We start from the raw sequence: 57,671 nt of genomic DNA, 5'->3' as shown, positions 1-57,671 counted from the left end.
ATAATCGATGCGTCTCGGCGCCTCGATAGCTTTAAGTATAGCCGGTTTAGTGATCTCGTGAAAAACGATCCGTTTCGTCTTATCTTCTTTCAGGCCAAGCGTCTCGAACAGGTGCCATGAAATCGCTTCTCCCTCGCGGTCCTCATCGGATGCGAGCCAGACCATCTCTGCTTGCTTAGCCAGTTTTTTCAGCTCAGCCACCACCTGCTTCTTGTCTGCAGGTACCTCGTAAGTCTGCGCAAAATTATTGTCAATGTCGATAGCCATATCACCCTTAACCAGATCCCGGATATGTCCGTAACTAGACTTAACAAGGAAATCCTTACCCAGATATCCTTCGATGGTTTTGGCTTTTGCAGGAGACTCGACGATTAACAGATTTTTGACCATTCAGACCGATTTTCTGCAAATAAAGCTATAATTAAGCCGAATATCAAAATCAGATCGGAATTTTATAATAAAATAATCCGCTATTCCTTGCCGCCATCACGCACCACATGGTAGTTGGGCGACATCAGTTCGAGGCCTGCGTCTTTGAACTGGTCCTGGATGTTTTCGAGCAGATTACTATAGATTACCGCCTGTCTGTTAGGCTCTTTAGTATAAGCATTGATCTGGTATGCAATATAAAAATCATCAAGACTCGTCTGCAGCACAAACGGCTTCGGATCCTCCAAAACATGGACCGTTTTAAGGGCCGCCTGAATCAGCAATTCGTACACCCGCTGCCAGGGCACATCATACCCCACCGTTACCGTGTAGTGAATGATAAGTCCCTGCCGCTCGTTTTTCGTCTGACTCGAATAGTTGACCGTAGAACTTGAAAGCACGGTAGAGTTCGGGACCGTAATATCCTCATTCTTGATGGTACGGATGCGCGTCACCAGCATGGTCTTTTCCACCACATCGCCGGTTACATCACCAATCTTCACCCGGTCGCCCACCCTGAACGGCCGCATATAGGTAATAACCAAACCAGCCACTATATTCGTAATCGCATTGGAAGAGCCCAGCGAGATCAGTACCCCAAGAAAGACCGATACCCCTTGAAACGCCGGAGAGCTATAACCCGGCAGGAAAGGAAAGATAAGCACCAGCATAAAAGCATACATAATGAACTTCAGTATGTTGAATGTTGGCATAGCCCAGTCGGAATGAAAACCTCTGAACACGATATTACCCCGTTTTACCTCCCTGAACACATATTGAATACCCTTGATCAGGTACCGGAAAATGAGGTAGATGACCACGATCTTAAACAGATTGGGCAGGTAATCCATAACCGAACTTACCGCCGAGCGCAGTGGAGTAAGTACCCAATTGAGCAGGGTAGCGGTCCAACTCTCCGTCTCCGGAAAAATACTGAACAGCAGCGGGAGCGAGAGATATACCGCCAGAACCACCACGACGATTCTAAGTACCGTATTTGCCTTCAGAAATATACTTTCCAGATGATCAGGCGTCACGATCTTGGTATTTTTAAGCCTGAGCGCAGTTACATATCGTTCCTTATTAGCCGATATAAAGAGCGCCGTGCGGTTAAACAGCTTGTTGATGACCCACACCACCGCGACAAGCAAAGCAATCACCAGCGCCACCAGACTAATGCGTTTCAGCAGGTTGGCAATACTATGCATTTCCCTTTCGCGGGCTACCGATTTCTTGATGATCGTCAGGTATTCCCGGGCAAGCTCCGCGTTAGTCTTATCAAACCACAGTCCGTCGAGGTTGCCGATGCTAATCACGACCTTATCCGGCTTAAAAATCAAGTCATAGCTTCCTTCATTTTCGGCGGCGACTAAGGAATCAGGGCTGTAGAACGGATCTTCATACAGCTCCCTCACTTTGGCCGACACAGCCCGGGCCCTTTCTTCCGGGTTGAAAGATCCGGTACGCGTAAACACGAAAAACAACGTATCCTGGTTCAGGCGTACTGGAAATCCCCTTGTTGTTTTCTTCAGCGACCTAAGCTTTTCCCGCTGCGCGATGGCCCTAAGCGAGTCATCCACAGCTATCTGCCGCAGCTTAGCTTCAAGTTCCCGCGTGCGGCCGGCATTGCCAGACGCCTCCGTAAGCTCTTTTCTAAGCTGCACCTTCACCAGCGAATCTATCCGTCGCTGCTGCTCCTCTTTAAGCAACATCGCCTCGTTAATACTTGAGTTCTCACTACCCGAGGTATCGGGGGCCGACTGTGCAAAGGCGGCCACACAAAACATCAATTGCAATACTGCAAACAGGTAGAAACGGCTCAGGTATATCATAGGCTAGCTAAAAAATTCATCGATAAGCTGACGCGCAAGTTCCTCGTTTTCCGGACCAACCCACACCTCGGCAGCATTGAAACCACCGGCGCTAACGGCCGGTGATTCAATGGAACTCATATGTTCATTCTTGACCATACACGGTAAATCATGTTCCAGAAACATGCTTTCGATCATTTTCGCCTTCCATACGTCACCAGAAAACACCTGTACAAGTCTGTCGTTGTCGTTTTTCATGCTCAATCAGTTAAAGGGAAATTTGTCCGCAATACACACTGTCGGACACCCGCTGCCTGTCGTTGGATATGAAAGCCACATAAGTTTCCACCACCGTGTCAGCCGTATGCCATGGTTTCGGCATTCTCGGATCAATTTGCAGCTGCTCTGTACCCGCCGTGCGCCGGGCACCGCCTACAATGAAAAAAGCCCTCATGGTATCTGGCAAATAAGCGAGTACCATGACCTGATCGCTCTTGCGGGCATAAGACAAGCTAGCTTCCACATCCCAGGTGAAAGTAAGCACGTTGTCCTCGAAAGATACCGCAGCATTTTGTGGTTCAGGAAGATTACCCTCACTGACAATCACCCTGCTGTAATCGATCCACAGGTTAGGATGTTCGCCCATAATGGCGTGTTCCCTGAACAGGCTCGTCGCCGCATTCTGCGGAATCTTTGTAGTACCTTTTGTAGCAGGGTGGAAGCTGTAGCACACAAAGTCCTTCAGCGGACTCACATACTTCTGAGCCATACGAAACCTTGCCTGAGAGTCGGCAAGTTTGCCCGTTGCTTTCTTCCTGCGCTTTGCCGTTTTTCGGGGACGCATTCTTGCGACATTTTCCCCGCGTCTTACATAGTTCACGATGTTGCCCAGTAGCCCCATCAGGAAGCCATAAGGACCATTTTTTAGTCTAGCCATAATTTTATTTTTTAATATTTAATAAACGTTTAAACAATAATAAAGAAAAATAACCGAAAATGCCAAGCCATTGCGTAAGTATTTTACACTCGTTATCAACTGATATTATACATGTATAAAACAGCTTTTATACTGGTTTAAGCAGACTGATACCAGTCTAATAGCAGTCTAATACCAGACTAAAAGCAGTTTAATTTACTTACGCAATAGCCAGTGGGTTGCCAGACTTTTCTATTATTCAGGCAATATTTTTGTGTGTATATTCGTCTAATAAAAAAACCATATTTATGACTACATTATTGATTATGCTGAGCCTGCTTTTTACGCCGCCGGCAAAAAGCGTACACGATTTTTCATTTACCAGTATCGATGGCAAAAAGATCAGCCTGTCTAAATTTAAAGGCAAGAAAATCATGATCGTGAACACTGCCTCGAAATGCGGTTTTACGCCGCAGTATGAAGAGCTTGAGAAACTACATAAGCAGTATGGTAAAAAGCTGGTTGTTATTGGTTTTCCTGCGGGAAATTTTGGGGGACAGGAACTGGCTACCAACAGCGAGATCAAGGAGTTTTGCTCGAGCAAGTTTGATGTGTCATTTCTGATGGCCGAAAAAAGCAGCGTGAAAGGCGATGACATCACTCCGCTGTTCAAGTATCTTACCACAGCTGAAAACCCTGATTTCAAAGGCGATATCAACTGGAATTTCGAGAAATTCCTCATCGACGAGAACGGTAAATTAATACACCGATACCGCTCTAAAGTAAAGCCGCTCGACCAGAGTGTTGTGAAAAATATTTAACACAAGTGATGCACTGAATTTTTGGTGCACCGTAAATAAAAAGGGAACGCTTTAGCGTTCCCTTTTTGCTTTTTTGGCCGTATAATGTTATTTTAGGTAACCAAATCTTGAAATCATGGAGAAGAAACATCAGTACCAGGCGACAGTGGAATGGACGGGCAATCTAGGCAGCGGAACCTTCAATTATACCTCATACAAGCGAGATCACCTGATTCAGGCACCGGGCCGGCCTGCTATTGAATGTTCTTCCGATTCGGCTTTCAGGGGTGATGCAAAAAGGTACAATCCGGAGGAGCTGTTGCTTTCGTCGGTTTCGTCATGTCACATGCTCTGGTATTTACATCTCTGTGCTGAAGCAGGTATTATTGTGCTGGAATACCGTGACGAAGCCAGTGGGTTAATGCTCGAAAATTCTGACGGTTCAGGTGCTTTCAAAGAGATCGTTTTGAAACCGAAAGTTAAGGTGGCGAACGCAGATATGCTTGGGAAAGCCGGGGAACTTCACAAGAAAGCAAATGAGTTTTGTTTTATTGCCCGCTCGCTGAACTTCCCGGTGCGCCATGAGCCGGAGATTTTGGTTTAAACGCCGGAACCTTTGTCCCTTTTCATTTCGTCACAGATATCTTTCAGGATGGCGTTGCGCTTCCTGCTGGATTTACGGATATCGTTTATAATCCAGAAGAAATAAATGGCGGCGCCGATCATGGCAGCGAAATACAGGTAGGGGAAGATACTAAAGAAGCTGAACATATGATTTTTCGGTTAGCGTTTGTTGATTGCGTTAGGTTGATTGATCAAATATATTTATTTTGAGGGACATTAACTAGAGCTCAGCAAGATGCAAATAATTAGCGCCCTTTGGTATTTTCAACGTCGGCTGGTGTTGCCGGCATTTCTTTTATCTTTCCTGCTTTCTTTTTTTATGATGGGCTGGTCGCGCGTGATGGCCGGTACAGGACTGGGAATGTTGTTGCTGATGCCTACTGCGCATCTTCTGGTATACGACTGGACATACAAAAATGAGTATTTGTTTTACCATAACATGGGCCTCTCGAGGCGGTTGTTATGGTTAAGCACGCTTTTGGTAGGCATGGTGATGGCGGCAATATTTTTCGCTTTATGAGTTCTGGTTTGCATGTTGACAGTGTGAGGAAACAATTCCGCGGGCGCTTTGTGCTGAATGATGTGTTCCTGTCTTGCCAGATTGGTGAGACTGTTGGACTTCTAGGTCGAAACGGCTCGGGAAAGTCGACTTTACTTAAGATTATATCTGGGACGCTATCGGCGGATTATAAATACATTTCTATAGACAACCTCCGGGTTGCTGATTCGTTCGGCTCACGCCGGTTAATGCGTTACCTGCCGCAGGACAGCTTTTTGCCCAGCCACATAAGTATAGAAAGTATATTACGTTGCTTTTGCAGCAGTCGGAACGCCGATGTACTTCGACAAAGCATTCATGTTCAACCTTTTTTGAGACGTTTGCCCGGAGATTTGTCGGGCGGCGAGAAACGCATTATAGAGATTTTGCTGCTCCTGCACTCGGATGCGAAGTACGTGCTTTTAGATGAACCTTTTAATGGTTTGGCTCCCCTGCATGTGGAAATTGTGAAAGATATTATCCGGAGTGCAAGTGGTAAGGGGATTGTGGTTACCGACCATGATTACCGCAACGTACTCGAAATATCATCTAGGGTGATCCTGATGCAGGAAGGAAACACGAAAAAGGTTAACCGGGCTACTGACCTGATCGATTTTGGTTATCTGCCACGACACACTGTTGTAGAGTGGGAGGCAGCTACCTAGCTACAAACGTTTTGCGAGAAGAAGCCGCGTTAACGCTGCACAGTTATAGTCAAGGCACCTGGGATTAACACAAGAAGCCGCCGCCGAGCAGATCGTTGCCTTCGTAGAATACGGCCGATTGTCCGGGTGCGATGGCAGAAACGTTGTGATCGAAGACCACGCGCATCTTATCTTTTTCCTGTACGATGGTGCTTAGTGTACCGGCATCTTTATAGCGGATCTTGGTAACCACGTTGTCCATAGGTTCCTCAATGCTTTCGTATTTTACCAGGTTCAGGTTGCGCACCATGGCTTCTCCACGCTCAAGCTCATCCGCCCGGCCCAGCATAACGGTATTGCTTTCGGGGAGGATTCGGGTAACGAACATCGGTTCGCCAAGGGCTATACCCAGGCCTTTTCGCTGACCAATGGTATAGAATGGGTAGCCTTTATGCTGACCTACCACTTTGCCGTTGCTCAGGACAAAGTTGCCCGGGCCAACGCGCTCGTCGAGGTCCTCCACTTTATGACGAAGGAAGGCCCGGTAGTCGTTATCTGGTACAAAGCATATTTCGTAGCTTTCGCTTTTTTTGGCGAGTTCTTCCTGTCCCATATCCAATGCCATTTGCCTGATCTCGGCTTTGGTAAAGGATCCTAAGGGGAACTGGGTACGCGCCAGGTTTTCCTGGGAAACACCCCAGAGTACGTAGGATTGATCTTTGTTTTCGTCTTTTCCTTTGGAAATGACGTAGCGACCGTTGTCTTGCAAGCGGATATTTGCATAGTGGCCAGTTGCGATGAACTCACAATCGAGCTTATTGGCACGCTTCAGCAATGCCTCCCACTTGATGTGGGTATTGCACAAAACACAGGGGTTAGGGGTGCGTCCGGCGAGGTATTCGTCTACGAAGTTGTCGATCACGAAATCGCCAAATTCGTCGCGTATATCCAGTATATAATGAGGGAAGCCATAGTTAACCGCCAGTGCGCGGGCATCATTGATGCTATCGAGACTGCAGCAGCCGGTTTCTTTACTGTTGCTGCCTGAGGTGGCGTAATCCCATGTTTTCATGGTAAGGCCGATAACCTCGTATCCTTGTTCGTGCAGCATTACAGATGCTACTGAACTGTCGACGCCGCCACTCATGGCGACTAATATTCTTCCTCTTTTACTCATGTTGCGATCTACCCGGGTTCAAAGGCCGGTGATTAAATTGAAAACAACTCCAATTTCACCTGCAAAAATAGTGTTTATTTGGGGTTTATTTAAATATTGGGGTCAGGCTAGCGTAAATATCAGATTGAGCTTTGCTGAGCTTTCTTCTGAAGGGTAACTACTCCGATATGATATGCGTATAATGCCGCGGGTATGAAAGTAAGGGCAATATTTCCGATTTCCCGGACGCCTTCTTTATCGATTGTGGTGACCAATGCTGCATTGAACTGATTAGTTTCGCAAAATTGAACCAAACTACTCAACTCTTGTGGTTTATCGAAATAACGATTGCTCCATTTAATTTCTACGCCCCAAAGTGGCTTAAATCTTTTGTCGTCCAATAACACGAGGTCAACCTCTCCTTCGGATCTTCCTGCCTTCCAACGCCCATAGGCTAAATCCAGTTTCTCCCGGTGCATCCATTGTGATAGCAGCGCGGTCTCGACAAGGTTCCCCATTTCGGGGTCACTGTCGGATATTGGAGAGAACAGCGCTGTGCGAAGGGAGGGATTTGTGAGGTAAACCTTAAAACTTGTTATCCGCTTTAATCGCTTGGCGTTTATGTCGACCTTATTCAGGACTTTAATCAAAAATGCTGCTTCAAGATATTCTAAGTATCGCTTGATCGTTTCTTTCACAATACCGCTTTCTTTTGACAGCTTTTCGAAGGAGAACTCGTTTCCGGTATTGTAAGCAATGTAACTGAAAAACCTGTTCAGTTCCTGAACGTCCTTGATTCCGTATAGACTAGGCAAGTCGCGTAACAGTACTTTATCTACAATGTCATTCTTAACATAGCGGCCCATATCGTCTTGTATCTTTTCGGACAAGACAACTTCCGGGTACCCGCCAAAATTAAGATAGTTGACAAATTCCTTATTCAATACTTTGATATCGTGCGTTACTGTGAAAGGAGCGGTTTTCCCGGAGTATGTAAGGGTTCCTTTGTTTAACAGGTGCGCCATGCCTTTCAGGTGGATGTATTCCTGAAATGTGAGCGGTGGCAACATGAAGTCGGTAAACCTGCCAGCTCCGCTTTCTGAACTGTGCCATTTCAAGGCAGCGGCGGCCGAGCCCGATACAATAAATTTACAATCGGGGTAAGTATCGACCAATACTTTTAAATGACGTTCCCAGTCTTTTAAGTACTGAATCTCATCGAAAAAAACATAGCATCCGTGCAAGTCCGCCAATTTCAACGCGTCGCGGCAGAGTAAAAGAATATCTTCAAGCCCCAGGTTCATGTATATCGGGTTGTCAATTCCTATAAAAAATATTCGCTGGGGATTGATCCCGTCATCGATAAGCTGTGATATGGCGTGAAACATCATCACGGTTTTTCCGACCCTACGAGGTCCCATCAGAACAACGGCACGCCTTACATCCGTTTCTTTTACGTAAGGGTAAAAAAGCTCGAAGTACAGCCGCCTTGACATCGAACTGTAAGCGGGATGGATCACCTTGGATATCCACCAGGGATTTTCAAATTGGAGCCTTTCTATAATCTTAGGTGTCGGAATAACAGATGATACTTTCATTATTTGAGTATTTTCTACACAAATGTAATAATAAGACTATTAATATTATCTTATTTTAACACAAAAGTCTATGATAAGCTGAAACTCGTTGTCTTGTGTAATGTTTATATTAAGGCATAGTACCCCGGGGGAAGCGGCAACGAAGCGGGCGTGTGGAATTATTTTTCTATATTAGACAGCATAAAACACGGTATCTTTTATGAAGAAAATTCTATTTTTTGGTTTGCTGCTGGTTCCTGGTCTGGCTGACGCCCAACAGGCTCTGGTTAAATACGTTAAACCTATTATTGGAACGGAAAAGATGGGGCATACATACCCGGGCGCTACGGTCCCGTTCGGCGCGGTACAACTGAGTCCGGATACGGACACTATTCCGTATGCGGTAAACGGTAAGTATAACGGTGAGGTGTATAAGTATTGTGCAGGCTATAAATATGAAGATAAGACGATTGTAGGTTTTAGTCACACGCATTTTAGCGGAACGGGGCACTCTGATCTTGGTGATTTCCTGATTATGCCGACGCAGGGCAAGCTGCAAATGAATCCGGGTGTGGCGTCTGATCCTAGATCGGGCTTCCGTTCGGCTTTTTCTCATGCCAATGAGGTGGCAGAAGCGGGCTATTATAAGGTTAAGCTTGACGATCATAATATTCTGGCGGAGCTGACGGCGACTAATCGCGTGGGTATGCATCAGTATACTTTCCCTAAATCGGATGACTCGCATATTATCCTCGACCTGATGTCGGGTATTTATAATTATGAGGACAAGACGGTTTGGACGTATGTGCGGGTGGTGAATGATACGCTGATTACAGGTTACCGGCAAACGAACGGTTGGGCGCGGACGCGGACGGTTTACTTTGCGATGTCGTTCTCGAAGCCTTTTAGAGAATACGGACAAAAGAATTTTGAGCCGGCACCGGTTTACCGTGGCTTCTGGCGCAAGTTTGATCAGACAAAGAACCACCCTGAGATCGCCGGAAAGCGAATCAGGATGTACTTTGACTTTGCAACGGATGAGGGGGAGAAGGTGAAAATCAAGTTCGCGCTATCGCCCGTGAGCCAGGCCAATGCACTGGAAAACATGCGTGCTGAGATTCCGGGCTGGGATTTTGAGCAGGTAAAGGCTCAGGCGCAGCAGGATTGGAATAAGGAGCTGAACAAGATAAAAATCGGTGCGTCTGAGAATGACAAGATCAACTTTTATACAGCGATGTATCACGCTTTTGTGAACCCTACAAATTATAGTGATGTGAACGGTGAGTATAAGGGTTTGGATCAGAACGTACATAAGGCGAACGGATTTGTAAACTATACAACGTTTTCACTCTGGGATACCTACCGGGCTCTGCATCCCTTTTTCAATATCATGCAGCCTTCACGCAATAATGATATTGTGAAGTCGATGATGGCCCATTATGAGCAAAATTCTTTGAAGATGCTCCCGATCTGGTCGCACTACGCGAACGACAACTGGTGTATGAGCGGTTATCATAGTGTGTCGGTTTTGGCGGATGCGATTATCAAAGGCGTGTACGATGGTGATGCGGAAAAAGCGCTTGAGGCTTGTATTGTAACGGCTAATCACAGGAATTATGAGGGCATAGGTGACTATATTGATCTGGGCTATATCCCTGCAGAGCGTAATGTTACTTCTGTTTCGAATACGCTGGAGTATGCTTATGATGACTGGTGCATTGCGCAGATTGCAAAGAAACTCGGTAAGCAGTCGGTTTATAATGAATTTATGAAGCGCTCTGGCAACTGGGTGAATAATTTTGATCCGTCGATAGGTTTTATGCGGCCTAAACTTGCCGATGGTAGTTTTAAAAAGGATTTTGACGCACTGAGCACGCACGGTCAGGGTTTTATTGAGGGCAATACCTGGAATTACAGCTTCTTTGTACCTCATGATCCGGCTGGATTGATCGCGAAGATGGGTGGTGCGAAGCGAGTAGCTTCCCGGCTGGATTCGTTGTTTACCATGCATCTTCCTGATGAGTTTTTTGCGGACACGGAGGATATTACCCGTGAGGGGATTATAGGGGGCTATGTGCATGGTAATGAGCCGGCGCACCATGTGGCGTACTTGTATAACTGGGTGGGACAGCCATGGAAGACTCAGGAACGGGTACGTATGATCCTGAAGATGCAGTACAAGCCGACGCCTGATGGCTTAGGTGGTAATGACGACTGCGGTCAGATGAGTGCCTGGTATATGTTTTCTTCTCTGGGTTTTTATCCTGTAGCGCCAGGTTCTGATGAATATGCGATTGGCAGTCCGGCCGTAAAAAACGCGGTGCTGACTTTAGAGAACGGTAAGACGCTTGAGATTGAGGCTGTTGGCCAGAGCGACAAGAATGTTTATGTGTCTAAGGTATTGCTGAATGATAAGCCTGTTACGGACTGGAAGCTTAAGCATGCTGACATTATGAATGGGGGCAAGTTGAAGTTTTTTATGACGGGGAAAGTCAAAAAGTAAGCATGTTGTACTTAATTAAATCTCTTTTCGGGAGCTGCATCTTTTGAAGCTGCGCAACAAAAGCGCTGAGGCTCTCTCAAAGACATTTAATTTTAGACGGATTGCAAAAAAATAGCGAGGGTTTACCCTCGCTTTGTGTTTATACGGCTTTTTGTTCTTTATAGGTGTAGACGTTGTAGCTACAGAGGTATTTAGCGAGATAGCTGGATAGGAAGCAGGCTAGCAGGATGGGGATAATCAGCATGTAGCCGCCAAGGACCATACTGCAGGCCAAAGCTATGGCGGTGAAGGGTGCATGGATTGCGGCACTAAGTACAGCAGCGGCACCTACAAGGGCGAAGTTGACTACCACCAGCTCGGTGCCGAAAAAGTGGTTGCACACTGTGGCCGTGAGCATACCCAGAAAGGCGCCGGCTACTATGCTTGGCGCAAACACTCCGCCGTCGCCCCCAGCACCAAGGGTGAGCGATGCGACCAGCGGCTTAAGCAGCACAATAGCAGCCAGCAATAGGGGAAGCATCGAGGTATAGTTATTGCTTTGAAGCTGCTTCATTAATCCGGGGATGGCATGGTAACTATCGCCATACAATTGCGGAAAGTGAAAGATGGCTAGTCCGACCAGTACCGCGCCTGCGTTCACCCGGATAAAGTTGCTCGATATCTTTGAAAAACGGGCTTTGATAAAGATGACGGTCCGCGTGAAATACACAGCCAGGCAGGCGGCCAGCAAACTAAGCAGGATGAAGAAAGGCAGGGCAGCAGGCTTCCATTCGGATATGCTGAAGTGAAACATGGCTTCACCACGGAGCAGGAACATGAACAGCCAGGCAATGAGCGAAGCGCATGCGGTGCTTAATAATACGGTTTTGGTGACTTTCCTGGAGATGACTTCGACCGCGAAGAGCATTCCGGCGAGGGGGCTTCCAAATAAGGTAGCGACTCCGGCCGCCACACCTGCACAGACCAGTTCGGTTTTGTATAAGTTGGCAATGTTTTCCCGCTTATGGGCCATTGCACCGATGGTGGCAGTGGATACGACAGTGGAAACCTCTATACCTGTAGACCCGCCGAAGATGACCGTTAGGAATCCATTGAAATAGTGGGACGGAATTTTGAATGCGGGCAATTGGTTTTTACGGTTGGATATGGTCTGGTATATTTCTTTGATTCCCTTGTTCTGCTTACCCTTAAAAAGGTACTTGCGAAGGAAGTATATGAGCGTGATGCCGATGGAGGGCAGTAAGACGAAAAGATAGGGGATGCTCTTGGCCCGGTTGAAGATAAGATGCTGATAGTATTCGGTGATATATTTTAGCGAATCGGCAAGGAGGCAGGCAAAAAGACCGACAATAATGGATGCCAGGGCAAGTTTAAAATAATTGTACCGGATGACTGTTTCTCGCATAGCTGATTGATTTTCAAGACAGGGAGCGTTAGGGAATTTTGCGCAAAGATAGCAATCTGGTGTTTAAAATACTAAGACGAGGGCTCACTAATTGAAAACGCCCATCCGCAATGCGGACAGGCGCTGTCTTGTTTTTCATAGGTGTTGCGATTATTGCAGAGGCTAGACAAATGCAGGAACGCCGGATGCAGGGTCGTTACCTTGTATCTGATTACGACGAAAATCGGAGGGTTCGACTGGTCGCCTCGTTATTTTTTTGTTTAGTCCGCTTGCTGCACTGAACAGCAGCATGCCGCCCAGAATTATTTCTTCGGCCCCGATAACAGGACGGGTCTTGAGTGCTTTGATTCCGCGCTGCAATATGTATGCGCCAGCGATGACGGAGATCAAGCGTTTTCCGGCATTGAGCTCTTCTGCTTCGTATCTTCTTAATATAGAGCCTCCAAGGGCTAAGGTTGCTTTGTCTTTCAGTTTGGTAAACATAGATGTGCTCATTTTATGTTGAATAACTTTGCTCTTCTCGCTGAATATTCAACATCAATACCCGGTTTTTGTTTGGGAATTGTGGTTTTTGACAAGGAAACTGACAGTGGATGATGCCGTTGCTTTAGCCGGTATACAGGTATTTGGCCTCAAGACCTTGTATGTTGCGCAGCCGGTCGGCCACAACGTTTACCTGACTCTTCCGCACTTCAAACCGCATGGTGCTGGTGCTGTCGAAGCTTTGGAAAATGACGTTAAGCTGCTGGTCCTTGATGAGCTTCATAACGTCGTTCATGACCAGGTAATCGAAGGTGATCTCGTAGATGTCGTTGACCGTCTTTTCGATGACCTGAGCGGCGGAAATAGCATCGGCAGCAGCGGTGCGATAGGCGTTGATGAGTCCGGGTACGCCAAGCAGCGTGCCGCCAAAATAGCGTACCACGACAATAAGTATATTGGTGAGATCTGCACTGAGGATAGCGTTCAGGATGGGACGACCGCCTGTTCCCGAAGGTTCTCCGTCGTCCTGCAACCGGAACACACTTTTATCCGGCGTGAGCCGCAGGGCCCAGCAGTGATGTCGCGCTTTAGGGTGTTCAGCACGAAGTTGCTGCAGGATAGTCTTCACCTGCTCGTCGGACGAAATGGGATAGGCATAAGCAATAAATTTACTGCCTTTGTCCTTAAAGAGCCCTTCGGCCGACTGAGCTATGGTTTTGTAGGTATCGTCGAATAACATGTCAGATCTGGTATTTCTGGGCTATGGCGATCAGGATGATGGCGCAGAGCGCGAAGGTAAGTCCCAGATAATTCAGCCGGTTTAGTTTCTCTTTGAAGAGGAAGATCCCGACGAGGGTTCCGGCAATGATAACGCCCATGTTCATGGCGGCAAATACGGTGGAGGGATTATCGGCCATGGCCTGATGTGCCTTGAGGTAAAACAGGATGTTGAAAAAGTTGAAGAAGCCAAGGATGCATCCGCAGACGAAATTGACCATTTGCAAACGCTGCTTTCTGACTAGCCTCAGGTACATAATTGCGCAAAGGGAAAGGATGAAAGCCAGGCCAAAAATGAGGATGAGTGAACTGGTGTAGGGTATGGTTTGAACCTGGGCAACGCGCTTAAAGAGAGTATCTATAACTCCAAACCCGATAAAAACCATCAGCGGATATATCCACCTTTGTCCGCTTTTGTGTTCGGACGATTTTTTGTAGAGTGTAAAAAATATAGCAAGGAAGCCAACGCAGAGCCCGACAATCTTAAGCGTACTGAAACGCTCCTGGAAGACGACATAGGCCGCTATGATAGGAATGAACAGGGATAATCGCTGCGCGATGTCGGTTTTGACGATGCCTATATTTCGGACGGACGCAGCCAAAAACCAGAATATAGATGGGAGCAGGATTCCTAAAGCCAGGTAGACCAGCGAAAAGTTAGACGGACTTAGGGTCCGTACTTCCGGTCGGAAAAAGAAAATGGCCAGGATGATAGCGAAGAAATAGTTCCACGTAACGGCTTGGGGGATATTGATTTTGTATCGACGTGCGAGCTTCAACATAACCGCTACGGTTACGCTGCAGCAGACGCTAATGAAAAGGTACAGCATTCAGTTGGTTTTGATAGATGGTAAGCCGGTCGTTATGGATATCCAGCTGTTCGGCAATGAATCCGTTTACTTGCGGTGAGCGCACACCTTCCTGCCAGGATGTGGCTGAAGTGAACACGCGCGCTTCATCCCATAGTCCGGCTTTTATGAACTGACATAGGGTGTTTGCCCCGCCTTCTATGATAACTGACTGTATATCCATCAGGTAAAGCTGGAAGGCTATCTTCTGGGGCAGATAGTTCTGCATGTCTTCCATCTGGATATAACATATGTTATTCTCAGTTTTTGTCTTTACCTCATTTAATATGAGCGTTTTAGACTGGTCATTGAATAAATGGCTTGAGGTTGAAACCTGCAGTTGGCGGTCGATTAATATCCGCACAGGATTTTTACCTGTCCACTCCCTTGTGGTAAGCAGAGGATTATCGGCCATGGCAGTACGCTTGCCTATGAGTATGGCGTCTTCTTCTGTACGCCACTTATGCACCAGCTTTTTTGCAAGCGGTCCGCTGATCCATTCCTGAAGGGTGTTTTTTGGTGCAAAGTAGCCGTTGGCCGTTGTAGCCCATTTCAAAATAATATAGGGCCGGTGCTGCGTAATCCTGGTGAAGAAGCGCCTGTTGAGCTGACTGCATTCCTGCTCGAGCAAGCCGGTTTCTACAGCAATACCTGCATCGCGCAGGCGTGCAATACCTTTGCCGTTGACATCGGCGAAGGGATCTTTATTGCCTATGATGACTTCTTTGATCTGGTGCTTTACGAGCAGGTCTGCACAGGGTGGTGTTTTGCCGTGATGCGCGCAGGGTTCTAGGTTGACATACAGCGTAGCTTCGCGGAGCAGTTGCGGCGCGTGCTCGCCATGCAGCCTGAAGACATCATTAATGGCGTTGACTTCCGCGTGCGCTTCACCAAACCTGGCGTGATACCCTTCGCCGATAATGGTATCGTTATGCACAATAACACAGCCTACCATTGGATTTGGGCTTACGTTTCCGATGCCCATTTCTGCCAGCTCAAGGCAGCGACGCATGTATAGCTCTTTTGTCATCTCAGCAAAAGTAAGTTTAATGTTGGATTTACTATTTTTGCAACGCATGAATTTAAAGCAATTATTGCAATTTTTCACTAATGAGTTAAGTAACATCTATGATCGGGATGAAATTAGCTCAGTGTTTTATCTGGTGACTGAACATCTTACCGGCATGCGCCGGTCGCAGGCTATAATGGCACACAATGATTTGTTGAGCGCTGATGCACATAAGGGTTATATTAAAATTCTTGAGCGGTTAAAAGCGGGGGAACCCTTGCAATATGTATTGGGCGAGGCGAGCTTTTTCGAACTTACTTTTAGGGTGAATAAAAATGTGCTTATACCACGGCCAGAGACGGAAGAATTGGTCGACTGGGTGATACGGTCGTGCAATACACGTAAAGGATTGCAGATTTTGGATATAGGCACGGGTAGTGGTTGCATTGCGGTTTCACTTAAGAAGTTTATCCCTGAGGCGGTTGTAACTGCACTCGATATATCTGAAGAGGCACTTGAGGTGGCTGGCAATAATGCGCTTTTGAATGAGGTGGATGTGCATTTTGTTCAAGCTGACATATTAACGTTTTCCACAGCGGATAAATACGACATTATTGTAAGCAATCCCCCGTATATTGGTGGATCGGAAAAGGCTGAAATGCATGCGAATGTACTGGACTTTGAGCCGCATCTGGCCTTGTTTGTTGCGGATGAACGACCATTGTTGTTTTATGAGGCGATCGCAGATTTTGCGAAAGTTAGTCTTAGGATAGGTGGTCTGCTGTTTTTTGAGATCAACGCCAGGTATGGCATCGAAACTGTTCAAATGCTTTCTTCCAAAGGCTTTACAAACATTGAGCTAAAGCAAGACATGCAGGGAAACGACAGAATGATAAGAGCTAACTTCTTGGATGGTACTGCATAACAACCGAGCGAAGGTAATCGCGGTCGAGATGCATATAAATTTCCGTTGTAGTGATGCTTGAATGTCCGAGCATTTCCTGAATGGCCCGCAGATCGGCACCGCCTTCTATAAGGTGTGTAGCAAAGGAATGCCGGAAAGTGTGCGGACTGATTGCCTTGTTGAGCCCGATTTTTTCAGCCAGGGATTTGATGACTTTAAACACAAATACCCGGGTGAGTCCGGAACCCCGACGGCTCAGGAAGGCGTAATCGGCATACCCAGGGATAATTTTAACCTGAACACGCACTTCCTCAAGATATATCATCAGCATTTTAAGGGCTGTACTACCTATGGGTACGAGACGTTCTTTGTTGCCTTTTCCCAGTACCTTAATAAATCCCTCTTCGATAAATATCTGCGACAGCTTCAAATTGACGAGCTCTGATACTCGCAGCCCACATCCGTAAAGTATTTCAAGCATTGCTTTATTGCGCATACCGTCTGGTTTAGATGCATCTACAGCGGCTATGAGTGCATTGATTTCTTCTACGTTGAGGACGTCAGGCAGTTTGCGGGGTATCCGCGGTGCGTCGAGGACTTCACTTGGATCTTCTATGATCAATTGCTCAAGCACAAGGAAAGAAAAGAAGGATTTGATACTGGAGATGACCCTGGCCTGGCTGCTTGCAAGCATCCCGAGTTCTGATATCCATGTAATAAATTCCTTTAGATGGTAGATATCAATTAACTTTATATCAGTAGTTTTAGAAACAGACTGAAGGTACTGATCCAGTTTACGTACATCACTCAGATAGGCCTCGATGGAGTTGGCCGACAAGCCGCGTTCCAGTCGCAGGTAATTTTTATAAGGTCGCAAACAGGCTTCGATCTGCACGTCAAAAAAGATTTTATTCTGTAAGTTTTATAGTTTATGTTTGAGGCAATGAAGATACAAATAATAAACGGTCCCAATCTTAACCTGCTCGGCGTCCGTGAACCGGGCATATATGGCGACGTTGGTTTCGAAACGTATATGGAGCAGTTGCGGGCCATGTACGCGGTGATGCAAATTGACTATTTTCAGAGCAACGTGGAAGGTGAATTGATCAATAAGTTGCACGAAGTGGGCTTTACCTATGACGGCATCGTGATTAACGCGGGAGGGTATACCCACACTTCGGTGGCTTTGGCAGATGCGATTGCGGCAATAAATACACCTGTGATTGAGGTGCATGTATCTAATATTTATGCGCGGGAGGAATACCGGCATGTGTCGCTGACGGGAAAAAATTGTAAAGGAGTGCTGACAGGCTTTGGTCTGGATGGTTACCGGCTTGCTATTGAAAGTCTGTTAAAACCACTTTAACTGGCTAAAAAACCTGATCTTTTCGATAAAATATGCATAAACTATGCTGTGCGGGTATTGTCCGCCATGTTGCTGGAAAGGAATCTGTTTGCCCGATCTTTTTCGGGCGTTATGATTCAGGCTCGTTAAAAAATGCCAGTGCGCTTTATTGATGGCGAAGGCGAAATCGGCTTTACCCTGAATCATGAAATGTATCCATGCTACGAAATCGAGCGACATACGAATGAATATCCTGGACCAGGCATCGTTTAGCGGGAGATTTTTTTGCATGATGACCAGGTTGTTCCGGAAGTTCAAATAGGTTTTATAGGGGCTGTTGCTGTCGAGCGTACCGCCGCCAACATGATAGACTTCTGCATGGGGACAGTACCCGATCTTATAACCCAGGTTTTTGAGTCGCCAGCACAGGTCGATCTCCTCCATATGCGCAAAGAAATCGGGATCGAGACCGCCAACTTCCTTCCAGCAGCGACTCTTGATGAAAAGAGCGGCACCACTTGCCCAGAAGATTTCGGATGCCTGGTCATATTGCCCGTAATCTGCTTCTACCGTGTCGAACAACCGACCGCGACAGAAAGGGAAGCCGTGCAGATCGAGATAGCCTCCGGCGGCACCGGCGTATTCGAACTTGGTTTTGTTGACCTGCCATTTGATTTTAGGCTGGGCGACCGCCATAAGCGGGTCCTGTTCCATATATCTGATTACCGGATGAATCCAGTCGGGCGGCACCTCGACATCAGAATTGAGCAGCACATAATAATCGGCCTCTACCTGATTGAGCACTCTTTTGTAACCCTCTGCAAATCCATAGTTCCTGTCGTTTTCAATGATACGGATTTGGGGATAGTTGGCCTTAATGAAAGCGACGGACTCGTCGGAAGAGGCATTATCGCCCACAATAAGCTGCAGATCGGGGTACTGCGACATGACGACGCCTGGCAGAAATTGCTGCAATAATTTCTGACCGTTCCAGTTCAGGATCACTACGGCTACACTCGGGGTTGTCATCATTCGGCTATTGGTTTGTGTTTCCATCGCCTGTGGCTCCAAAGCCAGAAGGGCGGGTTTTTACGTATAATGTTTTCTAACAGCGCAAAGGTAGCTGCTGTAATTGGAAATTCGGTGGTCCCGGGAGGGGCAAGTTCCTTGTGGATCAGCGTACATTCTACTTCGTAATATCCGCGGCGCACGCGCTGCATATCGAGATAGATGGGTATGCGGCCGGTTTGCAATGCGATCTTTTCGATACCGGTGATGACGGCGGTAGGCTGGTTAAGAAAATTGATCCAATGCCGGGCTTCTTCCCGAATAGGGGTTTGATCGCCAGCAAAACAGAATGCGGTTACTTCATTTTTGGTGGCAGCAACCGCCCGAAGGGTTTGCCTCATGGTGATAAATATGTTGCCCGTTCGCGTTCTGACCTTATAAAACCACTTATCGAAGGCTGTATTGTTAAGCGGCTTATAGATCACGTATGACTTTGCAGGTATGCAAATGCCGAAGGCCATCATGCCCAGTTCCCAGTTGCTATAATGAGCAGTGCAGGCGAGCACGCTTTTACCATCGTTAAGCAGGTTGGTTATGACTTCGAGGTTCTTAAATTTTACTCTTTCCAGGATTTGTTTTTCGGTAATGCTGTCGAGTTTCACAATCTCTATGATGAGATCGGCGAGGTGCCGGTAGTAGGCTTTCTCGATTACAGCCAATTGAGCCTCAGTTTTGTCGGGGAAGGAGTTACGAAGATTTTCTTGTACAACCTTACGGCGATAGCGAAAGATGTAGTATAGTATGGCAAAGAGCAGATCGGAGATGATGTACAGTATGCTGAAAGGTAGTAATGATAAAAGCTTCAAAAAAAATATGCCTGTATAAGAAAAGCCTTTTTTTATCATTATTTTGGCGAATTGAGAATGCAAACATAATTTATCAGATGCAAAGTTCAGCTATATTCCCGCTTTTTTATCTTCCGCCGGTTGCTTATTTTTCTGCTTTAAAAGCCTTTGAACCAAAGCTGCTGCTGGAGCGGGAGGAGCATTTTGTAAAGCAAACTTACCGGAACAGGGCGCAGATTTATTCGCCAAATGGGGCGCTTGATTTGATTGTTCCGGTAATAAAGGGTGCCAAGGTTCATACTAAGGTAAAGGATGTGCGGATCAGCAATGATTTCAGATGGCAGCGCCTGCACTGGAAGAGCTTGACGAGTTGCTACCGGAACTCGGCCTATTTTGAGTTTTATGAGGATGAGTTTGTACAGTTTTATGAGCGGGAATATTCTTTCCTGTTTGACTATAACCTGGAATTGCTGACATGGGTTTTCAAACAGTTGAAGAAGGATATGCAGATCGGTTTTACGGACGACTACAAAGATGATTTGCCTGTCGAACTGGATTTCAGGGAGCGTATTCATCCAAAAAGGGATTGCCTAGGGTTTACTGCCAAGCCTTATTTCCAGGTGTTTGACGACCGACAGGGCTTCCTGCCAAACTTAAGTGTGGTTGACTTGTTGTTTAACCAGGGACCGCAGTCTAAATCTTATCTGTAATCTATGCCAAAGGAACCAAGACGCAAACACCACAAGCGTAAGCGATATTCGCTGCCGGAGGCCGGTTCCAGTCCGGGTCTGGTTTATATTGATCCGAACGCTTTAAAGACGGTTGTAAGGCTGTATAAGTATAACGCCGACCATTATGAGATTTCGGAACTGGCAGGATTTGAGGGCTTGCATGAGTGTGTGACCGACCGGAACTATAATTTCTGGGTGGAAGTGAAGGGTCTGGATTCTGAGGCGGTGTTTGAGGAACTGAACCTGAATTTCAATATTAATAAGCTCATTCTTGAGGATATTACGCGCACTTATCAGCGTCCGAAGCTTGAAGAGTATGAGAGCTATGATTTTGCGATTAGCCGGATGCTGTATATCGACGAAAATGAGGATGTAGATAATGTTCAGGTGTCGTTCATTTTGTTCGATCATATTTTATTCACCTTTCAGGAAAGTTATGAGGATTGTCTTGATCCTATAAGATCCAGGTTGAAGGCTGGCAAAGGAAATATACGTACGGGAGGAAGCAGCTATCTGATGTATGCGCTGATGGATAATATTATTGACCATTATTTTCAGATTTTGAATAAGTGGGGCGATGACCTTGATGCTATCGAGGACCGCTTGTTTGCCAATCCGGATCGCTCGGTGATGTACGACACGCAGTCTATTAAGCGCAACCTGATCTCGATAAGGCGGGTGGTTTGGCCGGAGCGCGACAAATTGAACGATATTCTACGCAGTGACAGTCCGAGGATCCCGAATCAGACAAAGACCTATGTGAAGGATGCTTACGATCACTGTATTCAGCTTATTGATATTGTTGATTCGCTGAAGGAGATCTCGGTGAGTAATATTGATATGTATCTATCGATCATTAGCAACCGGATGAACGAGATTATGAAGGTGCTAACGATTATTTCGTCCATCTTTATTCCGCTGACTTTTATAGCGGGCATTTACGGGATGAATTTTGCCCGGGTAGATCCGGCGACCGGCAAGGAGCTTCCGGGTAATATGCCGGAATTATATGAGGCCCACGGTTACGTGTATACGATTGCAGTAATGGCGTTTATTGCGGTAGTTCAGGTTATATATTTCTGGAAAAAGGGATGGTTTAAATAGGGGCTATTATTATTACCTTAGTGCCGTGCAATCATTTGAACTGGATAAGCGTGATATCTCCAAGATAAAGGCTGCCTTAAGCGCCAGCGATGAGCAGCTTTCGGCTGTTCTGGCTGAATATCATGCCTCGGAGATTGCCATTCTTTTCGCTAGTCTGCAGCCCCATGACAGGCAGCGTATTATCAATTTACTTCCTGTAGAAACGGCTTCCGAGGTGCTTTCGGAAATGACTGAAGAGGCGCATCCGGAGGAACTATTGTTGCAGATGGATCCGGAAAAGCGTGCCGAGGTGGTTGAAGAGCTCGATTATGATGATGCGACGGATATTCTGTCTCAACTGGAAGCGCACGAACAACTGGAGATACTGGAGGAACTGGACGAAGATGATGCTTCTCATATCCGGAACCTGCTGAGCTACGACGATGAGACGGCCGGTGGTTTGATGAATACGGAGTTTATCCGTATTAATGTGAACATGATGAAGAAGGATGCTATCGACGAGATCATCCGGCAAAGTGAAGAAATTGAGGAGTTTTATACTGTGTACGTGATAGATGATGCCAATGTTTTCCAGGGCGTTGTGTCGCTGGAGGATATCATCAGATCCAAGGGCAATGTAAAGATCACGGAACTTGTAAGGGCAGAGGTGGCCTGGGTGCATCCGGATACGGACCAGGAGGAGGTAGCGAGACTGATTTCGCAATATAACATCACGAGTATACCGGTGCTTGACAGTGACATGAAGCTGCTGGGCAGGGTAACTTTTGATGATGTGATTGACGTACTGGAGGAAGAAAACACGGAGGATATCCTTAAGATATCCGGGGTTTCTGAGGATGAGGAGCTGTCGGGTAACTGGGTGGAGGCTGTGAAGTCGCGCTTACCCTGGTTAATTGTGAACCTTGGTACTGCATTTCTTGCTTCCGGCGTGATCAGGCATTATGAACCAACGCTTAACCGCATACCGGTGCTATCGGCCTATATGACCATTATTGCCGGTATGGGCGGGAATGCGGCCACCCAGGCGCTTGCTGTTACGGTACGGCGGATTTCCCTTTATGATTTAACGGACAATCAGGCTTACCGCGCGGTATTGAAGGAGTTTACCGTAGGTTTAATAAACGGGGCCGTAACTGGCTTGATCGTATTTATTTTCGCATTGTATTTCGATGCAAATCCGATGCTCGGCCTGGTAATCTTTTTTGCGATGATCGGCAATCTGATGATAGCGGCTGTGACGGGTACGGGCATTCCTTTGTTTTTAAAGCGAATTGGGATTGATCCGGCCATTGCTTCTTCAATTATTATTACAACTTTTACAGATGTTTTCGGATTTTTGCTGCTGCTTGGTTTGGCGAGCAAACTTTTACTTTAACTAATTATTTATATGCAACCCACAAAACACGACTGGACGAAAGATGAGATATCGTCTATATATCATAAGCCTCTGCTGGATTTGATTTATGAAGCAGCTACCATTCATCGCGAAAATCAGGACTATAACGAAGTGCAGATCAGTTCGTTGATATCCATTAAGACTGGCGGATGTGCGGAGGACTGTGCTTATTGTCCGCAGGCGGCACGTTATCATACTGATCTGCAGGTTCAGCCTTTAATGCAGGTGAGCCAGGTGGTGAGTGCTGCTGTTAAAGCTAAGGAGGGTGGTGCGTCAAGGTTGTGCATGGGTGCGGCATGGCGCGAGGTTCGTGATAACCGGGATTTTGACCGCGTAATTGAGATGGTGAAAGCGGTTAATGACATGGACATGGAGGTGTGCTGTACCTTAGGTATGCTTTCTGAAAGCCAGGCACAGCGATTGGCCGATGCAGGGTTGTATGCGTATAACCATAATTTGGATACGTCTGAGGATGATTATAAGCGGATCATTTCTACGCGTACTTATGATGATCGTCTGAACACTATTAAAAATGTGCGTAAGGCGAAACTGACTGTGTGCAGCGGAGGTATCATTGGATTGGGTGAAACTGTGGAGGATAGGGTGTCAATGTTGCATACCCTGGCAAACATGGATGTTCATCCGGAATCTGTTCCGGTTAACGCATTGGTACCTGTAAAGGGTACGCCACTCGAGGATCAGCCGCGTGTGCCGATATGGGATATGGTGAGGATGATAGCGACTGCGCGTATCGTAATGCCAAATTCTGTTGTTCGCCTATCGGCTGGCAGAAATGAGATGAGCACGCTGGAACAGGCGTTTTGTTTTATGGCTGGTGCCAATTCGATTTTTGCGGGCGATAAATTGCTGACTACTCCAAACCCTGCTTTTATTGATGATGTGGCTATGTTCGAGTTACTTGGCCTAAAAACAAGAGAGGCCTTTAAAAAGGGCAGGCCTGCAAATACAGAAAAGCTACAACTTGATGCGCTCGCATAGCTTATAAATATCGTAAGCTACTTTTTGCGTCAGGTCGAACTGCTCAGATATGACCATCTGAGCGGTTTGAATTTCGCCATCTTTACTTGAGCGTCTGATTAAGGGTACATTGTTTACTTGCCCGGTATTGTGCTGCAGGATTTCGATAGTCTGTTTAAAGAGGTATTGGGTGTTTTGGATGACGGGCTTAAGTTCTTCAAGATCAATCCCTGTAAAGTTGTGTTCTTTAACATACAGGGACAAGGTAGCGATATAGGACGACAGCTGATGGTTTAGGGCGGTAAATTGATGCAGTTCTTTCATAATTACCTGCTTGCTTTTTGGCTCTGAGAACATCCGCTGAAAAAGTGAGGCCAGGTTGGCCGTAGTTACGTAAACCTGTTTGCGCGCCACTTTATAATTGGTGAGGTCGCCCAGCGGACCTGAATACAATAAAACAACCTCTTCGAAATATTTCATATTGGCCTGCAGGGTTTCCTGGAGTGCTTCTTTTAGTTTTTCGTGTTCCCAGTTTGGAAACAGGGAGTAGCTGGCGATTAGTGCAATGCCAGAGCCAATCAAGGTGTCGTAGATACGTTCGCGCGCGGCAGACAAGCCTCCGATACCGAGGAAATCAAAGAGTACCAAGATATATGGCGTCATAAACAATACGCTGACCACATAATTTTTGCGCTGAAAACTATAAGATCCGATCATACATATCAGCAGAATGGCAAAGAGGGCGTTCTTATCCTGGATGTATATAAGGATGCCCATGCCGGCAAATGATCCGGCGATTGTGCCGACCAGTCTTTCATAATTGCGTTGTTTTGTAAGACTGAATCCAGGTTTTGAGATCACAAGTATGGTGAGGAGTATCCAATAGCTATGAGAAAAGTTTAATGATTTTGCAACGACAAAGCCGATCAGCATAACGATAGCAACACGTAAGGAGTGCCGGAAGGTTGATGACCTGAACGTAAGGTTTTCCCAGAGCAGATCCGTATCGAAGCTTTGCCGGGTCACGAACTTGTCGACATTTATATTGCGTGTTGTTAGGCTCTTCTTTTTGGCTTTATTGAAATATCCATTTATGGTTTTCAGCCTTGACAGGATGTTCTCAATATTGACCTCAATATTTTTAAGGGCAATGATGCCGAGCGTGGTATAGTTAGCACCCGACTTGTCGGTCTCAAGCTTTACAATTTCAGCTTTTAGCATTTCGACGTCCTTATCAAGATCTGAGGGCAGGTGAGGGGTATTTCCGGCAACGAGCGCAAATCCTATATCGTCCAGTTCGTCCGCAATTTTTATAATAACCTTTTCGTAATGGCTGAGGATTCCGGACGGATCGAACTGTTCATGCAGCCGTTTGTAGTTGTAATATGTCGACATGATCTGCTCAAACAAGTCAACGATGTCTACAAATACAAGCAATAAAAACCGGCCTTCCGGAGTCGATTCACGCACAATTTCGCGGGTCTTAAATAGAACTTCCCGAACCGCATCCTGCTTTTCATGTACCTGGACCTGAAGTTTTAAAAGTTCTGCGTAGGCCTGGTCGTAGTCCGTATTTTCTCTGTAAAATTTAGCTTTGGCGCGAAGGAAATCACTAATTTCATGGATACACTCGCTCAAACTCTGCTGAACCAGCCGATATGGTCGTAGCTTATAAAAGAGGTAGCTGAGCATGGTATACCAGATGCTACCGAGAAACACCAATAAAGCATAAAATAGCACGTCTTGCCAGGGCCTCACGTCGTCGATGCTCAACACCATGACGATCAGCGCCGCCGTGCCAACAGATGCAGCTCTTAGTCCATACAGGAAAAACATAGAAAATACGAAACTGCACAGGGTCAGCACAGCACCTATAAAGTAATCGTTTTTATTGGTCAGCCCGACGATTACGGATATGATCGTGATGAGTCCCGTAGTTACGAGCATCGCATTGCGACGATGAACGATTGGTCCGGGCGAATCTGTAATACTCACACATAACGCGCCCAGTGATAATGTGATGCCGTACTGCAGCATGCCAAACTGTGCGAGAATAAGCGGCGGGCAAAGCACGCCAAAGGAAATCCGCAATCCGTCTGCAAAGTATGTGCTAAGCAGAAAGTCGTGAATACTACGGATTGGGCGATTCAGCATGAACGTCTTTAATAACTATTAGGCCATAATTTATATTATGTTAACTAACGTATCCGCTATGCTTAGAATTCTTCCAGCTTAGACTTTAACTCCTGCACTCTGTCTAGGCGATTTTTCCTGGAATAAATGTCCATTAGCAACTGTACGGTAGCTCTGTCGTTTTGATTGATCTCATGCGCCTGCAACAGAGAAACTTCTGCGCGATTGATTAGTGATGCAAATTGTTGATTTTTATCAGCTGCCGACGTTTTAAGCGCTTCGTTCGCAGACTGTATGTATGCGAGACCGATTTGGTATAAGGCATCGAAATAATTTTCGTCCAGTTCAAGCGCTCTGTTATATGCTAGTTCCGCCGTGCTGAAATTCTTGTTATTCTGATGGAGGTATCCGTAAAGGAAGTACAGCAGTTTATTTTTGGTATCTGCTTTCAACGTGGATTCAATGACTTTTATGGCCGTTGCGTAGCGCTCATTGTCAAGTAAAGTATTGATATAATTACTTGTGAGTCCCTGATCGTGTGGATTCATTCTGAGTCCATCTTCTAACGTACGGATAGCCAGCTCGTTCTCAAATTTTGAGGTGTAAATTCTGGCCAGGTTTTGGAAAAGCAAGGGATTGCGAACGCCGTTTTCCTTTGCTCGTTTGTAATATACCAGCGCATTATCATAATCTTGCACGTTTTGTGCGGCTATAGCTGTATTAATAGCAAGCGCAGTATCTTTCGGAAAAAAGTCACTGACTTCTTTCAGCATTTTATACGCCGTAGAGAAGTCATTATTTGAGAATGCAACCGCCGCTTTATTCTGCTTCCTGATGTTCACGTTATATATTGCCGCATCGATCAGTCTGGAATTGGCTTGGAATTTATCGAGTCGTCTTGCAGAATCAATCGCCTCATTTGCGATCGTATAATAACGTTCTGCGTTGCCTTCGTCTGTATCTATGATAGAAATATAGGAACTAAGATAAGCCTTAATTGCCCATGTCTCCGGCCACTTCTTTGTTTTTCTATCATTCTGCGCCGCCTCACTGGCCTTGATCCCCTCTCCTAGTATGCTGAGTTGCTTCTTAGCATCCTCCTTGGCGTTAATGGCGACCTGTAATTTCCCTATACTGTTTCTCGCAATCTTAACCTGGCTTCTCTGACCGAATGCTGTAACCGAAGCGAACAATGATATTAACAGAATCTGAAGAAATGATAGCTTACTCATAATACAAATTTAAAAAAAAAGAGGGAATAACGTCCCTCTTTATATTCTGATGTTTTAACGTCTTATTTCAACGCATCTATTTGCTTTTGAACCGCGTCGAGATTGGCTTTGTCATCCTTAAAGAAGTAGATCGACTTTAATTTATCCAGCGCTATCTCATTCTTTGGGTTAATTGCTACAGCCGCCTTATAATAAGGCAACGACTGATCTAACAACTTCTTCATTTGTACGCCAAGCTCATTAAATTCTTTCACTTTCTTAGGATCAACTTTATTCCTTTGATCTTGGATATCAGTAGCCTGTTTGAAGTAAGTGTCGCCCATAATCACCTGATAGGTATCGTTTTGGGGATTCTTTTCTATAAGCTTAGTCAACATCGCCTGAGACTTTGCCATGTCGCCTTTCTTCATATAGTAATCAGTTTCCATACCGATCAGATCGCTGTCTTCTGGATATTTAGCTGACGCTTCCTGAATCAAGGCGATTGCAGCCGCACTGTCTTTGAGCTCTCTAAACTGAATGCCAATGAGATCTTTATACAGAATATTACTCTCTGGGTGATTAAGCGCTATGGCTGCCTTATAATTCCGCGCAACCTCGGGATAGTTTTTTAGCTCTCTCGCAATTACTGCAGCATTTACGAACATAAAAGTGTCCTGCGGATTGCGCTTGGTTACCTCGTTAAATGATTCAAGTGCTGTAGGGAGGTCTTTTTTACGATAAGCAAAAACGCCTCGGTTTCTTACTGCGTCCTCAATATTGAGCTTAGCGTTCTGAAGGTTCTCTTTCTCGTCGCCTTTCTTATCAAAAGTCGTTGCTTTTTCAATGGCCTCTTCAGCGATAATCTGCTTTGCTTTGGAGTTAGCGAAATCAAGCGTATCTATCAGCGCGGCGCGCGACGCAAGAAGTGCACGGTAAGACCATGCTTCAGCATTTTCTTTTGTTTTCTCGTGAGCAATTGCCTTATCGGTATGCGCCAAGCCGTCTTCAATCATTTTAAGCGTTTCCGGCAAAGTTTTGGCGCCACTGTTGGCAAGAAGCACCCAGGCACTTTTTGCAGCAGTTACTTCATTTTTTTGTGCATTTGCAATGGATGCTACTCCTGCACAAAGTAAAACTAAAAGTATTTTCTTCATTTTGTTAATTATTAGTTCAACGTTTAATTTATCTATTCCTCGTCATTAGTTTCAGTGTCGCTGTTAGCGTTATCGTCTTCGGGCGCTTGTTCCGTAACGTCAGAACCTCCCTCTTCAACCTCCTCGTCCTCATGTTCAATCTGTGCGACAGATGCAATCTCATCATTTCCCTTCAGGTTGATGAGCTTTACGCCCTGTGTAGCACGACCCATCACCCTTAGTTCACTTACAACTATCCTGATCACAATACCGGATCTGTTAATAATCATCAGGTCATCTGCATCTGTAACGGCCTTTATGGCAACCAAATCCCCGGTCTTATCGGTAATATTGATGGTCTTAACACCCTTACCGCCTCTGTTAGTAACGCGATAATCATCTATATCAGTACGTTTACCATAACCTTTTTCTGAGACCACAAGTACGGTGCTATCAGGATTATCCACAGCAATCATGCCAACCACCTCATCTTTATCATGAGCAAGCGTTACGCCGCGCACACCAGTCGCCGTTCTTCCCATTGGTCTGACAGTTGATTCGTTGAACCTGATGGCCCTTCCGGAACGCAACGCCATCACGATCTCGCTTGTGCCGGTCGTAAGGCTGGCTTCGAGCAGCTGATCACCCTCATTGATGTTTATCGCATTTATACCATTTACCCGCGGACGTGAGTAAGCTTCAAGAGAGGTTTTCTTAATAGTTCCCTTCTTGGTACACATGATAATATAATTGTTCTCCAGATATTCCTGATCTTTCAGGTTTTTCACCTTGATATAAGCCTTGATCTTTTCCTCTTTTGGAATATTGATGATATTCTGTATCGCGCGGCCCTTGCTTTGTCTGCTGCCTTCAGGTATCTCATATACCCTTAGCCAGAAACAGCGACCGGTTTCGGTGAAAAACAACATGTAGTTGTGATTTGAAGCGATCAGCAGGTGTTCAATAAAGTCTTCATTTCGTGAATCGCTGCCTTTAGAACCCTTGCCCCCACGGCCCTGCGTGCGGTACTCGGTAGCAGGTGTGCGCTTAATGTAGCCTTCGTGGGATATCGTTATGACGACTTCTTCATCCTCAATAAAGTCTTCCATGCTCATATCGCCGGCTGCATGAATAATTTCTGTCCGTCGCTCATCCCCGTACTTTTCCGACATTTCTGTCAGTTCGTCTTTGATAATTTGCATCCGCTTACCTTCATCATCCAGGATAGACTGGAGATAATCGATGGTTTTCATCAATTCATTGTATTCCTCTTTGATCTTATCACGTTCCAGACCTGTCAGACGACGTAATGTCATGTCCAATATAGCCCTCGCCTGGATATCTGTAAGGCCGAACTGCTCCATCAAGCCGGTCCTGGCGTCTTCAGGGGTATCAGAGTTACGGATAAGCTTGATTACCTCATCCAGATGATCCAGGGCGATGAGTAAACCCTCCAATATGTGCGCACGCTTTTTTGCTTCGGCAAGCTCAAATTTAGTCCGGCGGATAACCACTTCATGGCGGTGCTCCACGAAGTGACGAATCAGGTCCTTCAGATTAAGCAGTTGCGGCCTGCCATTTACCAGCGCAATGTTGTTTACGCTGAATGAGGTTTGCAGGGCCGTCTGTTTAAATAGGTTGTTTAGGACGATTGAGGCATTCGCATCACGCTTTATTTCGTAAACAATCCGGATACCGTCCTTGTTCGACTCATCTTTGATATTCGAAATTCCCTCTATCTTTTTTTCACCTATAAGTTCTGCCGTACGCTCAATCATTTGTGCCTTGTTTACCTGATAAGGTATTTCGGTCACAATAATAGTCTCTCTGTCTTTATTCGATTCAATTTCGGCCTTTGCCCGCATCACGATACGGCCTCGTCCTGTTTCGAAAGCTTCCTGTACCCCTGTGTAACCATAGATGATGGCTCCAGTAGGAAAATCAGGAGCTTTAATGTGCTTCATCAAATCAGCGATACTGATGTCGTTATCGTCTATATAAGCAATTGTGGCATTAATAGATTCTGTAAGGTTGTGGGGCGGCATGTTCGTTGCCATACCTACAGCAATTCCAGATGATCCGTTAATCAGCAGGTTCGGAACTTTAGAAGGCAAAACTGTTGGCTCCTGCAGGGAATCGTCGAAGTTTAACTGAAAGTCAACCGTATCCTTGTTGATATCAGCAAGCATCTCTTCTGCAATCTTCTGAAAACGTGCCTCGGTGTAACGCATGGCCGCCGGAAAGTCACCGTCGATTGAGCCAAAGTTTCCCTGTCCTTCTACCATCAGATAGCGCAAGCTCCAGTCCTGGGCCATCCTAACCATAGTATTATATACTGATGCGTCGCCATGCGGGTGATATTTACCCAACACTTCTCCGACAATACGTGCTGATTTTTTATAAGGTTTATTGTTCGTTAATCCAAGATCCAACATACCATACAGAACGCGGCGATGAACCGGCTTTAGACCGTCCCGTACATCAGGAAGCGCCCTTGATACGATAACAGACATCGAATAATCAATGTATGCCGAACGCATCTGTTCATCTATATCGATTCTTATTACTTTGTCGTTTTCTTGATTTTCTAAATCTTCTGCCATAAAATGTTAATGTTCCTTAAGAACGATTTAAATGTGGTATTCCTATAACCTTGCGAATCTAATAAAAAATGCACCATAACGGTGCATTGTGGAAAAATTTTAGCGGATAAATTAACAGGGAATTACACCCAGTCAACCCCCTTTTTCAGCCTGCTGAGCGTGTATGCTTCTGGTGATCCGGGAACGGGCTGATGGTTGTAGGTCCATTTGGCAAGCGGGGGCAAACTCATCAGTATAGACTCAATGCGTCCATTGGTCTCCAACCCGAACTTGGTGCCGGCATCGTATACCAGATTAAATTCGGCATACCGGCTCCTTCGCTGGTACTGCCACTCCTTCTCGGTTTCACTGAATTCTTTATCCCGGTTCCGGTCTATAAGTTCTGTATATACAGGAATAAATGTGTTTCCGACCTCAACCGAAAATTCAAGTAAAGCTTCAATTGAAACACCGGTGCTTTCTGGGGTTAGCCTGTCATAAAAAATGCCGCCGATTCCCCTTGTTTCTTCCCTGTGCGGGATATAAAAGTAATCATCGGCCCTTCGCTTGAATTTCGGGTAAAACTGTGCATCGAATTTATCGCAGGCTTGCTTCAACAAGTGATGGAAATAGCGCGCATCCGTGTCGATGATATAATGCGGCGTCAGGTCAATGCCACCACCAAACCATCTTGTTCCCTCATTCAACTCAAAGTACCTGATGTTCATATGAATAATTGGCACGTATGGATTAGACGGGTGCATAACGATTGATACGCCTGTGGCAAAAAATTCATCGCTGTCTACACCTAGTCCCCGTTTTACCGATTCGGGAAGTTTACCATGGACAGCCGAAAAATTCACACCACCCTTTTCGAGCACATTTCCGTTCTGAATAATTCTGGTCCTTCCGCCGCCACCGCCATCGCGCGTCCAGTTTTCCTCCTCGAAAGAGGCCCCGCCATCGGTTTGTTCCAACTCCCTGCATATCTCATCCTGAATTTGCTTAAACGCTGCTACTACCTGATCTCTAAATTCCATTTCGATTACCCTTGTGTCCAAAGATACGCTGATAAACGCTTGTAAAGGGGATATTTAAAGAGATAGTACATTGTTTTGACACTACCAAATGCAGATGTCTATTCTTCAATAAAGTTTAAATCCCGGCCGTAAGTCTCATCGAGGTGATACAAGGCAAATAGTGCCAGACCAACCGTTAGCACAGCAATACAAAGCGCTGCGTTTATGATACCCATTTGCGCCTGCAGGTATTGAAAAAGCAATGTAACCGGGATAAGAGAACCTCTGACCATATTGGGTACACTTGTCGTCACCGTAGCCCTTAGGTTTGTTCCAAACTGTTCCGCCGAGATGGTCACAAATACCACCCAATAGCCGGTAAATAAACCAAATACCACGCAGAGCACATAGAATCCATTGGCAGTCCAGCCGGTACTCAGCAGGTAAACCAGCATCGTGGAGAAGGTAAGCAGTATAAAGATCAGGACAATCTTCTTACGAGTTCTGAAGATCTGACTCAGGGCGCCGCTTAAAAAATCACCCAGGGATATACCGATATAGGTAAACATCACACCCTTTCCGTTGTCAAGCACGTCCCTGGCCTGTAGCGCTTTTCCAAACTCGGGCGCAATGCCGACAAGAATTCCAACCACAAACCATAAGGGTACCGCAATCAGGATGCAGTTTAAATACTTAAAAAATCTGTCCCTGCTTGAAAACAGCATCAGAAAATTCCCTTTCTGAACATCTTTCTTCGCCATGCGCTCGAACAGACCAGACTCGAACACGCCGAATCGAAGCAGTAAAAGCAAAATTCCCAGTCCCCCACCAACAAAAAAAGCTGTCCGCCATTCAAACATATCGCCTACAACATAAGCCGCCACCGCGCCCATCAAACCAATGCCGGCTACCAGCATTGTGCCGTATCCCCTGTTTTCCTTGCTCATGCTTTCACTAACAAGGGTAATGCCCGCACCCAGTTCACCTGCAAGGCCCACCCCCGCAATAAACCTAAGCGCGGCGTACATGGGGATTGTGGTCACAAAACCGTTTGCAATGTTTGCCAGCGAGTACATGATGATAGAACCGAACAATACAGACAACCGGCCTTTTTTATCCCCCAAAACGCCCCAGAAAATACCGCCGATAAGTAAGCCCGCCATCTGCCAGTTCATCAAATAGAGACCAACTTCTGTAATTTGGTCGGGAGCAACACCCAAGGCACTAAGACTTTTGTTTTTAATGATCAGGAAGAGGAGCAGATCGTAAATATCTACAAAATAGCCGAGCGCAGCCACGAGAATTAAAAGCGAAACACTTCCGCTCTGTTTTCCGTTAGTCATATGGTTTAATTTGGATGCTGAAAGTACAAACAAATTAAACACATCTGCAAGAAATTGAAAAAAAATGCCCGGCTAAATTACCGGGCCAGGTTCACAACGTATCAGGTGGCATAGTGGTTGTGTCCGGCGGCATCGCTGCCGTATCCGGTGGCACAGTACCCGTTGTATCTAACGGACTCATCGAAGTATCTGTCTGAGTGCTGTCTGTACCGTCCGACACGCTTTTTGTCGAGTTGCATGCTGACCCTGCAATCGCTACAGCGAAAGCAAAAACCATGCTTAAGATTAACTTTTCATAAGAGATGAATTTCGTGTTTAACTAAGTTTACATTTATCAAAACATTGATTATCATATCGTTGAACAATCTGAATTCTGAAAGGTTTTAAAAAAGGCTTCGGGCCTTTCATAGTTCAATAATCTTTCTGATATTGTAGCATCATGATCGTATCAGAGCGTACCTTGAAATGGGGATTATCCCTATACCCTCCGATGTTGTTTCAACGGATTTGGATCAGAAATTTCCATAAAGGTTTCCGTGGAGTAGATGTAAAAATCAGCCGGAGTATCATCAACCGAAACTATAACGGTTCCATATTCGGTGGAACTATTTACTCGGCTACGGACCCGTTTTACGCCATCCTTTTTGATCAGTTATTGCAACGGCGAGGTTTCAAAGTACGGGTGTGGCTTAAAAGTGCATCCATTCAGTACCTCAAACCGGGAAGAAGCAATCTCTATTTCACGATTAAGGTTAGCGACGAGATGTTGGAAGACGCCGTGCAGGCATTGAGTACTCAGGGAAAATTTATAAGGGCTTATCCCATCGAGGTGTGCAATTCTGAGGGAGAAATTTGCGCAAGCGTGATAAACGAAGTATATATTCGCAATCTTCATCAGGGTGAGATATCCAGGGTAGCGTATTAAAAAAACCAGAAATGAATATCAGGAAGCTAATTTTGCAGGGCGAAGGGACAACACTGGATTTTAAGAAAACGATAACCAGTACAGAAAAGATCTCCAAGAGCCTTGTGGCCTTCGCAAATAATAAAGGGGGTAAACTGCTTATCGGTGTTGCCGACGATGGCAGCATCAAAGGTGTCAAATCTGAAGACGAAGAACGGTATATGATCACCAAAGCAGCACATCAGTATTGCAAACCTGCTCTTGAGCCCGAATTCGAAGAAGTATATGTAGATGACAAGCTGGTCCTTGTTGTCAATATCGCTGAAAGCGAGCTCAAACCTCACTACGCGCTTGATGAGCACAAGAAGTGGTGGGTATACTATCGCGTTAAGGACAAAAGCATTCTGGCCAGTAAGATACTGGTAGACGTGATCAAAAAGAGCAACAACCAGGAACCGAATATTATCAATTATACGGATCAGGAAAAGCAGTTGTTTGATTATCTGAACGAACAGGGAAGAATAACTCTAAAAGAGTTTAGCAAGCTTACAAGAAGTTCCTATAAGAAAGCTCAGAAGATACTGGTCAGCCTCATCATCAGCGGTGTTATCCGTCCGCATATCTCAGAGAAAGAGGAATATTTTACAGCGGTCTGAATATTTATTACACCTTAAGCTGACGCAATTGCGGCTTAAAAAGCCGACTTTTGCAAAATGTTTCAGGAAATCCGTCGAAAGTACAAACCCTATTACGCAGACAACCTCCGTCTGGCGATGCCGATCGTTGTGTCGCAACTGGGGCATACCATGGTGCATCTGGCCGACAGTGTCATCGTAGGGCACTTTGCCGGAACAGTTCAGCTTGCTGCAGTATCGCTGGTAAATAGTTTGTTCACCATAGTTATGGTATTGGGTATAGGTATCGCCTATGGCCTTACGCCGCTTATCGCGCAGGAAAACGGAAAGAGAAATTACGACGAATGCGGAAAACTGCTGTCAAACAGTTTAGCGATCAATATCGTAGCCTCGTTAGTTCTTTACGCATTTATATATCTGGGAACCTTGCTGGTCATAGACCATATCGGACAGTCGCCAGAAGTTGTCCGGCATGCAAAGCCGTACCTGGCGTATCTTGGTATTTCCATCATTCCACTGATGATTTTTCAAAGTTTCAAGCAATTTACAGAGGGCCTTGGTTTTACCAAACAGGCCATGTACATATCCGTATGGGGAAATATCATCAATATAGTGCTGGGTATTGTATTCGTCAAAGGAATGTTCGGGATCAGCGCAATGGGTGTGGCAGGCGTTGGGCTAAGCACGTTAATCGATCGTATGATCATGGCGACTGTGATCATCATCTATGTATTGCGGTCGAGGCACTTCAAAATTTATATCAAACATTTTAAACTGGCGCTCATAGAAAAAGTACGCACAATCAAGATCCTGAAGATCGGCGCACCGGTAGCCCTGCAATATGTTTTCGAGATCAGCGCGTTCAGCATGGCCGCCATTCTCATAGGCACTATAGGCGCCGTAGAGCAAGCCGCACACCAGGTCGCAATCAACCTGGCCGCAGTCACCTATATGATGGCCAGTGGTGTAGCCTCCGCCGCCACGATCAAAACGGGCAATAACTACGGTAAGGGCCATTTTGCTGATCTGAGGTTTTCCGCCATTGCAAGTTACCATGTCGTTGTGATGTTTATGACGGCGACTGCGCTCATTTTCATCTTTGCAAATCAGCTCTTGCCATACATTTATACCTCAGATATCGATGTTATTGAGATTGCCAGCGGCCTGCTGATCATTGCAGGATTGTTTCAGTTGTTCGACGGTACTCAAGTTGTTGGACTCGGCATACTCAGGGGTATCGGCGATGTAAACGTCCCTACCATAATAACTTTCATGTCATACTGGATCCTGGGCCTGCCACTCGCGTACCTGCTTGGTATCAGGCTTGGCCTTGGCGTAAACGGAATCTGGTACGGTCTTACTATTGGATTGCTCGCCGCCTCTCTCATGCTGTATCTCAGGTTTAGAAAAAAGGTATCGGGCACGGCGCCCATATCAGCCTAAGGTTATTTCTCACTATAAATCAACCATTTATACATTAATCACCTAAATAATTTTGTGAAGTGGAAAACATGTAATAATATTGTCTACTAAAATGATGGATTTTATATGGTAACAAGCACACAGGAAAATAAATGGAAAAGGGTCGCGTATCTGTGTCTTATCATTCTTGCTGTTGTGTTCATTGGCTATGCGTTATATTCTTCACTTGGTTATGCGTCGGTTGTTGCATACGGAAAACAGATATACGGGCAAATAGACGACATGTTTATTTGGATGCTACTTGTCGGCTTTGTAGCACAGCTTGTTGATGGCGCCTTAGGGATGGGATACGGCGTTGTGTCGACCACCCTCCTGCTGTCTGGCGGACTAAATCCGGCCGTTATATCGGGTAGTATACATACCGCTGAGATGTTTTCGAGCGGAGCCTCAGGATTCAGCCACTATCGCTTTGGCAACGTCAATAAGAAACTGTTCAAAACCTTACTTATACCAGGGGTACTGGGCGCAATTGCCGGTGCATTGTTGCTCAGCTACGCGGGAGAGGCATTTTCCGTATATATTCGTCCGGTGATCTCTCTTTATACACTGCTATTGGGTATACGCATTCTCACCAATGCATTTAAAGAAAAAAGAAAACCACAAAAAGTAAAGCGCGCGGGCTGGCTTGCTGGTGCAGGCGGCTTCCTCGACTCGTTTGGCGGTGGTGGTTGGGGGCCTCTCGTTACCTCAACCCTGATATCGAAAGGACGAACTCCGAAATATGTTATCGGATCGGTAAGCTTAACCGAATTTTTTGTTACAATGGCCAGCGCCGTAACATTCTTTTTCATACTAGGTGTCAGTCACTGGCAGTCTATCCTGGGACTGATCGTAGGTGGTGTACTTGCTGCTCCAATTGCGGCCAGGCTTGTAGGCCGCCTACCCATAAAAAAGATGTTTATCGGCGTAGGCGTAATCGTGATTATTTCCAGCGTACGGATCATCTGGAAGGCCATATCCGGAATGCTATAATTGTCCAATCACGGTAGGCGCAACCTTGTAAATGGTTGTCTGACGGTAGGTCTCACCCGGCCGCAATATAGTTGTCGGTAAGTCCGGTACATTAACACTATTTGGTGCGTGCTGGGTTTCAACGCAAAAAGCGCTATAAGGCCCGTAGTGTCGTCCCTCCTTACCTTGCTTCACATCAAGAAACTTAGCTGTATAAAAATGCGCAACCGGTTCCGTTGTATAAACATATAGCGTTAACCCGCTCTCTGCTTCCGAAGTCTCGGTAGCCAGCGTTAACTCGCCATATTCTTTGTCGAGCAGAAATGTTTGGTCGTAACCCTCCTCCGGATCCCAGTCCTGGCCGATCGGCTTTGCTCCCTGGAAATCATATTTGGTTCCGGCGACAGCGACTTGGCGACCTGTAACTACATATCGTTCATCTTGTTCTAAATACTTACTCGCCGCTATCCTGTGCAGGTGGTCTTTCACTGATCCGCCGGTCGGAGAAAGGTTAAAATAGCCATGATGCGTCAGGTTAACAGCAGTTGGCTCGTCAGTGCTGGTTTTGAAGTCGAGAACTAACTCATCATCATCCGTAAGTTTGAAGGTGAGCTCTACCAATAAGTTGCCTGGAAAGTTCTCCTCACCTGCCGGACTCAGGTATCTCATCGTTACCGTAGGGTCAATGGTGGGTAATATGTCCCACACCTTTCTATCAAAGCCTATATCTCCTCCGTGCAGAGTGTCCTGCCCTTTAGCCAGCGACAATTGATATTCCTTACCGTCAATATTAAAGCGCCCATCTTTAATCCGGTTGGCATACCGTCCGATAACTGCCCCCAAATAGGGATAATTTTCCAAATATGCCTCGCTGGTGTAACTATCAATATCCTCAAAGCCCAGCACAATATCCTGCCTTTCCCCCTGCGCGTTGGTTACGATAAACTTACTGACAATGGCTCCATAATTATAGACCTTCACATAACTCCCTTTGGCGTTTGTTAACTCGACCGCCAGAACCTCTTTTCCATCAATAATTTTACCCGTGTGGATCAGCTTTGTATTCATATATGTATATTTAGGGCTTATTTTTTAAACAATACTATCAATAGTTTACCGAATCTGGAATAAAAATTTGAAATATACTGAAAAATGAAAGCTGAAATCACTGAAAAATTCTTAGCGATATATGGACAGGAGCCTGCCAAACATTATTTTACACCGGGACGTGTGAATCTCATCGGAGAGCACATTGACTACAACGGAGGCCTGGTTATGCCGTGTGCAGTAACCATGGGTACCTGGCTGGCCCTTGCCCCTAACAACGACGGCGTGCTAAGATTCAGAAGTTTGAATTTCGACGAACATGCGGAAATGCCGCTCCAGAAAGCATATAGCAAGACGGGTCCGGAATGGTATAATTATCCACTCGGTGTTTTTCATGAAATGCAGAAACAGCATGAGATCAATACCGGATTGGATATGTTGTTTTTTGGCAATATCCCTATCGGCTCCGGCCTGTCTTCTTCGGCCTCTATTGAAGTTGCCATGGCATATGCGCTCAACGATTATTTCAATTTGGATTACAGCAAACTGGATATTCCATTGCTGGCTCAGAAAGTTGAGAATCAGTTTATCGGTGTAAACTGTGGTATTATGGACCAGTTTGCGGTAGCCTTCGGCGAAACCGATAAAGCAATTGTATTGAACTGCGATACGCTAGACCATAACATTGTCGACTGTAACCTGGGCGAATATAACTTGGCGATCATTAACACGAACAAACCGCGTAAACTGGCAGAGTCGAAATATAACGAGCGGGTCTCCGAATGTAAAACTGCACTTGGGGAACTTAACGCTGAATTGAACCTTAGTAATCTCTGTGAACTGGACGGTGAACAATTTGATCAGTATAAGCACCTGATAAGCGATGCCGTAGTATTGAAGCGTGCAACCCACGTGGTGGCTGAGAATGACCGGGTTAACCATGCTGCAAAGGCGCTGAACAGCGGCGATCTGAAGGCTTTCGGCCAACTGATGTACGGTTCTCATCAATCGCTTAAAGAGCTGTATGAAGTTACCGGTCGCGAGCTTGACACAGTTGTGGAATTTTGCGCTCAATACCCCGATGTGATCGGTGCAAGGATGACTGGTGCTGGCTTTGGCGGCTGTGCCATAGCATTACTGAAAAAAGGACAGGAAGAGGATTTTAAAACCAAACTAACTGCCTTCTATACGGATAGGATTGGTTACGCGCCGACGGTGTATATCAGCGATATCGGACATGGTGCTTCAAGCATCTGATCCATGCAGAAGCTGAAATCAGAAGAGCTTAACCGGCCTTCAGTAGAAGAATTCAAAGATCAGGAAAAGCTGCCTGTCGTTGTCGTGCTCGATAACGTGCGGAGTATGCACAATGTGGGTTCTGTATTCAGAACAGCTGATGGCTTTTCCGTATCAAAAATAGTGCTGTGCGGCATTACTGCACAGCCTCCACATCGAGAAATAGAAAAAACCGCATTAGGCGCCACGCAGTCTGTCGACTGGGAATACGTTGCTGAGACCTGTGCCGCAATCGCTGAACTGCGCCTGCAGGGCTATAAGATACTTGCCATTGAGCAGGCACAAGGCAGCGTGATGCTGAACGCCTATCTACCCCTGCCGAAGGAGAAGTACGCGCTTGTATTCGGCAATGAGGTAAACGGCGTCAGCGATGAGGTAATGGCGGCGGTCGACGGCTGCATAGAAATTCCTCAGTTTGGCACCAAGCATTCCTTTAATATTGTTATCTCGGCAGGTATTGTCCTGTGGGATTTCTTTTCTAAACTGAGATTAGATACCGGCCGGAGTTAATCATCCGGCCAAAAAACTGTCTTAATAAAGTAAGAACCTCAGGAAAACACAGACTATGTCGGCGCAATAGATTTTCTTTGTTGCCAATTAACAGTCTATGAGATTATCCTTTTTCCTGTTTCTTTGCCTTGTATTAGCGGGCTGCAATCATTTTGAATTTAGTCCCAATCAGGCGTTCGACCGTAATTCCTTCAGAGACATCAACAACAGAAATCTGAAGAAACTTGGCTCGGGCGCAACAGACGACACCGTTCGCTTTGTACTTACCGGCGATAGCCAGAAATCAAGAGACGAAACAGTCGCCTTTTGCAAGGCGGTGAACGCACTGCCCGGTATCGATTTCGTTGTACTGGCTGGCGATATATCCGAGTTCGGCGTACTCAAGGAAATGGAATGGATATCGAGAGCACTGGAAGACCTTAACCCGCCATACGTAGCAGTTGTAGGCAATCACGATCTCGTAGCCCGTGGGAAGGACGTATTTCTGAACATGTTCGGGGAGTTAAATTATTCCTTTACCTACGGCGGAATTAAATTTGTATGCCACGATACCAACGGGAGAGAGTATCAGTTTAACGGACAAACCCCTGATATGCAATGGCTCCAGCATCAGCTTAAGCCGGAAAATGGAGTAACCGGTTACATCGCTATTTCACATGTACCCCCAAATAATCCAGACTTCGATCCGGGGCTTGTAAAACCTTATACTGATACAATGGTACAAACGCCGGGTTTACTCGCCTCACTGCACGGGCACACCCACCAGTTTGAAGAGTACTTTGCGGGCGACAGAAAGGTTCCCTTTATCATAACCAGTGCAATGGCCGATAGCGAGTTTCTCGTCATCGAGGTTGTTAATAACAATTTAACCTACAAACGTGTCAGTTTCTAAATATATTCCATTTTTGCTTATCCTTTTAAGCGCGACGGCTCAGGCCCAAATTTTTAAAGCTTTAATTCCAGATGAAGCCATAGTCCAATATGCCGGCAGCATCGGCTACTTCAGCGCCGGTGCCGGATACGATATCCTCGCGAATAAAAAGGGCCGCTTAGATTTTCATTATGGATACGTGCCACAGAATAAAGGTGGCAAACTTAATATTGCCACAGTAAAATTCGCTTATAAGCCCTGGGAAATCGGCATTGGAAAGACAACTAAATTCTATCCTTTAAATCCAGGTATATTTTTGAGCTATACTTTCCATAAAGAACTTTCCTTTAATTTCGACACGGAGCAATACCCTAAAGACTATTACTATTGGTCGGAGGCTTTACGTCCGCACCTGTCGGTAAGCAACGAAGTCGACATCAGTACAGCAAAACTCTTTAAGACGAATACCATCAAAAAACTGGGCGTCTATATCGAGGCAAACACTAACGATTACTATCTGGTTAACTATTTCCAAAATATGTCGGCACTCACCATTACCGATGTATTTCAGCTGGGACTCGGACTACGTGTCAGATACTAAAAAGGCGCACTGCTCATAAGCAGTGCGCCTTTAAATATATTAAACGAAGACTATGCGTATGGTATGCCATCTTTAGAAGGCAGACTGCTGTGCCCCATCAGGTACTGATCTACCTTCCTGGCCGCCTCACGCCCTTCAGATATCGCCCATACAACCAGCGACTGGCCTCTGCGCATATCTCCGGCGGCGAAAATCTTAGCAATATTGGTCTGGTATTTACCTTCCTCAGCTTTAACATTACCCCGCGCGTCAAGCTCAACTCCAAGCTTCTCCAATAACCCGTCTTTTTGCGGATAAAGGAAGCCCATAGCTAGTAATACAAGCTGACATGGCAAATCACGTACGGTATCAGCCTTTTCCTTAAAATTGACTGGTCTGCCGGCCGCATCAATTTCCCATTCTACGTCCACTACCCTAACTGCTTTCAGATTGCCATTTTCATCCTTAATGAATTCTTTAGTGTTCACTCCCCAGAAACGTTCGCAACCCTCTTCATGGGAGGTTGTTACTTTAAGCAGCATTGGATAAGTAGGCCATGGCATATTCGATGTACGGGACGAAGAAGGCATAGGCATAATTTCAAACTGGGTAACCGATCTGGCACCCTGGCGATTGGAAGTTCCGATACAGTCAGAGCCTGTATCACCACCGCCGATCACGATGACATCTTTACCTGTCGCCAGGATGTCCTCACCCTGTACCGGGATATTCCTAACCCGTTTGTTCTGTTGCTTAAGGAAGTCCATCGCAAAGTGTATACCCTTTGCATCCCTCCCTGTGGCCGGAAGATCGCGCGGTATGGTTGAGCCGCCTGCCAGAATAATCGCCTGATTTTCGCGAAGCAAAGTGTTAAGCTCTACGTTAACCCCAACATTGGCGTTACACTTAAATACAACCCCTTCCTTCTCCATCAGACTAATCCTGCGGCTTACCACATCTTTTTGAAGCTTGAAATCTGGGATACCATAGTTTAACAGTCCACCTGGTGTATCATCACGCTCGTATACCACAACCTCATGGCCAGCCTTATTCAACTGTGCGGCAGCGGCCATTCCTGCCGGACCAGAACCAATCACGGCAACTTTCTTACCTGTACGGATCAGTGGAGGCTCGGCTTTGATATAGCCTTTGCTGAACGCCATCTCAATAATGTGCTTTTCTATCTCTTCGATAGAAACCGGCGACTTGTTGATACCCAGTACACAAGCAGATTCGCAAGGCGCCGGACAAATCCTTCCGGTGAATTCAGGGAAGTTATTGGTGCTCAGTAAAATAGTTGTAGCTAGCTGCCAGTCACCTTTATATACAGCCTCGTTAAACTCCGGTATCACGTTGCCAAGCGGGCAGCCCGACTGGCAAAACGGTACTCCGCAATCCATACACCGCGCAGCCTGCTTGTTCACATCCTCCAGCTCAAGCGCGTGTACAAATTCGTTATAATGTTTCAGGCGCTCTTGTGCATCTTCTTTTACAGGAGCAACCCTTTCGTATTCTAAAAATCCAGTTACTTTTCCCATAACTTAAGATATTGTCAGTTTGTTCGTTCTATTCATTAATACGGCCTTGTATTCTTTAGGGAATACCTTGATGAAGCGGGCCGACTGTGTCGACCAGTCGCTCAGTAAAAACTTCGCTACGCTACTGTCGGTCAGCTGCACATGCATTCTCAACAGGTGCGCAATGCGCAGCTCATCCTGCTCATCAAGCGGATCAAGATCAACCATTTCCTTGTTGCATTTGCTGGCAAAATCCCCTTTCACGTCGTATACCCAAGCTATACCGCCGCTCATTCCAGCTGCAAAGTTAGTTCCTGTGTCACCAATGATCAGCACTTCGCCCCCGGTCATGTACTCACAACCATGTGCACCCAAGCCTTCAACTACCGCGGTTGCACCGGAATTCCTCACAGCAAAACGCTCACCGGCCTGTCCGCGTACATACAGTTCACCCGAGGTGGCACCATACAACGCTACGTTACCAATAATAATGTTCTGTTCAGGCACATATTTCGCTTCGGCGAAAGGATATATAGACAAGCGTGCGCCTGAAAGACCTTTTCCTACATAATCGTTAGCCTCACCTTCAAGCTGCAGCGAGATACCTCTCGTAGCAAAAGCACCAAAGCTCTGTCCGGCAGAACCTTTAAACTTAAAGTTTACAGTGTCGGCCGGAAGTCCCTGGCTTTTATACACCTTAGAAACTTCATTAGACAACATCGTACCTATTGATCGATCCGTATTCTTTACATCGAATTCCGCGTAGATCGGTTCTTTGGTAGCTAACGCAGGCTGAGCCGCTTTGATCAATTGATGATCCAGCACACCCTCGATGCCATGGTCCTGATCTTCGGTTTTGTATAGGCTTAAACCATTATCCGGCGCTTTAAACAAGATCGCGGAGAAGTCGAGGTCCTTCTGTTTCCATTCCGCCTGATCAATCTGGCGTACTTTCAGCATGTCTGCCTGGCCTACCATCTCTTCAACCGTTCTAAAGCCCAGCTCAGCCATGGTTTCCCTCAATTCCTGAGCAAGGAAGTGGAACAGATTTACCACATGATCAGGTTCACCCGTAAACAGTTTTCTAAGGTTCGGATCCTGGGTAGCCACACCTACCGGACAAGTGTTCAGATGGCATTTACGCATCATGATACAACCTGCGGTCACCAGCGCTGCAGTAGCAACACCCCACTCCTCGGCACCAAGCAAGGTAGCAATGGCAATGTCCTTTCCCGTCTTTAATTGTCCGTCAGTCTGCAATACCACACGGCTCCTTAACCTGTTTTTTACCAGTGTCTGATGTGCCTCTGCCAAACCAAGCTCCCATGGCAAGCCAGCGTGCTGTATAGAAGTAAGCGGAGAAGCGCCCGTACCACCATCAAATCCTGAAACAAGAATAACATCAGCATGTGCCTTGGCCACCCCTGCTGCAATGGTGCCGACACCCGCTTTCGATACCAGTTTCACGTTAATACGTGCCTGTCTGTTGGCATTTTTTAAGTCATAGATCAACTGCGCTAAATCCTCAATGGAATAGATGTCGTGATGCGGCGGAGGTGAAATTAAACCAACACCAGGTGTAGCGTGACGTACCTTGGCAATCCAGTCGTCCACTTTATGACCCGGAAGCTGTCCACCTTCACCCGGCTTGGCACCCTGAGCCATCTTGATCTGCAGTTCATCGGCGTTAGTCAGATAATAACTTGTTACCCCAAAACGGGCAGAAGCAATTTGCTTAATAGAAGAACGCATCGAATCACCGTTTGGCAGTGGCTCATAACGCAATTCATCCTCACCACCCTCGCCGGTATTGCTCCTTCCACCTATACGGTTCATCGCAATGGCCAGTGTAGAATGCGCCTCATGAGAAATTGACCCGAAAGACATCGCTCCTGTAGCGAAACGCTTCAGAATATTCTCAACCGGTTCCACTTCTTCGAGAGGGACAGCAGGGCGGTTATAATTAAACTCAAATAATCCCCTAATCGTATAGGCCTGATTGGTCTGGTCGTTGATCAGCTTAGAATATTGCTTATACGTATTGTAATCATTTTTGCGTGTCGCATTTTGAAGCAAATGAATCGTTTGGGGGTTAAACAAGTGCTGTTCACCCTTGCGCTTCCATTTGTAGTTACCGCCTGTTGGCAAAATGGCATCCGGACGGTTAGCCATTTTAAATATGCGGTTGTGCTTAATCAGCGTTTCTTTGGCAATTTCATCCAGGCCAAGTCCGCCGATCCTAGATACCGCACCAGTGAAATATTTATCGACCACACTCTTATTAATGCCCAATATCTCAAAAATCTGAGCCCCGTGATAAGACTGCAGGGTCGAGATACCCATTTTAGAGAATATCTTCAGCAAGCCGTTATTGATTGCGTAAATATAATTCTTGATCAGTTTTTCAGATTTCTCCTGAAGTTCCTGTTCAAAACCAGTGATCGTTTCCAATGCCAGGTATGGGTTTACGGCCGTTGCACCGAAACCTATCAGTGTAGCAAAATGATGCACTTCCCACACATCACCTGCTTCAGCAACAATACCTACAGCACCGCGATAACCTTTGCGGATCAAATGGTGATGCACAGCCGAAACAGCAAGCAGCGACGGGATGGCAGCATGTTCCGAGTCGAGCGCACGATCAGAAAGCACCAAAACCTGGAAGCCATCTTCAACTGCATCCACGGCGTAGCGGCACAAGCGTTGTAAACCTCGTTCTAAGGCACCCGGTGTACCATCAGCCCGGAAATAAGTTTGCAGAGTCTTAGACTGAAACACACCAGTGTCGATACTCCTCAGTTTCTCCAGTTCAAGGTTAGTAAGCACCGGATGCTTTATGCCAACACAGTGACATTGCATCGCATTTTCTTCGAGGATGTTGCCGTTATTGCCCATAAAACCAGCCAGGCTCATCACTACCTTTTCGCGGATCGGATCGATAGGCGGGTTGGTTACCTGCGCAAATAACTGCTTAAAATAAGAAGAAAGATGCTGGGGCTTTTGCGAGAGAACTGCAAGAGGTATATCCGTACCCATTGAACCAACAGGTTCTTTCCCCTCCTTGGCCATAGGCTTCAGGATAAGGTCAACATCCTCACGGCTGTAACCAAACACCTGCTGATATCTGAAGATCGACTCCTGAGACAAATTGCTGAACACGAGTCTCGGCTCAGGAAGCTCCTCCAGTCTAATCTGATACTTATTGATCCAGTCGCCATACGGTTTGTTGCCGCATACTTTCTGTTTTATCTCCTCATCACTGATAATCCTTCCCTGCTCCATGTCTACCACGAACATCTTGCCCGGCGTTAAGCGGCCTTTCTCGATGATTTTGCTTTGATCCAGAGCAACAGCACCAGCTTCGGAAGCCATAATCACGTGGTCATCCGAAGTAATGGCATAACGCTGGGGACGCAAACCATTACGGTCAAGTGTAGCACCGATCAGGTTACCGTCGGTAAATGATACGGCGGCCGGACCATCCCATGGCTCCATCAGCGTAGCATGAAACTTATAGAACGCTTTTTTCAGATCATCCATATCCTCATTGCCATCCCATGCCTCAGGAATAAGCATCATAAGTACATGTGGTAATGAACGGCCTGAATGAAGCAGGAGCTCAACAACATTATCCAGGCAGCCTGAATCCGAATTGGTTTCATCAATAACCGGGAGCAAGATATTCAGTTCCTCCTGTGTAAAATAAGACGAAGCGAAAGATTTAACGCTCGCACGGAACCAGTTCAGGTTACCCTGCAGCGTATTGATCTCGCCGTTATGCGCAATATACCGGAACGGCTGCGCTAACTTCCATGAAGGAAAAGTGTTGGTCGCGAAACGCGAGTGGATCAAACCGAAAGCCGACACAACGCGCTTATCGCTGAGCTCGGTAAAATAAGTCCGAACCTGCATCGAGGTAAGCTGACCTTTATATACGATGGTACGCGAAGAAAAGGAAGCAATATAAAAGCCGCCATTTATTCCTTTTACCGTACTGTTAATGGTTTTAGTCAGGTAGTTTTTAAAAACGTACAGTTTGCGCTCAAAGTCAGCGCCTGCAGATACCGCATGCGGTCTGCCAATAAAAACCTGCTCCATCTCCGGCTCAACCGAAAGTGCCATAGCACCAATACCTTCGGCATTGGTTTGTACTTTTCTAAAGCCAAGTACCTCCAGGTTCAGTTTCTCAGCCGCCCGGTAAATGATCTCCCTGCATTCCTCTCTTGCCTTCACATCTTTTGGCAGGAAAAGCATTCCGACGCCGTAGTCTCCAGATTCGTTCAGGCTGAACCCGATCTTCAGACACTCATCATACAGGAATTCATGCGGTATCTGAATCATGATACCCGCACCGTCCCCTGTGTTGATTTCGGCTCCGCATGCTCCGCGGTGATCAAGATTTTCAAGAATGGTTATGGCGTCCGAAACGATCTGCTGAGACTTTCTTCCCTTAATATGGGCTACAAAGCCTATACCACATGCATCGTGCTCAAAACGCTGGTCGTATAACCCTTGGTTATCTTGTTTTTGTTCCATAAGTCCGTTTAAAATATTTAGTTTGGTATAGTGTATTTCTGACACTAAGATATAAAATAAATTCCATGAATTATAATATTCGCATGTTTTTTAGGAAAAATCCGGATGTTTTAAAAAAATACGAACCCATATTGTAATATTAGCAAATTACATCGCATAAAAATGACAGAATCACAAATCTGCAATTTAGAATAATTTTGCATAAGGCTTCCGGTAACCGTACCAGGAGCGAAAACGATAATTTGGATAAACAATATCGCAGAAAATATTTAAAAATCCAATTAATTTATGATCAGTTTGTTAGCCGGCATGAGCCCCCTACTTCACAACTAAATGTAATTTCACCCTTTGCAGATCGATGTCTTTTACTACATTTGTGCCGGGCAAGTCTTTTACGATCAGCTCCCTTTGAACTCCCCCAGGGTGGGAACGCAGCAAGGGTAGAAGGTTGTAGCGATGCGATAAGAGGTGCTTGCCCATTTTTTTCTTCCTTGGGTAAACATTATTCTTTTTGATTTAAAACCCCATAACTAGCATATGAAATTTTTTATTGACACAGCCAACCTAGATCAGATCAGAGAGGCTCAGGACCTTGGCGTATTGGATGGCGTAACCACGAATCCAAGCCTCATGGCAAAAGAAGGCATCACCGGCGATGCTAATGTAACGGCTCATTATAAGGCGATATGTGATATTGTAGACGATAATGTAAGCGCCGAGGTTATTGCCACTACGTATAACGAGATCGTTCAGGAAGGTGAAGCACTTGCAGCGCTTAATCCTAAGATCGTGGTTAAAGTACCCATGATCAAAGACGGCATCAAAGCCATCAAACACTTTTCATCCAAAGGCATCCGTACCAACTGTACGTTAATCTTTTCACCAGGCCAGGCATTGCTTGCAGCAAAAGCAGGCGCCACCTATGTTTCCCCCTTCCTCGGACGTCTCGACGACATTTCAACAGACGGGTTGCAGCTCATAGAAGATATACGTGTCATATTTGATAACTATGGATACAAAACACAGATCCTGGCTGCATCGATCCGCGGGCCGCTGCATATCGTTAACTGTGCAAAAATCGGTGCCGATGTGATCACCGGGCCACTAGCCGCGATTACCGCATTACTAAAGCATCCGCTAACTGATACTGGATTGGCCCAGTTCCTGGCCGACCATAAGAAAGCTGCCGAAGCAGGTAAATAATCTACCGGAAATCTTTACTGGTGTTGGCAAACTCAGAGCCTGCCAACACCTCTTTAACGATCTCATAGTCAATCTGCTCGTCCGGCTCAATCAAAATGCCGCGGACGCCCGCAGCATTAGCAGCTTCCACATCGCGAGGCTTATCACCAATCATCACCGATAATTCAGGATCAATATTATACCTGGCTATTGCTTCTTTCAGCATGCCCGGCTTCGGCTTTCTGCAATCACACTCGCCGGAAACCGTTGGATGATGCGGACAGTAATAAGCGTGGGTGATCGTAGCGCCCTGCTGAGCAAATCTCCCAAACAGCGTCTGATGCATTTCTGCCAGCGTTTCTTCCGAGTAACGCTGCTGGGCGATACCGCCCTGGTTGGTAATGATAATGAGCATGTAACCCTCATCATATAATTTTTTCAGCGGTGGGATCTGATATTCCAGTACGTGAAAATCTTCAGGTCTGCAGATGTAATCGTATAGTTCGCGGTTCAAGACGCCATCTCGGTCCAGAAAAACAGCTTTGTTCATTAAAATCAGATTATCGTTGTTTCAAGGGCGTGAATGTAACAATAATTCTAGACTAGGCTGGCACACTGTGTAGAGTTAATGCCAATTCAATTCCTATATTTGGATACGCACACAAGATTTCTTAACAAAAATGAAACAAAAGATTACAAGAATTGCAAGTTTAGCAGGTGTAGCGATGCTTAGTGCCATGACTTTAGGTAGTCAGGCCCAGCAGCGGCCCATTTACACCAAATACGTAAACACCTTTATTGGTACTGCACCACTTACCGATCCCGCTATCCTTGGTTATGAATTGCCGAAAGACTGGCGCTCCTGGGCTGGCCTGGTATTTCCCGGGAGTTCCATGCCAAACGCCATGGTGCAACTCAGCCCTATGACCGAGTATGGCTCGGGAGCAGGATATGAGTATGAAGATGACATTATTTATGGCTTCACGCATACCAACAAAGGCCACTGGAACCTTTGCAATATTCCGGTAATGCCTGTCTGGGCCGGTGGCATCGAAGAGGCTAAAGCAGTTATTGCCGCTTCCGACAATACTATCGAAGGTCGCAGCCGGAATCCAAAAGAATTCGGATCAAAATTTTCCCATAAAAAGGAAAGTGCTGCCCCTGGTTTCTATCAGGTTTATCTCGACAATTACAAAGTTAACGTAAGCCTCACTTCAACACTGCGCTGCGGATACCACCGTTATGCCTTCGAGAACAATACGGGCCGGCAAGTTATTTTCGACCTCGGCCGCTCAAACAACCGGATATCCGACTGGAACATTGAACAGGAAGGCAGCAATGTCATAAAGGGATCGCAGCGTCCCGGCGAACGCATCTATTTTTACGCCATCCTGAATACCAATATTGAGAAGATTGAAAAAACCGATGAAGGCAAAGCCGGCGGCTACGCGCGTGTCCTGCTCTCCGACGCGGGTAAAGGTCCCGTAGAAATGAAGATCGGAATCTCTTTTGTAAGTACAGAAAATGCTAAAGAAAATTTGGAGAAAGAGATCGGAGGCAAATCGTTCGAGACCATACATCAGCAAGCCACTCAGGAATGGGAAAAAGTACTTAGCAAGATACAGGTAAAGGGCGGTACCGATAAACAACGTCAAATGTTCTATTCCTGCTTCTATCGTTCATTGCTTTGGCCAGCCTTGCGCAGCGACGTAAACGGGGAGTATGTAGACCGCAAGCGTAATGTTGTCAAGGCCGACTTCAACTATTACACGGAACCCTCGCTCTGGGATACCTATCGCAACAAAGACGTTTTTCTGGGTATTATTTCACCAAAAGTTACGTTGGACGTGATCAAGTCCATGAAAGACGTTGGCGACAAAACCGGTTTCATTCCAACCTTTTTCCACGGCGATCATGGCGCCTCCTCCATTGCAGGGGCCTACCTGCGCGGAATTACCGACTTTGATGTGAAAGGCACTTACGAGATCCTCTTAAAGAACGCTAATGTTGAAGGTGGGGCACGTCCACACATCAAGGAATATATCGAAAAAGGCTATATCTCCGATCCCGATATTGCAAACCCTCATGTAGAAACCAAGGCAAAAGCCGGCGTTTCTAAAACACTGGAATATGCTTATGACGACTATTCATTAGCGCAGCTCTCTAAGGTTCTTGGTGATAGCGCCAACTACCGCAGCCTGATGCAGCGCTCGAAAAATTATAAGAATATGTTCGATCCGGAGACCAGGTTTATGCGCGGGCGACTGGAGAATGGTGAATGGATCAAGAACTTTAACCCCCAGTATCCATACTATGAATACATGTACCGCGAGGCAAATGCCTGGCAGGTATCCTTCTTTGCCCCGCACGATATGCCCGGACTTATTGAGCTGTACGGCGGGCCGAAAGGTTTCGAATCTAAACTTGACTCTTTGTTTACCGTTCCATGGAACCCTAAGCACATCGCGAGAAACGTGGAGACGATGGTTGGACAATACTGTCACGGTAACCAGCCAGATCACGAGGCTCCCTTCGCATACTACTTCATCAATAAGCCCGAAAAATCGCAGAAGATGCTGGATCATATCATGAACAACCTTTACGGTATTGGTCCGGAAGGTCTGGCCTATTCAGGCATGGACGATGCCGGAGAGATGTCGGCCTGGTACGCATTTACGGCACTTGGTCTTTATACCTTCTCGGCCACCGATCCTGAATATCTCGTAACCGTTCCGCTGTTCGACGAAGTAAAATGGACCTCAGAGAACGGAAAGGTGCTTACGATAAGCAAACCTGGAAAAGGCCGTGCGCTTACAGGCATAAAAGTTAACGGTAAAACGCACAAAGGTTATTTTGTGCCGCATGATTTATTTAAAACCGGCGGCAAGATCGAGGTACTTACAAAATAGACATGCCTTATCAGCTACTGAAAAAAATAAGGAAATAAGGCCGGTAATACCGGCCTTATTTCTTTTACTAAGTTAAACTCTTCTTAATAATATCGCGGATCACATCGTCCAGTTCCTTGGCAGAAGTATTAAGATAATTCAGCAGTTCCGTTTCTTTTGCCGTATTACCTGCCTGCGCATTAAGCAATTCCACGATACCTAAAACCCGCGCCAGCGGCGCACGCACCAGATGGGTCTGTGCCCAGGCAATATCGCGCAGCTGCCGGTTTTGCTTTTCTGTTTCGGTAATGTCAAGGCAGGCGCCGATCATTTTTTGCGGCACACCATTTTCACATTTCAGCCTGCCCCAGGAACGGAGAAAGCGGATCTCACCGTCCGGGCGTACAATGCGTTCGTCAAACTGCGTGTCTTCATGGGTCGACAATACCCTTTGGATCTTGTCGTAAACCATTTTGCGGTCATCCGGATGCAGCAGTTCCTGATAACCTTCAAACGTGGCCTTAAACTGATGTTTGTCCAAGCCATATATATCATAAAGCGAATCAGACCAGGTAACCCTGTTATTGATGATATCCCACGACCAGTTGCCGAAGCGTGCAAGTTCCTGCGCCTGGCTCATCAGCAGCATCGTGTCGTTCAACTCCTCTGCATAATTGTTCAGATCCTGCCGCGCGTACGGCGGTAAATTATACAGTCGCCGGGTATCGTGTAAGTTTAGCATGGTCCATCATTTTTCAATGAATATACCATTTTATTGATCAACTTAAAATAGCCCGCCTCCTTTATCCGGCCGAAACAAGGGCTGCAATGTCCAGCTTCCGCATCTTCATCAGGGCACCGGCAACATGCTGCGCTTTATGCGGATCACTCATCAGTTCGCCAAGGATCGATGGTACCACCTGCCACCACATGCCAAATTCATCAGCACACCAGCCGCACATACTTTCCTGTCCTTTTTCCGTAAATGCATTCCAGTAATAATCGATTTCCTCCTGCGTATCACAACTGATCACCATCGATACACCTTCGCTGAACGTAAATGGCTGGGCTACCCCACTATCCATAGCCATAAACGGCGTGTTGTTTAACCGGAAGCGCGCGTGGACAACCGATGCATCAACCTGGGTCTGCCCTTCGGCATAGTGCGCCACAAGTTCTACGGCTGATTCAGGAAATACCGAAGTGTAAAAAGCTATGGCCTTCTCCGCCCGTCCCTGCTGCTCACCGCAAAACATCAGCAGCGGAACGATCGCCTGTCCCACATCGCTCACCCGGCCAAGGCTAAGCTGCCAGCTAAAGCCATACCTGTCCTGCACCCAGCCATAAAGCGTGCTCCATTCGTACTTATCAAGCGGCATCAACACCATCCCTCCTTCTGCCAGCGCATTCCATATACTTCTCAGCTCCGTTTCCGTCTCAACTGTTGCGAAAAACGACACCGAAGGATTAGGCTTAAACATGGGTCCCCCGTTCAGGCCCATAAACATCAGCCCCTCCAGTTCAAAGCTGGTTACCATCGGGGTACATTGCTTTAGCGAGGAGTTTTTAAACAGTGAACAATAAAACCGGGCGGCCTGCTCTGCATTACCGTCAAACCACAAACAAGGGTAAATCGCATTTTTCATACGCTTAAAATTTAATTCAATAAGCACAAATGTAAACAGGATGTGTGCCCCGAGGTACTGGTCAATGCTGTCAAAATACGGGGTGATTTGCGACACCTTTTTTCTATATTTGATTTTCGCAATGGAAAAACTAAAAGCCACAACCATCGAGGAATTTTATAAAGAGCATGCTTTTCTGGTTCCCGAAGGCATTAGCCGTGAAATAGGTCATTTCAACGTCTTCAATATCTCAGACCTGATCAAGGCTGGAAATGGAAAGGCAGTGATGCCGTACAACCGGCGGGCCTACTACAAGATCAGCCTGATCCGCGGCCGAAACAAAGCAGAATATGCCGATAAGGTAATCGATATAGACAGCAACGCCCTGCTGTTTGCCACGCCCAAGATTCCGTACAACTATGTGCCCTTAGATCAGGATCAAAGCGGGAGCTTCTGCATATTTACCGCCGACTTCCTCGTAGCAAACAAGAGCGGGGTAGTACTGGATCAGCTCCCTATCTTTCAGCCAGGCGGCTACCCGGTGCTCCAGTTGAGCAGCGAGGATGCCGAAGCCATCGCAGCCATCTTTGCAAAAATGCATAAAGAACTATCATCCAGCTATCTTTATAAATATGACCTTATCCGGAACTATGTGCTCGAACTGATTCACTACGGTCAGAAATTACAACCTGCCTTAGTGATGTACCCCGCTCATTCGGCTTCTGCCAGAGTATCTTCACTTTTCATCGAGCTGCTCGAACGGCAGTTCCCGATCGAGTCGCCCAATCAAAGCATCCATCTTAGAACAGCAAAGGATTATGCCGACCGTCTGGCGGTGCATGTAAACCATTTAAATAAAGTTTTAAAGGAAAACACCGGAAAAACGACAACGGAATTGATTGCAACACGTGTTGTTCAGGAAGCTAAAATCCTGCTGAAGCAAACCGACTGGAATATCTCCGAGATATCTTATTGTCTGGGTTTTGAGCAGGTTGCACATTTCTCTAACTTCTTTAAAAAGCAAACCTCACTCGCTCCCATTAGTTTCAGAAACTGAGCTGTGCAAAGCTTGCGTGTGCTGAACATGATTACTGCACATTGATTTGAATTTTGCAAATATCCGATTGATCGGTACAAACTGCCAGCATACATCCCTGCGGATATTTGTGCAATAAAAAATCATTATAGTTATGGCAGCACAAAACAAAATAGCCTTGGTAACCGGCGGCAGCCGCGGACTTGGCAAAGACATGGTCATTAATCTGGCTAAACAGAACATCGACGTCTTGTTTACCTATCACAGCAATAAGGCAGCAGCCGATGAGGTTGTGGCAGAGGTTAAGGCATTAGGGCCACAGGCCTCGGCCTTTCAACTGGATACCGGCGACATTAAATCCTTCGATCCTTTTTATGAAGAAGTGTCGGCTTATCTTAACCAGACATACGGCGTTTCCAGGTTCGACTTTCTGGTCAACAATGCCGGAACAGCGCTTTACGCTCCATTTGCCGAAACCACTGAGGAACAGTTCGATACCGCACTTAACATTCACTATAAAGGGGTTTTCTTCTTGACACAGAAAGCTTTACCTTTACTTAATGATGGGGGCCGCATCATAAATATCTCTTCCGGACTGGCCAGGTTTGCTTTTGCGGGCTCCTCTGCTTACGGTTCAATGAAGGGGGCAATTGAAGTGCTTACCCGCTACCTGGCCAAAGAGCTTGGTCCGCGCCGCATCACTGCAAATGTTGTGGCTCCGGGGGCAATTGCTACAGACTTTGGCGGAGGCCGGGTACGGGACGATAAGGACATGAACGCACACATTGCCGGGGTTACCGCATTAGGGCGGGTGGGCCAACCTGAAGATATTGGCGGCGTTGTCGCCTTTCTATGCACCGAAGAGGCCAGATGGATCAATGCCCAGCGTATAGAGGTTTCGGGCGGAACCCTGATTTAGCCACCATGTCGTTTTACCGGAATAGGGTCGTAATAAGGTGCTAATAGGGTCATAATAGGGTACTCACAAGATCGGAAACTTATTGTCAGTTGATCAGGAGCCTAATGGCATCCTATGCTCAGGTTAATGCGGTACTACAGTTAATTTTGTCGGGTGAAATTTAAATGGTAACTTAGTTGAAGTTAATATTTATTCACTAAAATAAAAAAAGATGGCAAAATTAATCAATGGTCTCCTGGGAGGCCTGAAAGGAAAAATCGGACCTGCAGTGGGGTATTACCTGAACAATGAACCGCACATACGGGCATTACCAAGACCAAAGCGTTACACAGCAGCGGAAAGGCGTAACCACGAAAAATTCAAGATGGTGCAGGATCACCTGCTGCCGATCAAGGATTTGCTGAAGGTAGGCTTCAAAAACTACTACACCAAAACGGGTGGTTACCGCGCTGCAGTATCGTACACCAGGAAAGTTGCACTTATTAGTGAGGCGGAGGGCTTTTATATTGATCCCACCCTTCTTAGGTTTAGCGGAGGCAACCTGCCGGGTGCTCTGGCCCCGGTTATGGGCTTTGCGACTGGCCTAAACCTGCGGATCAGTTGGAATACAGCAAGCCTCGAATGGCGATACCGTTACGACCAGCTGATGGTGCTTATCTATGACCTGAATGATTTTAAGGCAATTAAGATCGGGCTGGAAGGTCCTTTCAGAAACCAGGGCTATTATGAGGTCGATCTTTCTAACCACTTTAAAGGTAAGGCCGTACATGTGTATATTGGTTTCGTAGCTAGTGACCGGAGCATGCAGAGCAACACGCAGTACCTTGGTGTACTGGAAGTTCCCGGATAGCCCGTCTTAGCATCGCGCACTTTCACGTATATTTACGGTAGCTTTAAGTATTTACCGTAAAAACCCGATTGCCAGCCGTCTTGTTCTTTTTATGGATTATTAATTGAAAGATTATGGCGAAGAACAAGAACGGTTTTACACCGCTAAAAGGAAAACCCTCAGGGAACGGCCGGGAAGGCCACCAGTTAAGCGATGCCTTCGGAAGCAGCAATCCTGAACGCGACATCGAGATCACCGAAAAGTACCTCGATGAGAATGAGGAGCCTGCCGCGAGTATTCGTATTAATAACCCTAACAGGCATATTAAACGAAACGGCGGAGGCTCCCCTTCGGCACAAACAGCGGATATGGAAATTCCGGAAATGGATATGCTTACCCGCGAACTATTCGACGAGCTGTCGGGCCATGCCGCAGAACATTGTATTTCGATGTTCCTGCCCACCCATCAGTCGGGCGCAGCAGTAAACGAGAAACAGGATGCCATACGGTACAAAAACGGACTGCAAAATGTGGAAGCACAGTTGGCAGGTCTGGGATTGGGCAGTAGCGAGGCGGACCGGCTGCTCCGGACAGCTTATGAGTTCTACAGGGCCGAACCCATATGGAACCGGCAGTCGAAAGGCCTGGCCGTATTTATTTCCGATGGCTATTTTAAGGCGGTAACTTTGCCCTATACCGTGAAGGAAGAACAGTTCACAGGCCCTGTTTTTATGGTAACTCCCCTGCTCAATGCGATGCACGATCATCACTTCTTCCTGCTTGGGCTAAGTAAGCACGACGCAAAATTCTTCCAGGGCGACTGCTTCGGTATGGAGGAGGTTGACGTACCGGGCTTACCCAACGGTGTGGCCGACGTGGTTCACTTTGAAGAGAAGGGCGGACAGCAGCTGTTCCGTCAGGGAGGTGGAGGAAAAGGCGGCGCCAGCTTCCACGGACATGATCCTGGTCAGCCCGAAGACAAAGAAAATGTGGCGCTTTATTTCAAGGAGGTCGACCGCACACTGTTCGGCGAACAGCTGCACGATGAGCATGCGCCTCTTGTTTTAGCCGGCGTGGATTATCTGATCCCTATCTATCGTGATGCAAGCCGCTACAAACATATTGCTGAAACTTCAATAGGCGGCAATCCGGATTATAAAGACAAACATCAGCTGTTTGCCGAGGTATACCCGATCGTAAAACCTTACTTTGACGAGCCTGTACGTAAAGCGCTTGAAAATTATTATAACCAGATCGCCACCTCACTCACCTCTTCTATGCCCGAGTCGGTAATCCCGGCCAGTTATTATGGCAAGGTGTCCACATTGTTTATCTGCCGCGATGCACATATTTGGGGGAGCTTTGATGAGATGGAAAACCGCCTGGAGATTCATGACGAGCGCCAGCCTGGAGACGTGTGCCTGATTGGCCAGTCTGCCATTAAGGTGATCCAGAACGGCGGTACCGTGCATGTACTCAACACCGAAAAGATGCCACGGGAAGCTGTGATGGCTGCCACAATGCGCTTTTAACGGCTTATAGTTTTAAACTATAACGCTATAGAAATTAATGTTTTGTGATTCGTTTCCATTTCAGGTAATTTTATGA

General features: G+C 46.3%; 53 protein-coding genes and 1 other RNA gene (1 of these 54 running past the window's edge). 26 read left to right on the top strand and 28 right to left on the bottom strand.

Annotated elements, in window-relative coordinates; genetic code table 11:
* The 4 genes from topA to QEP07_RS02300 form a co-directional block, all read right to left on the bottom strand.
* Positions 1–390: the beginning of a type I DNA topoisomerase gene (gene topA, locus QEP07_RS02315; RefSeq protein WP_285008342.1), read on the bottom strand. Its footprint begins 2,184 nt before the window's first position; 390 of the gene's 2,574 nt are visible here — the first part of the coding sequence; the start codon lies at positions 388–390; the stop codon falls past the left edge of the window.
* A gap of 80 nt (positions 391–470) precedes the next feature.
* Positions 471–2,261, bottom strand: a complete 1,791-nt coding sequence (locus tag QEP07_RS02310; protein ID WP_285008341.1) for a mechanosensitive ion channel family protein — start codon at positions 2,259–2,261, stop codon at positions 471–473.
* A gap of 3 nt (positions 2,262–2,264) precedes the next feature.
* Positions 2,265–2,498 (bottom strand): putative signal transducing protein, encoded by a 234-nt coding sequence (locus tag QEP07_RS02305; RefSeq protein WP_285008340.1) that lies wholly within the window; start codon positions 2,496–2,498, stop codon positions 2,265–2,267.
* A 10-nt stretch (positions 2,499–2,508) separates the two neighbouring features.
* A complete protein-coding gene (locus tag QEP07_RS02300) occupies positions 2,509–3,177 on the bottom strand; it encodes a DUF6266 family protein (RefSeq protein WP_285008339.1) in 669 nt (222 codons plus the stop codon).
* 287 nt (positions 3,178–3,464) lie between these two features.
* On the opposite strand from QEP07_RS02300, the gene QEP07_RS02295 reads away from it, so the two are divergent.
* Positions 3,465–3,977, top strand: coding sequence for a glutathione peroxidase (locus QEP07_RS02295; RefSeq protein WP_285008338.1), 513 nt, complete (start codon positions 3,465–3,467; stop codon positions 3,975–3,977).
* Positions 3,978–4,092: 115 nt separating this feature from the next.
* Entirely contained in the window at positions 4,093–4,560 is a 468-nt protein-coding gene (locus tag QEP07_RS02290; RefSeq protein ID WP_285008337.1) for an OsmC family protein, read from the top strand.
* Here the strand turns inward: QEP07_RS02290 and QEP07_RS02285 are convergent.
* Positions 4,557–4,727, bottom strand: coding sequence for a hypothetical protein (locus QEP07_RS02285; protein ID WP_285008336.1), 171 nt, complete (start codon positions 4,725–4,727; stop codon positions 4,557–4,559). The genes QEP07_RS02290 and QEP07_RS02285 overlap by 4 nt on opposite strands.
* Before the next feature lie 88 nt (positions 4,728–4,815).
* On the opposite strand from QEP07_RS02285, the gene QEP07_RS02280 reads away from it, so the two are divergent.
* Together QEP07_RS02280 and QEP07_RS02275 are read left to right on the top strand one after the other, a co-directional pair.
* The gene (locus QEP07_RS02280; RefSeq protein ID WP_256005910.1) at positions 4,816–5,100 is read left to right on the top strand and encodes a hypothetical protein; all 285 of its coding nucleotides are present in this window, start codon (positions 4,816–4,818) and stop codon (positions 5,098–5,100) included.
* Positions 5,097–5,783, top strand: a complete 687-nt coding sequence (locus QEP07_RS02275; RefSeq protein ID WP_285008335.1) for an ATP-binding cassette domain-containing protein — start codon at positions 5,097–5,099, stop codon at positions 5,781–5,783. The genes QEP07_RS02280 and QEP07_RS02275 overlap by 4 nt, the downstream gene beginning before the upstream one ends.
* A 64-nt stretch (positions 5,784–5,847) precedes the next feature.
* Here QEP07_RS02275 and mnmA read toward each other — a convergent pair whose 3' ends face one another.
* Both mnmA and QEP07_RS02265 read right to left on the bottom strand, forming a co-directional pair.
* Positions 5,848–6,939, bottom strand: coding sequence for a tRNA 2-thiouridine(34) synthase MnmA (gene mnmA / locus QEP07_RS02270; RefSeq protein WP_285008334.1), 1,092 nt, complete (start codon positions 6,937–6,939; stop codon positions 5,848–5,850).
* A 119-nt stretch (positions 6,940–7,058) separates the two neighbouring features.
* A complete protein-coding gene (locus QEP07_RS02265; protein WP_285008333.1) occupies positions 7,059–8,516 on the bottom strand; it encodes an ATP-binding protein in 1,458 nt (485 codons plus the stop codon).
* Between the two features lie 199 nt (positions 8,517–8,715).
* Between QEP07_RS02265 and QEP07_RS02260 the strand changes: the two genes are divergently transcribed.
* On the top strand, positions 8,716–10,998 hold the full coding sequence (locus tag QEP07_RS02260) for a GH92 family glycosyl hydrolase (protein WP_285008331.1): 2,283 nt from the start codon (positions 8,716–8,718) through the stop codon (positions 10,996–10,998).
* 139 nt (positions 10,999–11,137) lie between these two features.
* Here the strand turns inward: QEP07_RS02260 and QEP07_RS02255 are convergent, their stop codons facing one another.
* From QEP07_RS02255 to ribD, 5 genes are all read right to left on the bottom strand, one after another.
* Positions 11,138–12,403, bottom strand: a complete 1,266-nt coding sequence (locus QEP07_RS02255; RefSeq protein ID WP_285008330.1) for a chloride channel protein — start codon at positions 12,401–12,403, stop codon at positions 11,138–11,140.
* 162 nt (positions 12,404–12,565) lie between these two features.
* Positions 12,566–12,898 carry a hypothetical protein gene (locus QEP07_RS02250; RefSeq protein ID WP_285008329.1) on the bottom strand — a complete coding sequence of 111 codons (333 nt, stop codon included), beginning with the start codon at positions 12,896–12,898 and terminating at the stop codon, positions 12,566–12,568.
* A 112-nt stretch (positions 12,899–13,010) separates the two neighbouring features.
* A complete protein-coding gene (locus QEP07_RS02245) occupies positions 13,011–13,625 on the bottom strand; it encodes an IMPACT family protein (RefSeq protein ID WP_285008328.1) in 615 nt (204 codons plus the stop codon).
* A 1-nt stretch (position 13,626) separates the two neighbouring features.
* On the bottom strand, positions 13,627–14,445 hold the full coding sequence (locus tag QEP07_RS02240; RefSeq protein WP_285008327.1) for an EamA family transporter: 819 nt from the start codon (positions 14,443–14,445) through the stop codon (positions 13,627–13,629).
* 28 nt (positions 14,446–14,473) lie between these two features.
* On the bottom strand, positions 14,474–15,541 hold the full coding sequence (gene ribD / locus QEP07_RS02235) for a bifunctional diaminohydroxyphosphoribosylaminopyrimidine deaminase/5-amino-6-(5-phosphoribosylamino)uracil reductase RibD (RefSeq protein WP_256005921.1): 1,068 nt from the start codon (positions 15,539–15,541) through the stop codon (positions 14,474–14,476).
* A gap of 46 nt (positions 15,542–15,587) precedes the next feature.
* Here ribD and prmC point away from each other — a divergent pair, with 46 nt between their 5' ends.
* On the top strand, positions 15,588–16,445 hold the full coding sequence (gene prmC, locus QEP07_RS02230) for a peptide chain release factor N(5)-glutamine methyltransferase (protein ID WP_285008326.1): 858 nt from the start codon (positions 15,588–15,590) through the stop codon (positions 16,443–16,445).
* Here the strand turns inward: prmC and xerD are convergent.
* Positions 16,420–17,319: a site-specific tyrosine recombinase XerD gene (gene xerD / locus QEP07_RS02225; RefSeq protein ID WP_285008325.1), complete on the bottom strand. Its 900-nt coding sequence runs from the start codon at positions 17,317–17,319 to the stop codon at positions 16,420–16,422. The genes prmC and xerD overlap by 26 nt on opposite strands.
* Positions 17,320–17,367: 48 nt before the next feature.
* On the opposite strand from xerD, the gene aroQ reads away from it, so the two are divergent.
* Entirely contained in the window at positions 17,368–17,790 is a 423-nt protein-coding gene (aroQ, locus tag QEP07_RS02220; RefSeq protein WP_256005924.1) for a type II 3-dehydroquinate dehydratase, read from the top strand.
* Here the strand turns inward: aroQ and QEP07_RS02215 are convergent.
* On the bottom strand, positions 17,776–18,798 hold the full coding sequence (locus QEP07_RS02215) for a glycosyltransferase family 2 protein (protein ID WP_285010719.1): 1,023 nt from the start codon (positions 18,796–18,798) through the stop codon (positions 17,776–17,778). The genes aroQ and QEP07_RS02215 overlap by 15 nt on opposite strands.
* Complete coding sequence (locus tag QEP07_RS02210; RefSeq protein ID WP_285008324.1) at positions 18,798–19,643, bottom strand: lysophospholipid acyltransferase family protein; 846 nt, start codon at positions 19,641–19,643, stop codon at positions 18,798–18,800. The genes QEP07_RS02215 and QEP07_RS02210 overlap by 1 nt, the downstream gene beginning before the upstream one ends.
* Positions 19,644–19,720: 77 nt before the next feature.
* Here QEP07_RS02210 and QEP07_RS02205 point away from each other — a divergent pair, with 77 nt between their 5' ends.
* From QEP07_RS02205 to bioB, 4 genes are read left to right on the top strand one after another with little or no spacing between them, the layout of a single operon-like run.
* Positions 19,721–20,332, top strand: a complete 612-nt coding sequence (locus tag QEP07_RS02205) for a WbqC family protein (RefSeq protein WP_285008323.1) — start codon at positions 19,721–19,723, stop codon at positions 20,330–20,332.
* Positions 20,333–20,335: 3 nt separating this feature from the next.
* Complete coding sequence (gene corA, locus QEP07_RS02200) at positions 20,336–21,457, top strand: magnesium/cobalt transporter CorA (RefSeq protein WP_285008322.1); 1,122 nt, start codon at positions 20,336–20,338, stop codon at positions 21,455–21,457.
* A 25-nt stretch (positions 21,458–21,482) separates the two neighbouring features.
* Positions 21,483–22,832 carry a magnesium transporter gene (mgtE, locus tag QEP07_RS02195; RefSeq protein ID WP_285008321.1) on the top strand — a complete coding sequence of 450 codons (1,350 nt, stop codon included), beginning with the start codon at positions 21,483–21,485 and terminating at the stop codon, positions 22,830–22,832.
* A 12-nt stretch (positions 22,833–22,844) separates the two neighbouring features.
* The gene (gene bioB, locus QEP07_RS02190) at positions 22,845–23,852 is read left to right on the top strand and encodes a biotin synthase BioB (RefSeq protein WP_285008320.1); all 1,008 of its coding nucleotides are present in this window, start codon (positions 22,845–22,847) and stop codon (positions 23,850–23,852) included.
* Here the strand turns inward: bioB and QEP07_RS02185 are convergent.
* The 7 genes from QEP07_RS02185 to QEP07_RS02155 all read right to left on the bottom strand — a co-directional run bounded on the left by QEP07_RS02185 (position 23,829) and on the right by QEP07_RS02155 (position 33,532).
* Positions 23,829–25,985 (bottom strand): FUSC family protein, encoded by a 2,157-nt coding sequence (locus QEP07_RS02185; RefSeq protein ID WP_285008319.1) that lies wholly within the window; start codon positions 25,983–25,985, stop codon positions 23,829–23,831. The genes bioB and QEP07_RS02185 overlap by 24 nt on opposite strands.
* Positions 25,986–26,047: 62 nt before the next feature.
* Entirely contained in the window at positions 26,048–27,196 is a 1,149-nt protein-coding gene (locus QEP07_RS02180) for a tetratricopeptide repeat protein (protein ID WP_256005937.1), read from the bottom strand.
* A 62-nt stretch (positions 27,197–27,258) separates the two neighbouring features.
* The gene (locus tag QEP07_RS02175; RefSeq protein WP_285008318.1) at positions 27,259–28,332 is read right to left on the bottom strand and encodes a tetratricopeptide repeat protein; all 1,074 of its coding nucleotides are present in this window, start codon (positions 28,330–28,332) and stop codon (positions 27,259–27,261) included.
* Positions 28,333–28,364: 32 nt separating this feature from the next.
* A complete protein-coding gene (gyrA, locus tag QEP07_RS02170) occupies positions 28,365–30,914 on the bottom strand; it encodes a DNA gyrase subunit A (protein WP_285008317.1) in 2,550 nt (849 codons plus the stop codon).
* Positions 30,915–31,036: 122 nt separating this feature from the next.
* Positions 31,037–31,933: an oxygen-dependent coproporphyrinogen oxidase gene (gene hemF / locus QEP07_RS02165; protein WP_285008316.1), complete on the bottom strand. Its 897-nt coding sequence runs from the start codon at positions 31,931–31,933 to the stop codon at positions 31,037–31,039.
* Between the two features lie 98 nt (positions 31,934–32,031).
* Positions 32,032–33,255 (bottom strand): MFS transporter, encoded by a 1,224-nt coding sequence (locus QEP07_RS02160; RefSeq protein WP_285008315.1) that lies wholly within the window; start codon positions 33,253–33,255, stop codon positions 32,032–32,034.
* A gap of 91 nt (positions 33,256–33,346) precedes the next feature.
* Positions 33,347–33,532, bottom strand: a complete 186-nt coding sequence (locus tag QEP07_RS02155; RefSeq protein WP_285008314.1) for a coproporphyrinogen III oxidase — start codon at positions 33,530–33,532, stop codon at positions 33,347–33,349.
* A gap of 162 nt (positions 33,533–33,694) precedes the next feature.
* Here QEP07_RS02155 and QEP07_RS02150 point away from each other — a divergent pair, with 162 nt between their 5' ends.
* The 4 genes from QEP07_RS02150 to QEP07_RS02135 all read left to right on the top strand — a co-directional run bounded on the left by QEP07_RS02150 (position 33,695) and on the right by QEP07_RS02135 (position 37,248).
* Positions 33,695–34,180 (top strand): DUF4442 domain-containing protein, encoded by a 486-nt coding sequence (locus QEP07_RS02150; RefSeq protein ID WP_285008312.1) that lies wholly within the window; start codon positions 33,695–33,697, stop codon positions 34,178–34,180.
* A gap of 11 nt (positions 34,181–34,191) precedes the next feature.
* Positions 34,192–34,815 carry an AlbA family DNA-binding domain-containing protein gene (locus QEP07_RS02145; protein ID WP_256005950.1) on the top strand — a complete coding sequence of 208 codons (624 nt, stop codon included), beginning with the start codon at positions 34,192–34,194 and terminating at the stop codon, positions 34,813–34,815.
* A 57-nt stretch (positions 34,816–34,872) separates the two neighbouring features.
* Positions 34,873–36,237, top strand: a complete 1,365-nt coding sequence (locus QEP07_RS02140) for an MATE family efflux transporter (RefSeq protein ID WP_285008311.1) — start codon at positions 34,873–34,875, stop codon at positions 36,235–36,237.
* A 105-nt stretch (positions 36,238–36,342) separates the two neighbouring features.
* Positions 36,343–37,248: a sulfite exporter TauE/SafE family protein gene (locus QEP07_RS02135; protein WP_285008310.1), complete on the top strand. Its 906-nt coding sequence runs from the start codon at positions 36,343–36,345 to the stop codon at positions 37,246–37,248.
* On the opposite strand, the gene QEP07_RS02130 is transcribed toward QEP07_RS02135, so the two are convergent.
* The gene (locus QEP07_RS02130) at positions 37,243–38,295 is read right to left on the bottom strand and encodes an aldose epimerase family protein (RefSeq protein ID WP_285008309.1); all 1,053 of its coding nucleotides are present in this window, start codon (positions 38,293–38,295) and stop codon (positions 37,243–37,245) included. The genes QEP07_RS02135 and QEP07_RS02130 overlap by 6 nt on opposite strands.
* Before the next feature lie 84 nt (positions 38,296–38,379).
* On the opposite strand from QEP07_RS02130, the gene QEP07_RS02125 reads away from it, so the two are divergent.
* The 4 genes from QEP07_RS02125 to QEP07_RS02110 all read left to right on the top strand — a co-directional run bounded on the left by QEP07_RS02125 (position 38,380) and on the right by QEP07_RS02110 (position 41,552).
* Positions 38,380–39,531, top strand: coding sequence for a galactokinase (locus QEP07_RS02125; RefSeq protein WP_285008308.1), 1,152 nt, complete (start codon positions 38,380–38,382; stop codon positions 39,529–39,531).
* Positions 39,532–39,534: 3 nt separating this feature from the next.
* Positions 39,535–40,080 (top strand): RNA methyltransferase, encoded by a 546-nt coding sequence (locus QEP07_RS02120; RefSeq protein ID WP_285008307.1) that lies wholly within the window; start codon positions 39,535–39,537, stop codon positions 40,078–40,080.
* Positions 40,081–40,177: 97 nt separating this feature from the next.
* Positions 40,178–40,972 carry a metallophosphoesterase family protein gene (locus tag QEP07_RS02115; protein ID WP_285008306.1) on the top strand — a complete coding sequence of 265 codons (795 nt, stop codon included), beginning with the start codon at positions 40,178–40,180 and terminating at the stop codon, positions 40,970–40,972.
* Positions 40,959–41,552, top strand: coding sequence for a hypothetical protein (locus QEP07_RS02110; protein ID WP_285008305.1), 594 nt, complete (start codon positions 40,959–40,961; stop codon positions 41,550–41,552). The genes QEP07_RS02115 and QEP07_RS02110 overlap by 14 nt, the downstream gene beginning before the upstream one ends.
* 50 nt (positions 41,553–41,602) lie before the next feature.
* Here QEP07_RS02110 and QEP07_RS02105 read toward each other — a convergent pair whose 3' ends face one another.
* Complete coding sequence (locus tag QEP07_RS02105; protein WP_285008304.1) at positions 41,603–43,069, bottom strand: glutamate synthase subunit beta; 1,467 nt, start codon at positions 43,067–43,069, stop codon at positions 41,603–41,605.
* 3 nt (positions 43,070–43,072) lie between these two features.
* Positions 43,073–47,584 (bottom strand): glutamate synthase large subunit, encoded by a 4,512-nt coding sequence (gene gltB / locus QEP07_RS02100; protein WP_285008303.1) that lies wholly within the window; start codon positions 47,582–47,584, stop codon positions 43,073–43,075.
* Between the two features lie 381 nt (positions 47,585–47,965).
* Here gltB and ffs point away from each other — a divergent pair.
* Together ffs and fsa are read left to right on the top strand one after the other, a co-directional pair.
* Positions 47,966–48,065: signal recognition particle sRNA small type (gene ffs, locus QEP07_RS02095), an RNA gene on the top strand.
* 56 nt (positions 48,066–48,121) lie between these two features.
* Complete coding sequence (fsa, locus tag QEP07_RS02090) at positions 48,122–48,787, top strand: fructose-6-phosphate aldolase (RefSeq protein ID WP_256005977.1); 666 nt, start codon at positions 48,122–48,124, stop codon at positions 48,785–48,787.
* A gap of 1 nt (position 48,788) precedes the next feature.
* Here the strand turns inward: fsa and QEP07_RS02085 are convergent, their stop codons facing one another.
* Positions 48,789–49,316 (bottom strand): D-glycero-alpha-D-manno-heptose-1,7-bisphosphate 7-phosphatase, encoded by a 528-nt coding sequence (locus QEP07_RS02085; RefSeq protein WP_285008302.1) that lies wholly within the window; start codon positions 49,314–49,316, stop codon positions 48,789–48,791.
* A gap of 130 nt (positions 49,317–49,446) precedes the next feature.
* On the opposite strand from QEP07_RS02085, the gene QEP07_RS02080 reads away from it, so the two are divergent.
* Positions 49,447–51,675, top strand: a complete 2,229-nt coding sequence (locus QEP07_RS02080) for a GH92 family glycosyl hydrolase (protein WP_285008301.1) — start codon at positions 49,447–49,449, stop codon at positions 51,673–51,675.
* A gap of 67 nt (positions 51,676–51,742) precedes the next feature.
* Here QEP07_RS02080 and QEP07_RS02075 read toward each other — a convergent pair whose 3' ends face one another.
* Positions 51,743–52,396, bottom strand: coding sequence for a PAS domain-containing protein (locus QEP07_RS02075; protein ID WP_285008300.1), 654 nt, complete (start codon positions 52,394–52,396; stop codon positions 51,743–51,745).
* A 61-nt stretch (positions 52,397–52,457) separates the two neighbouring features.
* Positions 52,458–53,300 carry a VOC family protein gene (locus QEP07_RS02070; protein WP_285008299.1) on the bottom strand — a complete coding sequence of 281 codons (843 nt, stop codon included), beginning with the start codon at positions 53,298–53,300 and terminating at the stop codon, positions 52,458–52,460.
* A gap of 121 nt (positions 53,301–53,421) precedes the next feature.
* On the opposite strand from QEP07_RS02070, the gene QEP07_RS02065 reads away from it, so the two are divergent.
* The 4 genes from QEP07_RS02065 (at position 53,422) to QEP07_RS02050 (ending at position 57,595) form a co-directional block, all read left to right on the top strand.
* Positions 53,422–54,336, top strand: a complete 915-nt coding sequence (locus tag QEP07_RS02065; RefSeq protein ID WP_285008298.1) for a helix-turn-helix domain-containing protein — start codon at positions 53,422–53,424, stop codon at positions 54,334–54,336.
* A 133-nt stretch (positions 54,337–54,469) separates the two neighbouring features.
* Complete coding sequence (locus QEP07_RS02060; RefSeq protein ID WP_285008297.1) at positions 54,470–55,234, top strand: SDR family NAD(P)-dependent oxidoreductase; 765 nt, start codon at positions 54,470–54,472, stop codon at positions 55,232–55,234.
* Between the two features lie 211 nt (positions 55,235–55,445).
* A complete protein-coding gene (locus QEP07_RS02055; protein ID WP_285008296.1) occupies positions 55,446–56,084 on the top strand; it encodes a DUF6266 family protein in 639 nt (212 codons plus the stop codon).
* 113 nt (positions 56,085–56,197) lie between these two features.
* A complete protein-coding gene (locus QEP07_RS02050; protein WP_285008295.1) occupies positions 56,198–57,595 on the top strand; it encodes a baeRF7 domain-containing protein in 1,398 nt (465 codons plus the stop codon).
* The last annotated feature ends 76 nt before the right edge of the window (positions 57,596–57,671 follow it).

The sequence above is a fragment of the Pedobacter faecalis genome (genome assembly GCF_030182585.1).
Classification (GTDB): domain Bacteria; phylum Bacteroidota; class Bacteroidia; order Sphingobacteriales; family Sphingobacteriaceae; genus Pedobacter; species Pedobacter faecalis.
The sequence above is the reverse complement of the archived record's forward strand: the minus strand, read 5'-3'. Positions and strand labels throughout refer to the sequence as shown.

Coding starts and splice junctions, on each gene's coding strand:
- QEP07_RS02310 (WP_285008341.1), bottom strand. CDS start 2,261: ATGATATACCTGAGCCGTTTCTACCTGTTTGCAGTATTGCAATTGATG.
- QEP07_RS02305 (WP_285008340.1), bottom strand. CDS start 2,498: ATGAAAAACGACAACGACAGACTTGTACAGGTGTTTTCTGGTGACGTA.
- QEP07_RS02300 (WP_285008339.1), bottom strand. CDS start 3,177: ATGGCTAGACTAAAAAATGGTCCTTATGGCTTCCTGATGGGGCTACTG.
- QEP07_RS02295 (WP_285008338.1), top strand. CDS start 3,465: ATGACTACATTATTGATTATGCTGAGCCTGCTTTTTACGCCGCCGGCA.
- QEP07_RS02290 (WP_285008337.1), top strand. CDS start 4,093: ATGGAGAAGAAACATCAGTACCAGGCGACAGTGGAATGGACGGGCAAT.
- QEP07_RS02285 (WP_285008336.1), bottom strand. CDS start 4,727: ATGTTCAGCTTCTTTAGTATCTTCCCCTACCTGTATTTCGCTGCCATG.
- QEP07_RS02280 (WP_256005910.1), top strand. CDS start 4,816: ATGCAAATAATTAGCGCCCTTTGGTATTTTCAACGTCGGCTGGTGTTG.
- QEP07_RS02275 (WP_285008335.1), top strand. CDS start 5,097: ATGAGTTCTGGTTTGCATGTTGACAGTGTGAGGAAACAATTCCGCGGG.
- mnmA (WP_285008334.1), bottom strand. CDS start 6,939: ATGAGTAAAAGAGGAAGAATATTAGTCGCCATGAGTGGCGGCGTCGAC.
- QEP07_RS02265 (WP_285008333.1), bottom strand. CDS start 8,516: ATGAAAGTATCATCTGTTATTCCGACACCTAAGATTATAGAAAGGCTC.
- QEP07_RS02260 (WP_285008331.1), top strand. CDS start 8,716: ATGAAGAAAATTCTATTTTTTGGTTTGCTGCTGGTTCCTGGTCTGGCT.
- QEP07_RS02255 (WP_285008330.1), bottom strand. CDS start 12,403: ATGCGAGAAACAGTCATCCGGTACAATTATTTTAAACTTGCCCTGGCA.
- QEP07_RS02250 (WP_285008329.1), bottom strand. CDS start 12,898: ATGAGCACATCTATGTTTACCAAACTGAAAGACAAAGCAACCTTAGCC.
- QEP07_RS02245 (WP_285008328.1), bottom strand. CDS start 13,625: ATGTTATTCGACGATACCTACAAAACCATAGCTCAGTCGGCCGAAGGG.
- QEP07_RS02240 (WP_285008327.1), bottom strand. CDS start 14,445: ATGTTGAAGCTCGCACGTCGATACAAAATCAATATCCCCCAAGCCGTT.
- ribD (WP_256005921.1), bottom strand. CDS start 15,541: ATGACAAAAGAGCTATACATGCGTCGCTGCCTTGAGCTGGCAGAAATG.
- prmC (WP_285008326.1), top strand. CDS start 15,588: ATGAATTTAAAGCAATTATTGCAATTTTTCACTAATGAGTTAAGTAAC.
- aroQ (WP_256005924.1), top strand. CDS start 17,368: ATGAAGATACAAATAATAAACGGTCCCAATCTTAACCTGCTCGGCGTC.
- QEP07_RS02215 (WP_285010719.1), bottom strand. CDS start 18,798: ATGACAACCCCGAGTGTAGCCGTAGTGATCCTGAACTGGAACGGTCAG.
- QEP07_RS02205 (WP_285008323.1), top strand. CDS start 19,721: ATGCAAAGTTCAGCTATATTCCCGCTTTTTTATCTTCCGCCGGTTGCT.
- corA (WP_285008322.1), top strand. CDS start 20,336: ATGCCAAAGGAACCAAGACGCAAACACCACAAGCGTAAGCGATATTCG.
- bioB (WP_285008320.1), top strand. CDS start 22,845: ATGCAACCCACAAAACACGACTGGACGAAAGATGAGATATCGTCTATA.
- QEP07_RS02185 (WP_285008319.1), bottom strand. CDS start 25,985: ATGCTGAATCGCCCAATCCGTAGTATTCACGACTTTCTGCTTAGCACA.
- QEP07_RS02180 (WP_256005937.1), bottom strand. CDS start 27,196: ATGAGTAAGCTATCATTTCTTCAGATTCTGTTAATATCATTGTTCGCT.
- QEP07_RS02175 (WP_285008318.1), bottom strand. CDS start 28,332: ATGAAGAAAATACTTTTAGTTTTACTTTGTGCAGGAGTAGCATCCATT.
- gyrA (WP_285008317.1), bottom strand. CDS start 30,914: ATGGCAGAAGATTTAGAAAATCAAGAAAACGACAAAGTAATAAGAATC.
- hemF (WP_285008316.1), bottom strand. CDS start 31,933: ATGGAATTTAGAGATCAGGTAGTAGCAGCGTTTAAGCAAATTCAGGAT.
- QEP07_RS02160 (WP_285008315.1), bottom strand. CDS start 33,255: ATGACTAACGGAAAACAGAGCGGAAGTGTTTCGCTTTTAATTCTCGTG.
- QEP07_RS02155 (WP_285008314.1), bottom strand. CDS start 33,532: ATGGTTTTTGCTTTCGCTGTAGCGATTGCAGGGTCAGCATGCAACTCG.
- QEP07_RS02150 (WP_285008312.1), top strand. CDS start 33,695: ATGATCGTATCAGAGCGTACCTTGAAATGGGGATTATCCCTATACCCT.
- QEP07_RS02145 (WP_256005950.1), top strand. CDS start 34,192: ATGAATATCAGGAAGCTAATTTTGCAGGGCGAAGGGACAACACTGGAT.
- QEP07_RS02140 (WP_285008311.1), top strand. CDS start 34,873: ATGTTTCAGGAAATCCGTCGAAAGTACAAACCCTATTACGCAGACAAC.
- QEP07_RS02135 (WP_285008310.1), top strand. CDS start 36,343: ATGGTAACAAGCACACAGGAAAATAAATGGAAAAGGGTCGCGTATCTG.
- QEP07_RS02130 (WP_285008309.1), bottom strand. CDS start 38,295: ATGAATACAAAGCTGATCCACACGGGTAAAATTATTGATGGAAAAGAG.
- QEP07_RS02125 (WP_285008308.1), top strand. CDS start 38,380: ATGAAAGCTGAAATCACTGAAAAATTCTTAGCGATATATGGACAGGAG.
- QEP07_RS02120 (WP_285008307.1), top strand. CDS start 39,535: ATGCAGAAGCTGAAATCAGAAGAGCTTAACCGGCCTTCAGTAGAAGAA.
- QEP07_RS02115 (WP_285008306.1), top strand. CDS start 40,178: ATGAGATTATCCTTTTTCCTGTTTCTTTGCCTTGTATTAGCGGGCTGC.
- QEP07_RS02105 (WP_285008304.1), bottom strand. CDS start 43,069: ATGGGAAAAGTAACTGGATTTTTAGAATACGAAAGGGTTGCTCCTGTA.
- gltB (WP_285008303.1), bottom strand. CDS start 47,584: ATGGAACAAAAACAAGATAACCAAGGGTTATACGACCAGCGTTTTGAG.
- fsa (WP_256005977.1), top strand. CDS start 48,122: ATGAAATTTTTTATTGACACAGCCAACCTAGATCAGATCAGAGAGGCT.
- QEP07_RS02085 (WP_285008302.1), bottom strand. CDS start 49,316: ATGAACAAAGCTGTTTTTCTGGACCGAGATGGCGTCTTGAACCGCGAA.
- QEP07_RS02080 (WP_285008301.1), top strand. CDS start 49,447: ATGAAACAAAAGATTACAAGAATTGCAAGTTTAGCAGGTGTAGCGATG.
- QEP07_RS02075 (WP_285008300.1), bottom strand. CDS start 52,396: ATGCTAAACTTACACGATACCCGGCGACTGTATAATTTACCGCCGTAC.
- QEP07_RS02070 (WP_285008299.1), bottom strand. CDS start 53,300: ATGAAAAATGCGATTTACCCTTGTTTGTGGTTTGACGGTAATGCAGAG.
- QEP07_RS02065 (WP_285008298.1), top strand. CDS start 53,422: ATGGAAAAACTAAAAGCCACAACCATCGAGGAATTTTATAAAGAGCAT.
- QEP07_RS02060 (WP_285008297.1), top strand. CDS start 54,470: ATGGCAGCACAAAACAAAATAGCCTTGGTAACCGGCGGCAGCCGCGGA.
- QEP07_RS02055 (WP_285008296.1), top strand. CDS start 55,446: ATGGCAAAATTAATCAATGGTCTCCTGGGAGGCCTGAAAGGAAAAATC.
- QEP07_RS02050 (WP_285008295.1), top strand. CDS start 56,198: ATGGCGAAGAACAAGAACGGTTTTACACCGCTAAAAGGAAAACCCTCA.